Annotated in this window: 48 protein-coding genes, 5 tRNA genes, 1 other RNA gene and 1 pseudogene (2 of these 55 only partly in view); 12 read left to right on the top strand and 43 right to left on the bottom strand. The window is 21.7% G+C overall.

The window, feature by feature from the left end; translation table 11 throughout:
• The 10 genes from serC to GJU01_RS01490 all read right to left on the bottom strand — a co-directional run.
• A protein-coding gene (gene serC / locus GJU01_RS01445) for a 3-phosphoserine/phosphohydroxythreonine transaminase (RefSeq protein ID WP_168868076.1) crosses the window boundary here: on the bottom strand, nucleotides 1-685 show its 5' portion. 410 nt of this gene lie to the left of the window's left edge; only the first 685 of its 1,095 coding nucleotides appear in the window; it begins with the start codon at nucleotides 683-685; the stop codon falls past the left edge of the window.
• Nucleotides 686-726: 41 nt separating this feature from the next.
• Nucleotides 727-1,833 (bottom strand): rod shape-determining protein RodA, encoded by a 1,107-nt coding sequence (gene rodA, locus GJU01_RS01450; protein ID WP_168868077.1) that lies wholly within the window; start codon nucleotides 1,831-1,833, stop codon nucleotides 727-729.
• 24 nt (nucleotides 1,834-1,857) lie between these two features.
• On the bottom strand, nucleotides 1,858-3,732 hold the full coding sequence (gene mrdA, locus GJU01_RS01455) for a penicillin-binding protein 2 (protein WP_168868078.1): 1,875 nt from the start codon (nucleotides 3,730-3,732) through the stop codon (nucleotides 1,858-1,860).
• A gap of 32 nt (nucleotides 3,733-3,764) precedes the next feature.
• Entirely contained in the window at nucleotides 3,765-4,757 is a 993-nt protein-coding gene (gene holA, locus GJU01_RS01460) for a DNA polymerase III subunit delta (RefSeq protein WP_168868079.1), read from the bottom strand.
• Between the two features lie 57 nt (nucleotides 4,758-4,814).
• Complete coding sequence (gene leuS, locus GJU01_RS01465) at nucleotides 4,815-7,367, bottom strand: leucine--tRNA ligase (RefSeq protein WP_168868080.1); 2,553 nt, start codon at nucleotides 7,365-7,367, stop codon at nucleotides 4,815-4,817.
• Between the two features lie 104 nt (nucleotides 7,368-7,471).
• Entirely contained in the window at nucleotides 7,472-7,930 is a 459-nt protein-coding gene (gene ybeY, locus GJU01_RS01470; protein ID WP_168868081.1) for an rRNA maturation RNase YbeY, read from the bottom strand.
• An 18-nt stretch (nucleotides 7,931-7,948) separates the two neighbouring features.
• Nucleotides 7,949-9,289: a tRNA (N6-isopentenyl adenosine(37)-C2)-methylthiotransferase MiaB gene (gene miaB, locus GJU01_RS01475; protein ID WP_168868082.1), complete on the bottom strand. Its 1,341-nt coding sequence runs from the start codon at nucleotides 9,287-9,289 to the stop codon at nucleotides 7,949-7,951.
• Nucleotides 9,290-9,340: 51 nt separating this feature from the next.
• Nucleotides 9,341-9,412: transfer RNA gene (locus tag GJU01_RS01480), tRNA-Gln, on the bottom strand.
• 13 nt (nucleotides 9,413-9,425) lie between these two features.
• A tRNA-Leu gene (locus tag GJU01_RS01485) sits at nucleotides 9,426-9,511 on the bottom strand.
• A gap of 14 nt (nucleotides 9,512-9,525) precedes the next feature.
• A tRNA-Met gene (locus GJU01_RS01490) sits at nucleotides 9,526-9,601 on the bottom strand.
• Nucleotides 9,602-9,701: 100 nt separating this feature from the next.
• Here GJU01_RS01490 and glnS point away from each other — a divergent pair.
• The gene (glnS, locus tag GJU01_RS01495; protein ID WP_168868083.1) at nucleotides 9,702-11,363 is read left to right on the top strand and encodes a glutamine--tRNA ligase; all 1,662 of its coding nucleotides are present in this window, start codon (nucleotides 9,702-9,704) and stop codon (nucleotides 11,361-11,363) included.
• A 44-nt stretch (nucleotides 11,364-11,407) separates the two neighbouring features.
• Here the strand turns inward: glnS and fldA are convergent, their stop codons facing one another.
• Nucleotides 11,408-11,920 carry a flavodoxin FldA gene (gene fldA, locus GJU01_RS01500; RefSeq protein WP_168868084.1) on the bottom strand — a complete coding sequence of 171 codons (513 nt, stop codon included), beginning with the start codon at nucleotides 11,918-11,920 and terminating at the stop codon, nucleotides 11,408-11,410.
• A gap of 13 nt (nucleotides 11,921-11,933) precedes the next feature.
• The gene (locus tag GJU01_RS01505) at nucleotides 11,934-12,722 is read right to left on the bottom strand and encodes an alpha/beta fold hydrolase (RefSeq protein WP_168868085.1); all 789 of its coding nucleotides are present in this window, start codon (nucleotides 12,720-12,722) and stop codon (nucleotides 11,934-11,936) included.
• 159 nt (nucleotides 12,723-12,881) lie between these two features.
• Here GJU01_RS01505 and pgi point away from each other — a divergent pair, with 159 nt between their 5' ends.
• Complete coding sequence (gene pgi, locus GJU01_RS01510) at nucleotides 12,882-14,498, top strand: glucose-6-phosphate isomerase (RefSeq protein WP_168868086.1); 1,617 nt, start codon at nucleotides 12,882-12,884, stop codon at nucleotides 14,496-14,498.
• Between the two features lie 28 nt (nucleotides 14,499-14,526).
• Here pgi and GJU01_RS01515 read toward each other — a convergent pair whose 3' ends face one another.
• The 30 genes and pseudogenes from GJU01_RS01515 to ung form a co-directional block, all read right to left on the bottom strand.
• Nucleotides 14,527-16,218, bottom strand: coding sequence for a DEAD/DEAH box helicase (locus tag GJU01_RS01515; protein ID WP_168868087.1), 1,692 nt, complete (start codon nucleotides 16,216-16,218; stop codon nucleotides 14,527-14,529).
• A 286-nt stretch (nucleotides 16,219-16,504) separates the two neighbouring features.
• Nucleotides 16,505-18,601, bottom strand: coding sequence for a polyribonucleotide nucleotidyltransferase (gene pnp, locus GJU01_RS01520; protein ID WP_168868088.1), 2,097 nt, complete (start codon nucleotides 18,599-18,601; stop codon nucleotides 16,505-16,507).
• A 91-nt stretch (nucleotides 18,602-18,692) separates the two neighbouring features.
• The gene (gene rpsO / locus GJU01_RS01525; protein ID WP_168868089.1) at nucleotides 18,693-18,962 is read right to left on the bottom strand and encodes a 30S ribosomal protein S15; all 270 of its coding nucleotides are present in this window, start codon (nucleotides 18,960-18,962) and stop codon (nucleotides 18,693-18,695) included.
• Nucleotides 18,963-18,983: 21 nt separating this feature from the next.
• Entirely contained in the window at nucleotides 18,984-19,931 is a 948-nt protein-coding gene (truB, locus tag GJU01_RS01530; protein WP_168868090.1) for a tRNA pseudouridine(55) synthase TruB, read from the bottom strand.
• 28 nt (nucleotides 19,932-19,959) lie between these two features.
• Nucleotides 19,960-20,316, bottom strand: coding sequence for a 30S ribosome-binding factor RbfA (gene rbfA, locus GJU01_RS01535; RefSeq protein WP_168868091.1), 357 nt, complete (start codon nucleotides 20,314-20,316; stop codon nucleotides 19,960-19,962).
• Nucleotides 20,317-20,380: 64 nt separating this feature from the next.
• A complete protein-coding gene (gene infB / locus GJU01_RS01540) occupies nucleotides 20,381-22,765 on the bottom strand; it encodes a translation initiation factor IF-2 (RefSeq protein WP_246208929.1) in 2,385 nt (794 codons plus the stop codon).
• On the bottom strand, nucleotides 22,765-24,267 hold the full coding sequence (gene nusA, locus GJU01_RS01545; protein ID WP_168868092.1) for a transcription termination factor NusA: 1,503 nt from the start codon (nucleotides 24,265-24,267) through the stop codon (nucleotides 22,765-22,767). The genes infB and nusA overlap by 1 nt, the downstream gene beginning before the upstream one ends.
• A 247-nt stretch (nucleotides 24,268-24,514) precedes the next feature.
• A tRNA-Met gene (locus GJU01_RS01550) sits at nucleotides 24,515-24,591 on the bottom strand.
• Between the two features lie 52 nt (nucleotides 24,592-24,643).
• Nucleotides 24,644-24,734: transfer RNA gene (locus GJU01_RS01555), tRNA-Leu, on the bottom strand.
• Nucleotides 24,735-24,751: 17 nt separating this feature from the next.
• Nucleotides 24,752-25,015, bottom strand: coding sequence for a preprotein translocase subunit SecG (gene secG, locus GJU01_RS01560; protein ID WP_168868093.1), 264 nt, complete (start codon nucleotides 25,013-25,015; stop codon nucleotides 24,752-24,754).
• A 747-nt stretch (nucleotides 25,016-25,762) separates the two neighbouring features.
• Nucleotides 25,763-27,565 (bottom strand): annotated as a pseudogene (gene ftsH, locus GJU01_RS01565) (ATP-dependent zinc metalloprotease FtsH); the annotation flags it as partial.
• A gap of 45 nt (nucleotides 27,566-27,610) precedes the next feature.
• Entirely contained in the window at nucleotides 27,611-28,243 is a 633-nt protein-coding gene (locus GJU01_RS01570; protein ID WP_168868095.1) for an RlmE family RNA methyltransferase, read from the bottom strand.
• Between the two features lie 267 nt (nucleotides 28,244-28,510).
• Nucleotides 28,511-32,716 (bottom strand): DNA-directed RNA polymerase subunit beta', encoded by a 4,206-nt coding sequence (gene rpoC, locus GJU01_RS01575; RefSeq protein WP_168868096.1) that lies wholly within the window; start codon nucleotides 32,714-32,716, stop codon nucleotides 28,511-28,513.
• A gap of 50 nt (nucleotides 32,717-32,766) precedes the next feature.
• The gene (gene rpoB / locus GJU01_RS01580) at nucleotides 32,767-36,783 is read right to left on the bottom strand and encodes a DNA-directed RNA polymerase subunit beta (RefSeq protein ID WP_168868097.1); all 4,017 of its coding nucleotides are present in this window, start codon (nucleotides 36,781-36,783) and stop codon (nucleotides 32,767-32,769) included.
• Between the two features lie 105 nt (nucleotides 36,784-36,888).
• Nucleotides 36,889-37,254: a 50S ribosomal protein L7/L12 gene (gene rplL, locus GJU01_RS01585; protein WP_168868098.1), complete on the bottom strand. Its 366-nt coding sequence runs from the start codon at nucleotides 37,252-37,254 to the stop codon at nucleotides 36,889-36,891.
• Nucleotides 37,255-37,301: 47 nt separating this feature from the next.
• A complete protein-coding gene (gene rplJ, locus GJU01_RS01590) occupies nucleotides 37,302-37,790 on the bottom strand; it encodes a 50S ribosomal protein L10 (protein WP_168868099.1) in 489 nt (162 codons plus the stop codon).
• Between the two features lie 77 nt (nucleotides 37,791-37,867).
• The gene (gene rplA, locus GJU01_RS01595) at nucleotides 37,868-38,569 is read right to left on the bottom strand and encodes a 50S ribosomal protein L1 (protein WP_168868100.1); all 702 of its coding nucleotides are present in this window, start codon (nucleotides 38,567-38,569) and stop codon (nucleotides 37,868-37,870) included.
• Between the two features lie 3 nt (nucleotides 38,570-38,572).
• The gene (gene rplK, locus GJU01_RS01600; RefSeq protein WP_168868101.1) at nucleotides 38,573-39,001 is read right to left on the bottom strand and encodes a 50S ribosomal protein L11; all 429 of its coding nucleotides are present in this window, start codon (nucleotides 38,999-39,001) and stop codon (nucleotides 38,573-38,575) included.
• A 24-nt stretch (nucleotides 39,002-39,025) separates the two neighbouring features.
• Nucleotides 39,026-39,571 carry a transcription termination/antitermination protein NusG gene (nusG, locus tag GJU01_RS01605; protein ID WP_168868102.1) on the bottom strand — a complete coding sequence of 182 codons (546 nt, stop codon included), beginning with the start codon at nucleotides 39,569-39,571 and terminating at the stop codon, nucleotides 39,026-39,028.
• A 2-nt stretch (nucleotides 39,572-39,573) separates the two neighbouring features.
• Nucleotides 39,574-39,960 carry a preprotein translocase subunit SecE gene (secE, locus tag GJU01_RS01610; RefSeq protein WP_168868103.1) on the bottom strand — a complete coding sequence of 129 codons (387 nt, stop codon included), beginning with the start codon at nucleotides 39,958-39,960 and terminating at the stop codon, nucleotides 39,574-39,576.
• 141 nt (nucleotides 39,961-40,101) lie between these two features.
• The gene (tuf, locus tag GJU01_RS01615) at nucleotides 40,102-41,286 is read right to left on the bottom strand and encodes an elongation factor Tu (protein ID WP_168868104.1); all 1,185 of its coding nucleotides are present in this window, start codon (nucleotides 41,284-41,286) and stop codon (nucleotides 40,102-40,104) included.
• A 51-nt stretch (nucleotides 41,287-41,337) separates the two neighbouring features.
• A complete protein-coding gene (fusA, locus tag GJU01_RS01620; RefSeq protein WP_168868105.1) occupies nucleotides 41,338-43,455 on the bottom strand; it encodes an elongation factor G in 2,118 nt (705 codons plus the stop codon).
• 176 nt (nucleotides 43,456-43,631) lie between these two features.
• Nucleotides 43,632-44,102, bottom strand: coding sequence for a 30S ribosomal protein S7 (gene rpsG, locus GJU01_RS01625; RefSeq protein WP_168868106.1), 471 nt, complete (start codon nucleotides 44,100-44,102; stop codon nucleotides 43,632-43,634).
• 65 nt (nucleotides 44,103-44,167) lie between these two features.
• Complete coding sequence (gene rpsL, locus GJU01_RS01630) at nucleotides 44,168-44,539, bottom strand: 30S ribosomal protein S12 (protein WP_168868107.1); 372 nt, start codon at nucleotides 44,537-44,539, stop codon at nucleotides 44,168-44,170.
• A gap of 54 nt (nucleotides 44,540-44,593) precedes the next feature.
• Nucleotides 44,594-44,893: a sulfurtransferase complex subunit TusB gene (tusB, locus tag GJU01_RS01635; protein WP_168868108.1), complete on the bottom strand. Its 300-nt coding sequence runs from the start codon at nucleotides 44,891-44,893 to the stop codon at nucleotides 44,594-44,596.
• Between the two features lie 19 nt (nucleotides 44,894-44,912).
• Nucleotides 44,913-45,269 (bottom strand): sulfurtransferase complex subunit TusC, encoded by a 357-nt coding sequence (gene tusC / locus GJU01_RS01640; protein WP_168868109.1) that lies wholly within the window; start codon nucleotides 45,267-45,269, stop codon nucleotides 44,913-44,915.
• Nucleotides 45,269-45,679 (bottom strand): sulfurtransferase complex subunit TusD, encoded by a 411-nt coding sequence (gene tusD / locus GJU01_RS01645; protein ID WP_168868110.1) that lies wholly within the window; start codon nucleotides 45,677-45,679, stop codon nucleotides 45,269-45,271. Before tusD ends, tusC begins: the two co-directional genes overlap by 1 nt.
• A 79-nt stretch (nucleotides 45,680-45,758) precedes the next feature.
• On the bottom strand, nucleotides 45,759-46,607 hold the full coding sequence (fkpA, locus tag GJU01_RS01650) for an FKBP-type peptidyl-prolyl cis-trans isomerase (protein ID WP_168868111.1): 849 nt from the start codon (nucleotides 46,605-46,607) through the stop codon (nucleotides 45,759-45,761).
• 148 nt (nucleotides 46,608-46,755) lie between these two features.
• A complete protein-coding gene (asd, locus tag GJU01_RS01655; protein WP_168868112.1) occupies nucleotides 46,756-47,874 on the bottom strand; it encodes an aspartate-semialdehyde dehydrogenase in 1,119 nt (372 codons plus the stop codon).
• 188 nt (nucleotides 47,875-48,062) lie between these two features.
• Entirely contained in the window at nucleotides 48,063-48,749 is a 687-nt protein-coding gene (ung, locus tag GJU01_RS01660) for a uracil-DNA glycosylase (RefSeq protein ID WP_168868113.1), read from the bottom strand.
• A 140-nt stretch (nucleotides 48,750-48,889) separates the two neighbouring features.
• Here ung and rpsF point away from each other — a divergent pair, with 140 nt between their 5' ends.
• The 10 genes from rpsF (at nucleotide 48,890) to trpS (ending at nucleotide 57,016) form a co-directional block, all read left to right on the top strand.
• On the top strand, nucleotides 48,890-49,255 hold the full coding sequence (gene rpsF, locus GJU01_RS01665) for a 30S ribosomal protein S6 (RefSeq protein WP_168868114.1): 366 nt from the start codon (nucleotides 48,890-48,892) through the stop codon (nucleotides 49,253-49,255).
• A 49-nt stretch (nucleotides 49,256-49,304) separates the two neighbouring features.
• A complete protein-coding gene (gene rpsR, locus GJU01_RS01670; RefSeq protein WP_168868115.1) occupies nucleotides 49,305-49,532 on the top strand; it encodes a 30S ribosomal protein S18 in 228 nt (75 codons plus the stop codon).
• Nucleotides 49,533-49,590: 58 nt separating this feature from the next.
• The gene (gene rplI, locus GJU01_RS01675; RefSeq protein WP_168868116.1) at nucleotides 49,591-50,043 is read left to right on the top strand and encodes a 50S ribosomal protein L9; all 453 of its coding nucleotides are present in this window, start codon (nucleotides 49,591-49,593) and stop codon (nucleotides 50,041-50,043) included.
• Between the two features lie 74 nt (nucleotides 50,044-50,117).
• Nucleotides 50,118-50,211: signal recognition particle sRNA small type (ffs, locus tag GJU01_RS01680), an RNA gene on the top strand.
• 38 nt (nucleotides 50,212-50,249) lie between these two features.
• Nucleotides 50,250-51,353, top strand: a complete 1,104-nt coding sequence (dnaX, locus tag GJU01_RS01685) for a DNA polymerase III subunit gamma/tau (RefSeq protein WP_168868117.1) — start codon at nucleotides 50,250-50,252, stop codon at nucleotides 51,351-51,353.
• 75 nt (nucleotides 51,354-51,428) lie between these two features.
• A complete protein-coding gene (gene htpG / locus GJU01_RS01690; RefSeq protein WP_168868118.1) occupies nucleotides 51,429-53,312 on the top strand; it encodes a molecular chaperone HtpG in 1,884 nt (627 codons plus the stop codon).
• Between the two features lie 307 nt (nucleotides 53,313-53,619).
• Entirely contained in the window at nucleotides 53,620-54,144 is a 525-nt protein-coding gene (gene aroK / locus GJU01_RS01695; protein ID WP_168868119.1) for a shikimate kinase AroK, read from the top strand.
• An 18-nt stretch (nucleotides 54,145-54,162) separates the two neighbouring features.
• On the top strand, nucleotides 54,163-55,260 hold the full coding sequence (gene aroB, locus GJU01_RS01700) for a 3-dehydroquinate synthase (protein ID WP_168868120.1): 1,098 nt from the start codon (nucleotides 54,163-54,165) through the stop codon (nucleotides 55,258-55,260).
• Between the two features lie 43 nt (nucleotides 55,261-55,303).
• Nucleotides 55,304-55,972 carry a ribulose-phosphate 3-epimerase gene (rpe, locus tag GJU01_RS01705; protein WP_168868121.1) on the top strand — a complete coding sequence of 223 codons (669 nt, stop codon included), beginning with the start codon at nucleotides 55,304-55,306 and terminating at the stop codon, nucleotides 55,970-55,972.
• Nucleotides 55,973-56,020: 48 nt separating this feature from the next.
• Complete coding sequence (gene trpS, locus GJU01_RS01710) at nucleotides 56,021-57,016, top strand: tryptophan--tRNA ligase (protein WP_168868122.1); 996 nt, start codon at nucleotides 56,021-56,023, stop codon at nucleotides 57,014-57,016.
• A 33-nt stretch (nucleotides 57,017-57,049) separates the two neighbouring features.
• Here trpS and crp read toward each other — a convergent pair whose 3' ends face one another.
• Nucleotides 57,050-57,671 carry the 3' portion of a cAMP-activated global transcriptional regulator CRP gene (crp, locus tag GJU01_RS01715; protein ID WP_168868123.1) on the bottom strand. 8 nt of this gene lie beyond the right edge of the window, so only the last 622 of its 630 coding nucleotides appear in the window; the start codon falls outside the window, past its right edge; it ends in the stop codon at nucleotides 57,050-57,052.

The raw sequence follows: 57,671 nt of genomic DNA on the forward strand, positions 1-57,671 counted from the left end.
CTAATACTGAAGGTAATTCTTTTCTTTTTTTATTTTTATTTAAAATTAAATCTTTTTTTATAATTAAAATAGTTAATCCTGCTGGACCAATATTTTTTTGTGCACTTGCATATATCATCCCATAATTTTTAATATTAATTTCTTTTGCAAGAATAGAAGATGATAAATCTGCAATAACAGTTTTATTTTGGAATATAGGTTCTTCATTTATTGCAATACCTTCTATTGTTTCATTAGGGCAATAATGTATATATTTTGAATTATTTTTTATTTTCCAATATTTCATTTTTTGAATATAATAAAGTCCATTCTTTTTTTTTACCGGATTAATTATATTAGGTTTACAATATTTTGTAGCTTCTTGTATAGCTTTATAAGACCAATGACCTAGATTTGCATAGTCAGCTGTTTCATTATAAGATAATAAATTCATCGGTATAGCTGAAAATTGTGTTCTTGCACCTCCTTGACAAAATAATATTTCATATTGTAATGGTATATGCATTAATTCACGTAAATCTTTTTTTATATCTTGTATTAAATTCATAAAATCATTACTACGATGACTAATTTCCATAACAGAAACATTTAAATTATTCCAATTTATTAATTCATTTTGTGCTTTTTTTAATACTTCACGAGGTAAGGAGGCAGGGCCAGGACTAAAATTAAATATGTTTTGCATGATTATATAATCCTAAAACATTAAGTTAAAAAATAATAATTTTATTTCAGTTTTGTATTATTAGTATACATAGACATTATAATACCAAAATTAGCCATAATAACGACTAGAGATGTACCTCCATAACTTATTAAGGGTAATGGAATTCCAACAATAGGTAATAAACCACTTACCATACTCATATTAATAAATGTACATAAAAAAAATAATGTTATTATACCTCCAATTATTATTTTATTAAAAAGGTCATGACATTTTACTGATAAGAAAAAACTTCTCCCTATTAATAATATATATAAAATAATTAATAATAATACTCCAATAAAACCAAATTCTTCTGCAAATATAGAAAAAATAAAATCAGTATGTTTTTCTGGTAAAAAATTTAGTTTAGATTGTGTACCATGTTGCCATCCTTTACCAAATAAACCTCCAGAACCTATTGCTATTTTAGATTGTAAAATATGATATCCTTTTCCTAATAAATCATAATGTGTTTTTAATAACATTAACATTCTCTCTCTTTGATAATCATGTAATAAAAAAATCCATGCAAAGGGAAGAAATATAATAAATAATATAATGCTATTCAAAATTTTTTTCCAAGATAATCCGGCTAAAAATAATATAATAGAACCAGATAAACCAATTAAAATAGCAGTACCTAAATCTGGTTGTTTTGCAACTAAAATAGTAGGGATTAAAATCAAAATCATTGTTTTTAAAAAAATTTTTGTAGTAATATAATATTCTGCTCTATCTACAATACTAGCAACAACTAAAGGAACTGATATTTTAGCTATTTCAGATGGCTGAAATGTAAAAGAATTAATATTCAACCATCTTTTAGCTCCTTTTGTAGTATAACCAGCAAATTCTACAGCAATTAATAAAAACACAGAGAATAAATAAAATAAAAAAGAATATTTTTTATAAATTTCTGGAGGAATTTGTACTGCTATTAACATAATTATACAACCTATACAAATTTGTATTAATTTATGTTTAAAAAAAAAATGATTGTTTAATCCAGTTACACTCCATGTTATAAATAAACTAACTATTAAAATTAATATAATTAATAATAGTAAAATTAAATCTATATGTAATACAGAATGAATAAAATAACTTAAATTTTTTTTTTTCATAATAAAATCACATAATTAAATATTTTATATTAAAAAATTTTTTTGGTTTTCAAAAATATAATCTAAAATTTTTCTTAAAATTTTCCCGATTGATATATTTTTATCACTATTTTCTATAATAATAGTAATAGCTATTTTAGGATTATTAAAGGGAGCAAAAGCTATTACCAGTTTATGATCTCTTAATTTTTCTTCTATTGTATTTATATTATATTGTTTTGTATTTTTAAGATTAAAAACTTGTGCAGTTCCAGTTTTCGCTGCTACATTATAATTTTTTACATTAGAAAAATACTTATATAAAGTACCATTTTTTTTATTTACTACATTAAACATTCCCTTTTTTACTATATTCCAATACTGTAAAGGTAAATCTACTATTTTTTTATATTTTGGTGAAACATAATATTTAAAAATATTATTTAATTTTTCCATCTTATAAAGATGAAGATGTTTTATAAAACCGTTATTAATTAATATAGTTAAAGCATTATGTATTTGTATAGGAGTAGCATTCCAATAACTTTGCCCTATACCAACAGAAATAGTATCTCCTATATACCAAGGATTTTCTATATTTTGTAATTTCCATTTTTTTGTAGGTAAATTACCTAATTGTTCATTAAAAAGATCAATATTTGTTAATTTTCCATAACCAAATTTATGCATCCATTTATGGATTTTATTAATACCTATATTATAGGCTAACTGATAAAAAAAAGAATCTGAAGATTCTTGTAATGCTTTATTAATATTAAGATAACCATGACCATTTTTTTTCCAATCTTTATAAATTTGATTAAATTTAGGAATTTTCCACCATCCAGGATCAAATAATATTGTATTTTCACTTATTAAATTTAAATTTAAAGCTAATAAAGCTATATATGGTTTAATAGTAGAAGCAGGTGGATAAATTCCTTGAATAGCTCGATTTATTAAAGGCTTATTACTATTTTTGAGTAAAAAATTTAATTTTTTTTTTTCATTATTATTAATAAATAAATTAGGATTAAAACTAGGGGTAGAAACCATAGCTAAAATTTCTCCATTTTTAGGATTACTAATAATAACAGTTCCTTTTTTATTTTTCATTAATAAATAAATGTATTTTTGTAAATTATAATCAATTGTTAAATAAATATCACTCCCTGTATATGCTTCTTTTTTGCAAATATTATATTTATAAAAACCTTTATTATTTATAGCTATTTTTTGATAACCAGGAATACCATATATTTTTTTTTGATAATATTTTTCAATACCATTCATTCCAATTGAAGAGTTATCAGTATAATTTTTTACAGAATTTTTATTTCTAAAAATAATTTTTTTTTTTATATTATGAGAATTGATATATCCAATAACATGAGCAAAAATTTTTCTCTGTGGATAAAAACGTTTTTGATATATTTTTAAGTATATTCCAGAAAATTTATATTTATTTACTAAAAATTTCGATACTTGTACATTATTTAAATCTATTTTTAATAAAATAGTTCTTAATGGATTATCTTTTATTTTTTGATTTATTATATTTATTAGATTATATATATCAATTTTTAATTTTAATATTTTTTTTAAGTTTACAATTTTTTTTAAAACATTACTATTATTATTTAATTTAATTTTAACTTGATAAAAATTTTTATTTTTAGCTAAAATTATACCATTCCTATCGTAAATTAATCCTCTATTAGGTTTTAAAAAAAAAAAACTGGAATAATTTTTTTCAGATTGTAATTTATATTTTTTATAAGATTTTATTTGCAAATAATATAAATTATATATTAGAATAAATAATAGTATTGAAAATACTTTAATTAAAAGTTTTATTCTCTGTAAAAAAATTTTTGATTTTATTGTATAATTTTGTAAAAAATTATATTTTATACTCATTATTATTTTATACCTATATGATTAAAAATTTTTTATGAAATTAAAAAAATTAATTTTTCTAAATCAATCCAAAAATATTTTTCTGTATAGTTATTTATTATAAAACTTTTAATATTTATTTCAATTTCTAATAATAATTTAAATATTAAATGGAATTTTTGATTATTCATTCTCTTTAATATTTTTTTATAAAAATATGATTTTGATAAAGATATTAAAAAATTTTTAAAAATTATATTTAAAGGATATTTTTTTAAATTTCTATATATTTTAAAAATTAAAAAAAAAGTTTTCTGTAATTTATTAAAAATTAAAAAAATATTTTGTTTATTTTTTTTCATTTGTCTAATAATTTCAAAACTATTTTTTATATCACCTTCTAAAATAGAAGTAATTAAATTACTATTTTTTAGATAAAAAACATTATCTAGATAATTTTGATTGTTTTTATTTATATAAATATTTTTTATAATTTGATTTAATAACATTAAATTTTTTGAATATAAATTTTTTAATAAATTACAATTTTTTTTATTTATATATAAATTAAATTTACTAAAACGATAATAAATCCAATTAATTAATTTTTTACCATTTAATTTATTATATATATAAAACACTAAATATTTATTATTTATAAAATTTTTTATAATTTTTTCTATATATAAATTTATATAATCATGAATTTCTAAAATTAAAATATTATTAATATCGATATATTTAATTATATTAATAATATTATTTTTAAATTTAAAAAAAATTTTTTTATTTAAAAAAATTAAATGTATTATTTGTTTTTTACAAAAAAAATCAATTATAATAAATTTAGAAAAAATATCATTCCAAATAGTATTATCATCAATAATTATTATTTGATTTTTAAGATAGTCTAATGTTAATAATTTTTTAAATAATAAATTTATTTTTCTTTTAATAAAAAAAATTTCATCTCCAGCTATAATATAACAAAAATATTTTTTATTATAAATATTTTTATCAAAATTATATAACAATATTTTATTCATTTTTTATTTAAAATTACTTATTTAATTAGATATTTAAATTTATAAATACGATTATTATCACGTTTTAATTGTGGTTACTATATTAAATATTTTTTGTGGTATATATATTATTTTTATTATTTCAACATTTATTAAAAGTTTAGATATTTTATTATGTGATAATACATATTTTTTAATATAATTCTGTTGATCTTTATATTTATCAAGTATAGATAAAATATATTTTTTTTTTCCATTTATTTGAATTACAATATTAAATTTATTATTTATTTTTTTAGTATCAATTTTTATAATTAAAGGCCATGACTCATAATCTATATCATTTTTATTTCCCATATATTTCCATAATACAAAACAAATATGTGGAGTAAACGGATAAAGCATTTTTAATATAGATAATATACCATTAAAAATAATGGTATGATCAATATCATTAAATATTTTATATTTTCTAATTTTATTAAATAAAATCATTATTGATGATATGGCCGTATTAAATGATTGATTATGTTCAAAAATATTTGTTACTTTAGTAATAGTTTTATTTATATAATCTTGTATTACTAATTGTTTTGTATTATGAAAAAAAAGTTTATTATTTTTAAGTTTTTGATAATTATCAAATAATTTTTTATACTCATAAATAAATATCCATAATTTGTTTAAAAACCTATACATTCCTTTAATTCCTGTTTCTTGCCATTCTAAGTCTATTGTTGGGGGAGCTGCAAACATAATAAAAAGACGTAAAGAATCTGCTCCATATTTTTCAATAATTTTTTGCGGATTAATACCATTATTTTTCGACTTAGACATTTTAATCATACCATTATTAATTAATTTTCTTCCTTTTTTATCAATAAAAATATTATTTTTTTTATCAAAAAAAACGTTTTTTTCTTTTACCCAATGATATTTTTTTTTTTTATCTATATAATAATAAGAATTAGCTAATACCATTCCTTGACATAATAAGTTTTTAACTGGTTCATTAGTATTTAATAATCCTATATCTCTCATTAATTTATGAAAAAAACGGAAATATATTAAATGCATTGTAGCATGTTCTATCCCCCCAATATATTGGTCTATAGGTAACCAATATTGAGCTTGTTTTTTATTTATCATTCTATTTTTTTCATTAGTACAAGTATATCTAGCATAATACCATGAAGATTCAATAAAAGTATCAAATGTATCCGTTTCAAGTTGACCTATTACTCCATTATTATTATATTTAAACCAATCTAAATTATTTTTAATTTTTTCACTATAATTATCTTTTATATTTGTATTAAAAAATTTTTCTGGAAATACAAAAGGTAAATTTTTTTGTTTTAATGGTATATACTGTTTATCTTTTGTAATAATTATAGGAATTGGTGTTCCCCATATACGTTGTCTTGAAATACTCCAATCTTTTAAATTAAAAAATTTTTTATAAAATGCTTTTTTTTTTAAAATTAAAGATTTAATAATTAATTCATGATTATTTTTAATATTATTAGATAAATTTAATATTTTATTTTTTGATATAATGGACATATTATATTCATGGATAAAATCACAGTCTTTTTTATTATATTGGGGATTACTAATAGTAGCTTTAATATTACTGTAATTAGATAAATAGTTTACAATTATGATTGGAATTTTTTTTTTAAGGAAAGTATTATATGCAAATAATTCACTATTAATATATTTTATCTTGTTAAATTGAAAATTATTATTTTCTAAATACAAAGCAGATGAATATTTATTAATAAATTTTTTAATTTTTTGATTATTTATAAATTTTTTACATATTGAATGACTATATAAAATTTTAATAAAAGAAATATTATTAATAATATAATAATCTTTTTTTTCTATAAATACACTAAATTTATAATTAATATTATAAATTTTAAAAATTACTTCTATTCCTTTTATTTGACCAATCCAATTTTTTTGCATATTTTTTACTTTTTTTGGCCAACCATGTAAAAATTTTAAATTATTTAGTAATTCTTCTGCATAATTAGTAATTTTTAAAAACCATTGTTGAACTTGTTTTTTAGTAACAATACTATTACATCTCCAACAACATTTATTAATTACTTGCTCATTAGCTAATATAGTTTTGTCAGTATTACACCAATTAACTATATCATTTTTTTTATATGCTAATCCTAATTTATATAATTTTAAAAAAAACCATTGTTCCCAACGATAATAATTAGGATCACATGTTGTAATTTCTCTATCCCAATTAAAACTAAATCCTAATAGTTGGAGTTGTTTTTTCATATATAAAATATTATTTTTAGTCCATATATTGGGAGATATATTATGATTATGAGCTGCAATTTCAGCTGGTAACCCAAAAGCATCCCACCCAATTGGATGTAAAACATTTTTTCCTAACATTCGTTGATATCTTGCAATAACATCTCCTATAGTATAATTACGTACATGTCCCATATGTAATTTACCAGAAGGATATGGTAACATTGAAAGACAGTAAAATTTTTTTTTATTGTAATTTTCAATAACATCAAAAGTTTTTTCATGTTCCCATTTTTTTTGTACATAAAATTCTATTTCTTTAGGAAAGTATTCTTTTTTCATACAAAAATAATTCCTGAATATATTATTAAATATTTCGTATATTAAAATAAAATAATTATTTTATAAAAAATCTTTTATTAATTTTAATTAAATATAAATTTAACTTAAAAATATGGATTTTTATACCCAAGTAATTTAAGTATTTTTATTTCTTTTAATTGCATTATACATGTTTCTTTAACGTTTTTATGATTATATGCTAATAAATGTAAACATGCATGTATAATAATATGTGCCCAATGAGATTTTAATGATTTTTTTTGTAAACAAGATTCATACTCTATAATTTCTTTACATAGGATAATATCTCCTAATAATGTTTTTTTTAAAATATTTTTTTCTAATAAAAAAGATAAAACATTAGTTGGTTTAGAAATATTTAAATATTTTTTATTTAGTTTTAAAATAAATTTTTTCTCTACAATAGAAATATTTAATTCAATTTTTTGAATATTTTTTTTAAAAAAAATTTTATATAACCAATAAAAAATATCATTTTTTAAAGGTAAATTATTGTTATTTTTACAAAAATTATAATAATTTAAAACTATATTTAATTTCATAAAATCCTAAAATAAAAATTAATTTTTATAAAGAGAGATAAATTTTCCATATAAAGAATATATATAAGAATCAATAATTTTTACATTAATAAATTCACCAATATAATTTTTATCGCTTATAAAAAAAACTATTCTATTATTTTCTGTTTTTCCAAAATATTTATTCTTTTGAATTGAGATGCCTTCTACTAAAATAACTTGAATTGTATTTAACATTTTTTCACTAAATTTTTTAGTTTGTTGTTTTATATAATATTGTAATAGATATAATCTTCGTTTTTTTTCTAAAATATTTATATTATCTAACATTTTACTAGCAGGTGTTTTTGGTCTAGGAGAATAAATAAAACTAAAACCCATATCTAAATCTAGATCTAAAATTAAAGAAAGAGTATCTTCAAAATCTTTTTTTGTTTCTCCTGGAAAACCAACTATAAAATCAGAACTAATTTGAATATTAGGTCTAACGATCCTAAGTTTATTTATAATTTTAATATATTCAGAAATATTATATCTTCTTTTCATTAAAGATAAAATTTTATTAGAACCACTTTGTACTGGTAAATGTAAAAAATTTACTAATTTAGGGATTTTCTTGTATATATTAATTAAATCATCAGAAAAATCTTTTGGATGACTTGTAGTAAATCTAATTCTTTTTATATTCTCTATTTTAGAAATTAATAGTAATAGTTTTGAAAAGTTATAATATTGTTTATTTTTATTATCAAAATAATTATAAGAATTAACATTTTGTCCTAATAAATGTATTTCTTTAACTCCTTGAATAGATAAATTTTTAATTTCTAAAAGTATATCTTGATAAGGTCTACTAAATTCTTTTCCTCTAGTATGAGGTACTATACAATAAGTACAATATTTATTACAACCTTCTATAATTGAAATAAAAGAACTTACACTCTTTGTTTTTGTTACAGGAAAAAACTGAAACTTTTCAATTTGAGGAAAACTAATATCAATTAAATATTTTTTAAATTTACGTATTTTATATACCATTTGAGGTAATCTATGAAGAGTTTGGGGACCAAAAATAATATCTACATAATTTGCTCTATTTAATATTTTTTTACCTTCTTGTGTAGCAACACATCCTCCTACTCCAATAATAATAGATGGATTATTTTTTTTTAAAATTTTCCATCTTCCTAACTGATGAAATAATTTTTCTTGCGCTTTTTCTCTAATAGAACATGTATTTAATATTAAAATATTGGCGTTTTTTATAGATTTAGTAATTTTACAATTTAACCTGTTTTCCATAAGATCAGCTATCTTAGAAGAATCATATTCATTCATTTGACAGCCCCAAGTTTTGATATATAATTTATCACTTAACATAATTAAATAATTAACAGTTTGTATTTCATAAAATTGTATAAAAAAATAGAACTGGGGTACCTGGATTTGAACCAGGGATGCCGGTATCAAAAACCGGTGCCTTAACCACTTGGCTATACCCCATATTATTATACTTTGCGGAAGACGAGATTTGAACTCGTATTATAAATAAAATAACCAGAACCTAAATCTGGTGCGTCTACCAAATTCCGCCACTCCCGCAAATTATTTTGTTTTAGCTACGATGGGAATTGAACCCATGACCTCAGCGTTATGAGTGCTGTGCTCTAACCAAGACTGAGCTACGTAGCCAATAACTAATTTATATTATGTAAATAATAAAGTATCACGTCAACTAATTTATTTATTTAATTTTAAATTAAAATGAAATTTGTGAAAAGAGTAAAAAAATATGTATAAATATAATAATTTTTATAAAAAAAATTTTGTTTTTAAAATTATTGAAAATGATATAAAAAATAAAAAATATAATTTAATATGTACTAGATTTCCTCCAGAACCTAATGGTTATTTACATATAGGTCATATCAAATCTATTTGTTTAAATTTTTCAATTGCTAAATTTTATAATGGAAAATGTTTTTTAAGAATTGATGATACTAATCCTTCGACAGAAAATATAAAATATATTAAATCTATAAAAAAAGATTTAGTATGGTTAGGTTTTAAATGGGATCAAAATATAAAATATACATCTAATTACTTTAATATAATGTATAAATATGCTCTTGAATTAATTAATAAAGGTTTAGCTTATATTGATGAATTAAATACAGCAGATATACGAAATTATAGAGGTACATTATTAACACCAGGGATAAATAGTCCATATAGAAATCGATCAATAAAAGAAAATTTGAAATTATTTGAAAAAATGCGTTTAGGAAAATTTTCCGAAGGTAGTTTATCCTTACGTGCTAAAATAGATATGAAGTCAAAAATAATTATCATGAGAGATCCCGTTTTATATAGGATCAAATTTCAAAAACATCATCAAACTAATCAAAAATGGTGTATATATCCAACTTATGATTTTAGCCATTGTATATCTGATGCAATTGAAGGAATTACGCATTCTTTATGTACATTAGAATTTCAAGATAATAAAATATTATATAATTGGATTCTTGATAATATTAGTATAAAACATCATCCTAAGCAATATGAATTTTCCAAACTAAATATAGAATATGGAATAACTTCTAAAAGAAATATTAATATTTTAATAAAAAAAAAGATCGTAAGTGGATGGGATGATCCACGCTTATTAACTATTTCTGGATTACGAAGAAAAGGATATACAGCTTTATCTTTAAAAAATTTTTGTTATCAAATAGGAGTAACTAAACAAAATAATATAATAGAAATGTCTTTTTTAGAATCTTGTATAAAATCAGAATTAAATAAATTAGCTCCTAGAGCAATGGCGATATTAAGACCTTTAAAAATTATTATTGACAATTTTCCTTTAGAAAAAAAAATCAAATTAACAGTTCCTAATCATCCTAAAAATAAAGAAATGGGATATAAAAATATTTATTTTACTAAAGAAATATATATAGATATTTTAGATTTTTCTGAATTTAAAAAAAAAGATTTTAAAAGACTTATTTTAGGAGGTAAAGTAAAATTAAGATATGCTTTTATAATTGAAGCAAAAAAAATTATAAAAGACAAAAATAATAATATTCTTTGTGTACATTGTATTTATTATAATAATACATTAGGAAATAAAATAAATATAAAAGAAAATAAAATAAAAGGTATAATTCATTGGATATCTTGTTTATATACTAAATCTGTTAAATTTTATTTATATAATAATTTATTTTTAAAAAAAAATATTAATAATAATGAAAATATTTTAAATTTTTTAAATCCAAAATCATTATTAATATATAATGGGTTTATAGAAAAGAATTTATTAAAAAATAATAAAAATAAATATTTTCAATTTGAAAGAGAAGGATATTTTTATTTTGATAAAAAATATTCAAGTAAAAATAAAACAATTTTTAATAGGATTGTATCATTAAAAACAAAAAAAAAATAAACATATAAAATCAATTATATTAAATATAATTGATTTTATAAATATTAAATTTTTAATTTTTTAGATATTTGTTGAGTCCATGCATTAATACGTAAATCAGTCAATTCTGGTTGTCTATCTTCATCAATAGTTAATCCTAAAAAATATTTTTTATTTTTTAAACTTTTAGTGTCATGAAAATGATATCCTTTAGTCGGCCAATATCCTATTACTTGAGCTTTATTAGTTTTAACAATATCATAAATTACTTTTATAGCATCACAAAAATATTCTCCATAATCTTCTTGATCACCACAACCAAATAAACCTAAATATTTATTTTGAAAATTTATTTTTTGTAAAATAGGTAGAAAATTTTCCCAATCACATTGTACTTCTCCATAATACCATGTAGGTACTCCTAATAAGAGGATATTATATTTTATAATATCTTCTTTTTCTACTTCAGAAATATTAAACACTGAAGAATTTTTTTTACTTAAATTTTTTTGTATTTTAAAAGCAACATTTTCAGTATTACCTGTATCACTACCAAAAAAAATACCAATTTTTGACATTATTATTGTTTCTCTAAAAATATTGTTTATAACATATTTTTAATATTAAATTAAATACTAATTTTGTATTTTCAAGATGTAATAAATGACCAGCATTTTTAATATTATATATTTTAGCATTAGGAAATTGAGAAAAAATACTTTTATAATAATTTATATTTATATAATTAGATTTTTCTCCTTTTAAGAAAAAAATGTTTCCATACCATTTAGGGATTACACTCCAATCTAAGATTTTTTGGTATTCATTTTTTAATATTGAAAAATTAAATTCCCATTTACCATTTATTAATGTTTTTAATAATGTATTTATTATATATTCGTTTTTAATATATAATTTCATTATATAAAAAGCAGTTTTTCTTGTTAAATTTTTTTTTTTATAAATTTTTTCTAATGCAAAAAATATATTTTTATTAAAAAATTGATATTTTACTGGAGCAATATCTAAAACAATAATAGTTTTAATATTATTTAATAATTTAAATTGCGTGATATTCATCACTATTTTACCGCCCATAGAATGTCCTATAAAAATAATATTTTCTTTTATATTTAAAAAATTTAATGTATCTAATACATCTTTTGATAAAGACATATAATCCATTCTATTGTTCTGTGGGGATAAACCATGATTTCTAATATCTAATAATATAATTTTATACTTTAAATTTTTATTTAGAAATATACCCATTGAATATAAACTTTTTTTATTTCCAAATAATCCATGTAATATAATAATTGTATATTTCTTTTTAATAAGAAAATCATTATTTGGGATAATTAAATAATTAAGAATCATATAAAAATAAATTTATTTAAAAAAAATATTTTAGCATATAAAATAAAAAATTGAGTTTCTTAATATAATTTAAAATTATGATATAATCTATCCTAGATAATATATTTTATTTAAAATATTTTAAAATTTTAATTATTAAATCTTAATTAGTGACATTATATGAAAAATATAGATCCTACAAAAACAACTTCATGGAAATATTTAGAAAATCATTTACAAGAAATGAAAAAAACAACTATTAATAATTTATTTAAAATAGATAAAAATAGATTTAAAAATTTTTCAATTAATTTTGAGAATAAAATTCTATTTGATTATTCAAAAAATTTTATTAATAAAACAACTCTATATTATTTAATAAATTTAGTTAAAGAAACTAAATGTATAGATGCTATTAATTCAATGTTTTATGGTAAAAAAATTAACGTTACAGAACAAAAAGCCGTGTTACATACAGCATTAAGATATAATTATAATAATTGTTTTTTACAAAATCAAAAAATTTATAATAATATAGATAAAATTTTAAAAAAAATTGAAAATATTTCTAATAATATTATTTTAGGAATATGGAAAGGTTATACAAATAAAAAAATTAAAAATATAATAAATATAGGAATAGGAGGATCTCATTTAGGTCCCTTAATGGTTACAGAATCATTAAAAACATATAAAAATAAATTAAATTTATTTTTTTTATCAAATATTGATCCAAATAAATTAGTTGATATTCTTAATAAAATAAAATTAGAAGAAAGTTTATTTATTATTGCATCAAAAACTTTTAGTACTCAAGAAACAATGACTAATGCTTTAAGTATAAAAAAATGGTTTATAAAAAATATAAATATAAGTTTTAATAAAGATATTTTTTCAAAACATTTTATTGCAGTTACAAATAATATTAATTCTGCAATTAATTTTGGTATAAATAAAAGTAATATTTTGCCATTATTATCCGAAATAGGAGGACGTTTTTCTTTATGGTCTTCTATTGGATTAGTTATATCTTTATCTATTGGATTTAATAATTTTAAAAAATTATTACAAGGAGCAAATAAAATGGATTATCATTTTTTTACTACTCCTATAAATAAAAATATTCCTATTATTATGGCTTTAATTAGTATCTGGTATAATAATTTTTGGAAGGCGGAAACAGAAGCCATAATTCCTTATTATGATAATATGCGTTTTTTACCATCATATTTACAACAATTAAATATGGAATCTAATGGTAAATCTATAGATAGAAATGGTAAAAAAATAAAGTATCAAACTAGTCCTATTATATGGGGAGATGTAGGTACTAATGGACAACATTCTTTTTTTCAAATGTTACATCAAGGAACTAAATTAATACCATGTGATTTTATAGCTGCTGCAATATCTAATGACAAAAACTACATCGATCATCATACACAACTTATTTCAAATTATATTGCACAAACAAAAGCATTAGCTTTTGGTAATATGAATAGTTTTTCTTGTAAAAAAAATTTATATCAGTGTTGTTTTGGAAATAATCCCAGTAATTCTATTTTTTTAAAAAAAATCACTCCTTATAATTTAGGATTATTAATTTCATCTTATGAACATAAAATTTTTATACAAGGAGTAATTTTAAATATATTTTCTTTTGACCAATGGGGAGTCGAATTAGGAAAAAAAATAGCTAATAATTTATATAAAGATATAAATAAAAATATTCAAAATATGAATCAATATGATTACTCATCTCAAGGATTAATTAATTTTTATAAATATTTTAATTAAAATCAATTTTTGATATTAAAAAATTTAATTATTTATAATTTTTTTTTTGTAATTTTAAATAAGAGTTTTTGTAAGATTTTTGGTATTTTAAAATTAATTCAAAACTAATATTTTTATTTAAAATTCTGATATTTTTAGAATATTTTGTAATAATTTTTTTTATGATTGGAGATAATTCAATAGTAGAATACTTAGTAAATAATTTTACATTTCCTATATTATTACTATTTATTTTAAATTCATTAATAATAGCTCCTACAATATGACGTACCTCTACTTTATCATTTTTACCTATATTAATACGATATGTATCCATATATTTTTGTATTTTTTTATTTTTTTTAAAATACTTATTTTTATAAAAATTTAATTTTTTATTAAATAATTTTTTTTTAACTGGCTCAGGAGATAAAATTAAAGGTCTTTTGTTTTGAGATAATTTTAATAAAATTATTATTAATTTTTCTTCATTAATATTATTTTGAATAATAAGTGTTGATATAATTTTTTTATATTTAATTAACTCTGTATCCCTTATTAAGGATAATTCTTTTTTTATTTTTTTTATTAAATTTTCTAATCTTTTTTGACATAAAATTTTATGATTAGGTAATAATATTTCTTGAATATTACATTTTATCCTACGTTCAATATTTTTTAATAATCTTTTTTCTCTATATTCAATAAATGATAAAGATTTACCTTGTCTTCCTGCTCTTCCGGTCCTTCCAATACGATGAATATATGACTCTATATCCATAGGTAAATCATAATTTATAACTAAATTTATTCTATTAACATCTAGTCCTCTTGCAGCAATATCAGTAGCAATTAAAATATCTAATTTCCCATTTCTAAATTTTTCTAATGTTTTTTCTCTATTATTTTGATTCATATCTCCATTTAATGCTGCACTATTATAATTAAATTTTTTTAAAATGTCAGATATTTCTACAGTTGTAGTTTTAGTTTTTACAAAAATTAAAACTGCATCAAAATTTTCAGTTTCTAAAAATTTCATTAAAGCATTTATTTTTTTACCATGTATTAACCAATAATTTTGATTAATATCAGGAATAGTTTTAATATCTGTTTTAATAAAAATTTCATATGGATGAATCATAAATTTTTTAGTTATATTTTTAATTCTTTTTGGCATAGTTGCAGAAAATAATGAAGTTTGATGTTTTTTAGGTATTGTAGATAATATTTTTTCTACATCTTCAATAAATCCCATTCTTAACATTTCATCTGCTTCATCTATTACTAAACTATTTAATTTAGATAAATTCACAGTTTTTCTTTGAATATGATCTAATAAACGTCCTGGAGTTGCTATAATAATTTGAACTCCTAAATGTAAACGTTTAAATTGTATGTTGTAAGACTGTCCTCCATATAATGCTAAAATACTAATTTCATTTATATATTTTGCAAATATTGAAGTAGCTTTAGTAACCTGAATTGCTAATTCTCTAGTAGGTGTTAAAACTAGGATTTGAGTTTTTTTAATAGATAAATTGAGATTATTTAACAATGGTAACATAAATGCAGCAGTTTTCCCGCTACCTGTTTGGGCTATACCTAATACATCTTTTCCAGATAATAAATATGGAATACACTTTTTTTGTATAGGAGAGGGTTTTATATATCCTATATCATTTAATGCTTTTAAAAGTAATTTATTTAAACCAAATTTAGCGAAAGTAATATTTATCATATAATATATATGCCTATTTAAAATTTAAAATATAATTATTAAAAAAATTAATATACTTAATTAATGATCTAATAATTATTAGATGGGATTATAAAATTAAATTGTAATTATGTTTGAATATAAACATAATTACAAATCATAAAAATTATTTAATACAAATAACAATTTTACAAGTAATTATTATAACTACTATATTAGTAAATATATATTTTCTTAAAAATATTATTTATTAAAATAATTTATATAATTATTTTTAAATAATGTTTTATAAAAAAATTTTGATAAATTAATTTTTTTCAATAGCAGCTTTTATACTTAATCTTATTCTTCCTTGTTTATCAATTTCCATTACTTTAACAAGTACATTTTGTAATAATTGTAAATAATCACTTACTTTACTTACATGTTTATGTGTAATTTGAGAAATATGTACTAATCCTTCTTTACCATTTCCTATAGAAATAAAAGCTCCAAAATCAACAATACGTATAACTTTACCATTATATATTTGTCCTACGATAATATCTGCAGTAATTTCTTTTATACGTCTAATTGCAAATCTAATTTTTTCATTATTTTTAGCTGCAATTTTTACAATTCCATTATCTTCTATTTCAATAATTGTATCAGTTTCTTCAGTTAAAGCTCTGATAACAGATCCTCCTTTACCTATCATATCTTTAATTTTTTCTGGATTAATTTTTATTGTATGAATTCTTGGAGCAAATTCTGAAATATTTCTTCTAGGGAAAGAAATTGCTTGTTTCATTACTTTTAAAACATGTAATCTAGCTAATTTTGCTTGAAATAAAGCTAATTTTATTATTTTAAATGTAATTCCTTCTATTTTCATATCCATTTGTAATGCAGTAATACCATTTTTAGTTCCTGCTACTTTAAAATCCATATCACCCAAATGATCTTCATCACTTAAAATATCAGATAAGACTATAAAATTATTATTTTCTTTAATTAATCCCATTGCTATACCTGCTACAGCATTTTTAATAGGAATACCTGCATCCATCATTGCTAAAGATGCACCACAAACTGAAGCCATAGACGATGAACCATTAGATTCTGTAATTTCAGATACGATACGAATCGTATATGGGAAAGTATCTAAATTAGGCATTACTGGTATTAAAGATTTTTTAGCTAAATTACCATGCCCAATTTCACGTCTTTTAGGAGAACCAATTATTCCGGTTTCACCAACAGAATAAGGAGGAAAATTATAATGAAATAAAAAATTATCTGTTTTATTATTAATTAAATCATCTAATAATTGAGCATCTCTTGTTGTTCCTAATGTAGCAGTTACTAAAGATTGTGTTTCTCCTCTTGTAAATAAAGCAGAACCATGAGTTCTTGGTAAAATACCTATACGTACATCTAAATTACGTATCATATCATGTTCACGTCCATCAATTCTAAGATTTTTTTCTATAATCTTTTTACGTACTATTTTTTTTCCTAACTCATAAAAAATTTCATTTAAATAATAAATTGAAAGATTTTCATATTCTTTTTCTTCTTTAATTACTTCAAGAGTTTTTAATTTTATAGAATCAATTATTTGAACTCTCTCTTGTTTTTCTTTTATATTATATGCATTTATTAATTTTTTATATGATAAACAAATTACTTTTTCTTTAAGCTTCTCATTTAAAGGATATAAAATCCATTGACGAGATTTTTGTTTTACTTTATCTGATAATTGAATAATATTATTAATTAAAATTTGTTGTTGATTATGTCCATATTTTATTGCATCTAAAATTTGTTCTTCAGTTAATAAATTAGATTTGGCTTCTACCATTAGTATAGCTTTTTTAGTACTAGTAACAATTAAATCTAATTTACTATTTTCCATTTCTTTTATACTAGGATTTAGTATATATTGATTATTAATATATCCAACACGTGCAGTTCCAAAGGGTCCATTACAAGGAATACCGGATAAATTTAAAACAGTAGAAGCTCCAATAATAGCTACAATATCTGGATTTATTTCAGGGTTAAGAGACATTACAGTTGCAATAATTTGAGTTTCATTTAAAAAACCTTTTTGAAATAAAGGTCTTATAGGACGATCGATTAAACGAGAAGTTAATATTTCACTTTCACTAGGACGTCCTTCTCTCCGAAAAAAATTTCCAGGAATACGACCAGTAGCATATAATTTTTCTTGATAATGTACTGATAAAGGAAAAAAATTTTGTTCTAATTTTACTTCATTATTTACTACGAGAGTTACAAAAACAGCTGTATCATCAATACTAACCATTACAGAAGATGTTGCTTGTCTAGCTATCATCCCTGTTTCAATAGTTACAGTATTATTACCATAACAAAATCTATGAATAATCGGGTTTAACAAAATAAATATCCTTTAAATAAAAATTTTTTTATATTAAAAAAATAAATTTATTTTAAAATCTCTAACGAATAGAAATTATATTAAAATATTTTTATTTTCTTAACCCTAAATTTTCAATTAATATATTATAATCATGTAATTTTTTTCTTTTTAAATAATTTAATAATTTTCTACGCTGTGATATCATATAGAGTAATCCTCGACGACTATGATAATCTTTTTTATGAATAGTAAAATGTTTATGTAAATAATTAATTTTAAATGTTAGTAGAGCTATTTGTACTCTTGTTGATCCTTTATCTTTAGGACTAATTTCATACTGTTTTATAATTTTTGCTTTTTTTTCTGTATTTAAATACATAACTTAACTCCATTAAATTATTTATAAATCAATAAAATTTACTAATTTACATTTAATTATATAACCTTTGTTGTTAATATGACAAACTCCTATAAAATTATGAAATATTTTTTCAAATATACGGAATATTTTTGTATCTATTATAGATGTTATTTTTATTTTTTCACCATTTATTATTTTTTTTATTAAAAAATTAGATAAATATAATTTAGGAAAATTATTTATAATGTAACCAATGGGTAATAATAACTTTTTAATTAAAAAAATATTTAGTTGATTATTTCGATAATTTGTAATTAATGTTTGTAATTGTTCAATAGTTATTACATTTTTATGTAAAATAGAAATATGTGATATTTGTGTTCTACGTAATTTAATTACATGAGCGCCACAATTTAATTTATCTCCTAATTCATCAATAATACTACGAATATATGTACCTTTAGAACAATTAATTTTTAATTTAATTTTATTTTCATAAAATTTTAATAATTTAATTTGATAAACTATAATTTTTCTCTTTTTTAAATGAGGCAATATTATACCTGATCTAGCATATTTATAAAGAGGTATTCCTTTATATTTAATTGCAGAATACATAGGAGGACTTTGTTTAATTTTCCCTTTAAATAAATTTATTACTTTAAGAAGATCTTTGATGGATATATTAACATTTTTTTTTTTAATAAGAAAACCATATTTATCTGCAGTATTCGTTTTTTCACCTAAAATAGCAGTAACTAAATAAACTTTATTTGAATTTATTAAATATTGACTAAATTTAGTACATTTTCCTAAACATATAGGTAATAGACCACTAGCTAAAGGGTCTAAAGTACCTGTATGTCCCGCTTTTTTTACATTAAAAATATTTTTAATATTTTGAAGAATTTGATTAGATGTAAATCCTACAGATTTATCAAGTAATAACAAACCGTGTGTTTCTTGTTTTATTTTTATTTTTAACATTTTTTAAAAATTATAATTTAAATTATAATTATTTTTTTTTAATTTTTAAATTATTTAAAATATCACTAATATATTTACCTTCTTTAAAAGAAGAATCTAAAAAAAATTTTATTTTTGGTATTTTACGTAAATTTATTTTTTTTCTTAGAACATATCTAATATATTCTGTGGTTTTATTTAAATAAAAAAGTGAATTATTTTTATTTTTTGATTTTTCTTCTTTATATGATAGGATAATAAAAATTTTTGCATATGAAAAATCTTTTGATATTACTATGTCCGTAATATTACTAAATTTATTTATTCTTGTATCATGAATATCATTTTGTAATATTTTTGCTATTTGTTTTTTTAATTCATATGAAATACGTAGATCTCGATACAATAAAATACTCCTTTTTCTTATATTTTAAAATACTATGATTAATATAAAAATTATTTTTAAACAATTATTTTTTTTTAAGTTCATTTGTTTCAAAAATTTCTATTTTATCTCCTATATGAATATCATTAAAATTTTTAATACTAATACCACATTCTATACCATTCCGTACTTCATTAACACTTTCTTTAAATCTTCTTAAAGAATCTATAATACCTTTATAAAAAATTTTATTATTTCGAAATAATTTAATTAAATTATTACGTTTAATTATTCCATATGTTACTATACATCCTGCTATTACACCAATTTTAGGAATAGTAAAGATACTTCTAACTTCTGCAAGTCCTAAAATTAATTCTTTGTATTTAGGAACTAAAATTTTTTGTATGTGTTTTTTAACATAATTAATTAAATCATAAATAATTATAAAAAATTTAATTTTTATATTTTCTATTTTTATTATATTTTTTACATTTTTACTTGCTTTAACGTTAAAACCAATAATAATCACATATTTTGCAGAATTAGCCATAGCCATTGAAATATCTGTTTCAGTAATATCTCCAACACCGGCATAAATAATTTTAATATTTATTTTATCATTAGATAAATTAATTAATGTTGTTGTAATTGCTTCTAAAGAACCTTGTACATCAGCTTTTAATAAAATATTTATTTCATAAATATTTGTATTATTTAAATTTAAAAACACTTTTTTAAATTGTTTTTGTTTATTAAATAATTGCATTTCTCGATATTTATTTTTTCTATATGCTGCTATTTCTTTAGCTTGTTTTTCATTATTTACTACTATTAAATTATCACCAGCATGTGGAATTTCAGATAAACCTATTATTTTAATAGGAGTAGATGGTCCAGCTTGTAAAATATTTAAATCTCTATAATTTATTAACCCTTTAATTTTTCCATAAGTATATCCACAGAGTGCTATATTACCTTTTTTTAACATTCCTTCTTTAATTAAAACACTAGCTATAGGTCCTTTACCTTTATCTAAATAAGATTCAATAACAATTCCTTTTGCATTACCTTTATTAATAGCTTTTAATTCTAATATTTCAGCTTGTAATAAAATTGCATTTAATAAATTATTTATTCCTTCTCCTGTTTTAGCAGAAATTTTTACAAAAATACTATCTCCTCCCCATTCTTCAGAAATAATATCATATCTACTTAATTCATTTTTTATTTGTTCAAAATTTGAAATTTTTTTATCAATTTTATTTATTGCAACTATTATTGGTAATTTATTTTTTTTAGCATGTTTAATTACTTCTATAGTTTGTGGCATAACTCCATCATCAATTGCAATAACTAATATTATTATATCTGTAACTTGGACTCCTCTTAATCTCATTGAAGTAAAAGACTCATGTCCTGGAGTATCAAGAAATGTAATATTTTTATTATTAAATTCTATTTGATATGCATTAATATATTGAGTAATACCTCCAGATTCTTTTGAAGTTATATTACTTGAAAAAATATAATCTAATAATGAAGTCTTACCATGATCTACATGACCCATAACAGTTACTATTGGAGGTCTTATTATAATAGATTTTTTATTAACTTGATTTTCATTATTAATTAATGATTTTTCTATATCATTTTCGCAACGTAATGTAACTTTATGACCCATTTCTTCTGCAATTAATTGTGCTGTTTCCTGATGTAAAAGTTGATTAATATTAGTAAATTTTTCTCCCATATTAATAATTATTTTGATAAGTTCTGAACTTTTAACAGCCATTTTATTAGATAGTTCAGTGATACTAATAGTATCATTAATAATGATATTACGATTAATATTTTTAACTGGTTTATTAAAATTTTGATATAATTTAGAAAAATTTTTTTTGTATTTATTATTAATAATTTTTTTCTTATTTTCTTTATTATGTTTATATTTTTTTTTGTTATATATTTTATTGTTAAAAATATCACTATTTTGATTTTTATTATTTATTTTTTTCTTATAATATTTTTTATTTTTATTAATTTTTTTTTTATTTAATTCTATATTTTTTTTATAATCTATATTATATATTTTTTGATCACTATTTTTAACAAATGTTTTAAATTTCTTCAATTTTTTTTTTTTAGATAAAGAATAATTATTAATTTTTAATGATGTTTTTTTTAATAAATTTTTTTTATCATTAGATAAAAATTTTTTCTTATTGTTTAATAATATATTAAATTTATTATGTAATAATTTAAAATTTTTTATTTTTTTATTTTTTAAATATATTAAAAATTTTTTCTTTTCTTCTTTATTCACTATATCATTTTCTAATTTAGTGATACCTATATCAGAAAAATATTGAATTGTTTTTTTTACTGAAATTTGAATTTTACTAGCTAATAATTTTATAGTTATAACAGCATCTATCATGCTGTCTACTCCTCTATTGTCAAAACTCATTAATTATCATTTTTTTTATTAAACCAACAAATATTACGTGCAGACATAATTATTTTTCCGGCTCTTATTTTATTTAGATTATCTATATCGGATAAATCTTCAATACTTTGTTCTGCTAATTTTTCAATAGTTAAAATTCCTTTATTTATTAAAGATTCAGATAATTCATTATTCATTCCTTTTAATTTTAACAGTTTTTTTTTAAATTTATTATTAATATTATTTATCTTTTTCATAGATAAATTTTTATAGATATTTGCTGCTAATTTTTTTATTTTTTTTAAATCATTAATTTTTATATTTAAAGTATTAGTTATTTTATTTAACTTTTCAACTGGTACTGATATTAATTCTTTAAAAGAAAATATTTTTCCATCTTCAACAATTTTTTTAGATAATTCATATTTTATATTTAAATGTTTTACAAACATATTTATCATATTATTTGTTTCTTTTTTATGTTTAAAATGTAGATCATGTTTAGTCATAACATTTAATTCCCAGCCACTTAATTGTGAAGCTAAACGAATATTTTGACCATTTCTCCCAATAGCTTGAGCTAAATTATTTTCTTCAACAGCAATATCTATAATATGTTTTTTTTTATTTAAAATAATTGCTGATATATCAGCAGGTGACATAGCATTAATAACAAATTTTTCAGGATTTTCATGCCACAAGACAATATCAATCCTTTCTCCATTTAATTCATTAGAAATAGCTTGTACTCTAGCTCCTCTCATACCTACACAAGCACCTACTGGATCAATTCGTTTATCATTTGTTTTAACAGCAATTTTTGATCTAGATCCTGGATCTCGTGCAACTCCTTTAATTTCAATTAATCCTTCTCCTATTTCAGGTACTTCAATATGAAATAATTCAATTAACATTTGTATTTTTGATCTACTTATAAATAATTGTGTTTCTTTAATATCTTCTTTTATATAAAATAATAAACCCCTTATTCTATCTCCTAATCTAAAATTCTCTCTTGGTAACATATCAGAACGTAAAATTACAGCATTAGCGCCATGTCCTAAATCTAAATTTAAATGTCCTCTATTTACTTTTTTAACAATACCACTTAAAATTTTTCCTTCTTGTTTCTTAAATTGAGCAATGGTAATAGCTTTTTCTGCTTCTCGTACTTTATGTACAATAACTTGTTTAGCAGTTTGTGTTGTTATTCGATTAAAGTTAATAGATTTTATTTTATCATAAATATAATCCCCTAAATTAAGAGTATTATCTTCAATACGTGCAGCATCTAATGTAATTTCTTTTGTAGGATAATGAACTTTTTTTACAATTAACCATCTTCTAAAGGTATTAAAATCACCATTTTTACGATCAATATTTACTAAAACTTCTATATCTTGTTCATATTTTTTTTTTGTAGCACTAGCTAAAGCACTTTCCATAGCTTCAAATATTTTTTCACGAGGTAAAGATTTTTCATTAGAAACAGCTTCAATAACAGCCAACATTTCTTTATTCATCCTAGTTATCCTTAAATATTTAATTCTTAAAATTAGAAAACTAGATTATATTAAAACATTAATATTAGTATGTTTATTTTTTAAATAAATATTTTATTATTTAAATATCAATATAATTATTTTAATAAAATTAATTTATTAATACTCTTTTATATAATTTATAAATATATATAAAAAAAAGTATTTTGGATATTACAGATTTAATTATCTATAAAATATAATTTAGGATTAAATATAATGTGGTATTTGGTTGCGGGAGTTGGATTTGAACCAACGACCTTCGGGTTATGAGCCCGACGAGCTACCAAACTGCTCCACCCCGCGTCTACTTTAATGATATGATATGCTAAAAATCGAAATAATGCAATAATAATTTTGGTACCGAAGACGGGATTTGAACCCGTAAACCCAAATCATAGGGCACTACCACCTCAAGGTAGCGTGTTTACCAATTTCACCACCTCGGTAAAATTATATTTATATTTTATTTTTTTATATTATGTAATTTAACATTTCTTATATATTTTTTTACATTAATATTACTTAATAATAAGCTAATTATAAAAAATAAAGATGCAAGAAAAATAATGCTTCTAGTTAATATTTTATTGGAAGTATTCGTATTAAAAGGTGATTTTGTATTACTTGATGATGTACTGATATCTATATCATCATTTTTTTGAAACATAATAATACTAATTAAAATAATTGAAATAAAAATAAATAAAACTAATAGTAATTTATACATAAAAAAGTTTACAAAATAGCTTTTAATTTAGATATTAATTGTCTTAATTATATATAAATTAATAATAATTGCAATATAATTTTTTATTTTGTAAAAGATTTATTTTGTTTTAATAATTTTTTCTGTAAATTGATATTACCTATTAATTTTATTTTTATTTTTTCTGTAATTATAATTACAATGAAAAGTTAATTATTACCAAAATTTGGTAATTTATTCTCCAGTAATTAAATTAATAGAAATTATTTTATTTATTAGAAATAATTTTAAAAATATTTAAGCATTATTTTATTTTAAAAAATTTTAGAAAAGATACTAAAATTAATTTTGTTCTGCATATTCTATTCTAGAATAACTTTTAATTTATTTTAAAATTATAAAAAATATTTTTTTATAATATTTATCAATGTTATTGATTTAAACTATTAAAAATATAAAAATTATTTTAATTTTTAATAATTATTTTTTTAAATATTTTTTATTTTAATTATAATTTAAAGTTTATTAATAAATAATTGAAATTAATTTTAATAAATTAATAATTAAATTATGATAATTAAATTAATTTTTGATATTTTTTATAAAAATATTTAATTCAATAATAAAATTATCATTTATGAAGAATTTATTTATAATATTTAAAACATCTTGAATAAATTTATGATATTTCATATTATAAATCTTCTTGTTTTTATAAAATATCATAAATTATTTATTTTTTAAATTTTATTTTTTTTTATCATATTCTGGAGGTCTAACTTCTTTTCTATTCATTAAATCATCAATCTGTATTGAACCTATTGTTTCATATTTTATAAGTGTATTTTTCATTGCATGTAAAATATCAATATTATCTTTTAATATTTTAAATGCTCTATTATAATTTTCTTCTATTAAATATTTTACTTCTTGATCAATAATTTTTGCTGTATCATCAGACATATGTTTAGCTTTAGCAACTGATCTTCCTAAAAAAATTTCTTCTTCTTCTTCTGTATAAAGTAAAGGTCCTAATTTTTTAGAAAATCCCCATTGAGTTACCATATTTCGGGCAATATTAGTTGCAACTTTAATATCATTTGATGATCCTGTTGATACATACTTTTCTCCATAAATTATTTCTTCAGCAATTCTTCCTCCGTATAATGTAGATATTTTACTTTCTAATCTTTGACGGCTGATACTAATAATATCAATTTCAGGTAAAAAAAATGTAACTCCTAATGCTCTTCCTCTAGGAATAATTGTAACTTTATGCACTGGATCATGATCTGGTACTAATCTACCTATAATTGCATGTCCTGCTTCATGATAAGCAGTTGCTTCTTTTTGTTTTTCTGTCATTACTAAAGAACGTCTTTCTGTCCCCATCATAATTTTATCTTTTGCTTGTTCTAATTCTAACATAGAAACAAAATTATAATTTTGACGAGCTGCTAATAAAGCTGATTCATTTATTAAATTAGCTAAATCAGCCCCTGAAAATCCTGGAGTACCTCTAGCTAAAATTTGTAAATCTACTTCTTTAGAAATAGGTACATTTTTAATATGTATTTTTAAAATTTGTTCTCTTCCTCTTATATCCGGTAAACCTACTATAACTTGGCGATCAAAACGTCCAGGTCTTAAAAGTGCTGGATCTAATACATCAGGGCGATTAGTTGCAGCAATTACTATGATACTTTCATTATTATTAAAACCATCCATTTCTACTAACATTTGATTTAATGTTTGCTCTCTTTCATCATGTCCCCCTCCTAAACCAGCACCTCTTTGTCTACCTACTGCATCTATTTCATCAATAAAAATAATACATGGAGCTAGTTTTTTAGCTTGATTAAACATATCTCTTACTCTTGAAGCACCTACCCCTACAAACATTTCTACAAAATCAGAACCTGAAATAATAAAAAATGGTACTTTTGATTCCCCTGCAATAGCTTTCGCCAATAAAGTTTTACCTGTTCCTGGAGGACCAACCATTAAAATACCTTTAGGAATTTTACCTCCTAATTTTTGAAATTTTTTAGGTTCTTTTAAATAATCTACTAATTCTTTAACTTCTTCTTTTGCTTCATCACATCCGGCAACATCATTAAATGTTATTTTTATTTGATCTGCTGTTAAAATTTGTGCTTTACTTTTACCAAATGACAAAGCTCCTTTACTACTATTTTGTAATTGACGAATAAAAAAAATCCAAATTCCAATTAATAAAAACATTGGGAACCATGCAATAAAAATAGATAATAATATGCTAGGTTTTTGAAGAGGTTCTCCTAATATCTTAATTTTTTTTAAAAATAGTACTTTTAGTAAATTAGGATCATTCATGGGTAAATAAGTAATATAATCACTCTTATTTTTTCTAAAAACATGAATTTTCCTACCATTTATACTCGTTTTAATTATTTTATTTTGTTTAACTTCAGACAAAAATGTTGAATATGAAATTTGATTTTTTTTCTTAAATTTGTTTAGATTTAAACTCTGGAAAACAGATATAAATATGACTGTAATTGCTAACCAGAAAATTAGATTTTTTGCCATATCTTTCAAAAAGTAACCCCTTGTAACTTTATAGTATATTGTATATTAATTTTTATATTCTTTTGCAAGAATATAAATTTCACTTGATTTAGATCTTGACGCATTAGGTTTTCTAATTTTAACTATTTTAAATATAGAGTTAATCTTATTATAATATCGGACTAGTTCATGACCTTGAAATGTTTTGACTAAAAAAATTCCATTATGTTTTAGATGAGAATAACATAATTTTAAAGTTAGTTCATTTAAATAACTAATTCTAGGTATATCTATTTCCTTTATACCAGAAATATTAGGAGACATATCTGACATTATCATATGTACTTTTATTTTATTAAGTTTTTTTATAATTTTATTAAAAAAAATAGAATTACATATATTACCTTGATAAAAAGTAACATTTTTAATATTACTCATTGGTAATATATCACATGCAATAATTTTTCCTTTATTACCAATTTTTAATGAAGCAAAACTAGACCATCCCCCTGGAGAAGATCCCAAATCAATTATAGTCATACCTTTTTTAAAAATTTTATCTATTTTTTCTATTTCTGCTAATTTAAACCATGATCTTGATCTATACTTACTAATATTTTTTTGAACTTTTTTTATATAAAAATCTTTAAAATTATTTTTTAACCATATTTTAGATTTTCTATTTTTTTTATAATTCATAAAATTATTTATTTTAGAATATTAAATATTTATTTCATGAAATAATTGTTAATAATAATATCAAAAAATTTTAAATATTACAATTTGTAATGAATAAACTTATGATATTATTAATTTTAGAAAATTATGTTATATTTTAGATAAAAATACATTTCTTAAAAATATCAATTAAGTTTTCTAATAATATTTAAAAAAATATATTCAAACTTTTTGTAATATTTTTGTTAATTTAAACGTCGAAATAAATTTCTTTAAAATATATCATTTTTAATTAGCATTTAATAATTCAGTTAAATTAGCAGCAGCAGAATCTGCTGAAGAAATATTGTTTGTTTTTTTATCAATATTCTTTTTATTGATACGATTTGTATGATAAGAATATCCAGTTCCTGCAGGAATTAATCTACCTACAATTACATTTTCTTTTAATCCTTTTAATTTATCATTTTTCCCTGCTACAGATGATTCTGTTAAAACTCTTGTAGTTTCTTGAAAAGAAGCAGCTGAAATAAAAGAAGAAGTTGCTAAAGATGCTTTAGTAATACCTAATAAATCACGATTATATAATGCTATATTTTTCCCTTGATTTTTTAATTTTTTATTTTCCATAATAATTTTTGAAACTTCTACTTGTTCCCCTTCTAAAAAACTAGAATCTCCCATTTTGATTATAGTAGCTTTCCGTAACATTTGCCGTATAATTACTTCTATATGTTTATCATTAATTTTTACTCCTTGTAATCGATAAACATCTTGTACTTCATTGATTATATAATTAGTAACAGCATTTACACCTCTTAATCTTAAAATATCATGTGGAGATTCTGGACCATCTGAAATAATATCTCCTTTGTTAATTATTTCACCTTCAAAAATATTTAATTGTCTCCATTTAGGAATCATTTCTTCATATGGTTCTATATCTGAATTCATCGGCGTAATTATTATTCTTCTTTTTCCTTTTGTTTCTTTACCAAATGAAATAACACCACTAATTTCTGCTAAAATAGCAGAATCTTTAGGTTTTCTTGCTTCAAATAAATCTGCTACTCTTGGAAGTCCTCCGGTAATATCTTTAGTTCCTCCAGATTCTTGAGGAACTTTTGCTAACACATCACCAATGTTAATTATACTTCCATCTTGTAAATGAATTATAGATTTATTAGGTAAAAAATAATGTGCCGGCATATCTGTACCAGGTATAATTATATCTTCATTATTTTTATTTAAAATTTTAATCATAGGTCTAAGATCTCTTCCTAATGAAGGTCTTTCTGAAGTATCCAAGACAACTATAGATACTAATCCTGTTAAATCATCAGTTTGTTTTATAATAGTTTGGCCTTCTAACATATTAATAAATTTTATTTTACCACTAACTTCAGTAATAATTGGCATACTATGAGGATCCCAATATGAAACTATTTCACCAGCAATAATATGAGATCCATTCTTTTTAGTTATGATTGCTCCATATGGTATTTTATAACTTTCTATAATTTTATTTAAGTGATCAATTACTTTTAATTCAGCATTTCTAGAAATTACTACTAATTTATTAGTTGTATTTATAACTGATTTTGTATTTATTAATTTAATAATACCATTATCTTTTACTTGTATACTAGATTCTGCAGCAGATCTTGATGCAGCTCCTCCAATATGGAATGTTCTCATAGTTAATTGCGTTCCAGGCTCACCTATAGATTGAGCCGCAATAACACCTATTGCTTCTCCTTTATTTATAATATGTCCTCTAGCTAAATCACGACCATAACAATACGCGCATACTCCAAAAGAAGTTTCACAACTAACAACAGATCTTACTTTAATATTATCAATTGAATTTTTTTCTAAAATATCACAATGTTTTTCATTTAATAATGTATTATTACTAATTAAAATTGTTTTACCATCTGTTTTAACCACATCTTCTGCTGTTACTCTACCTAAAACCCTTACTCTTAATGATTCTTTTATATCTCCTCCTGTAATAATAGAAGAAATTCTTATTCCACCTAAAGTATGACAATCTTTTTCTGTTATAACTAAATCTTGTGCTACATCTACTAACCTTCTTGTTAAATATCCAGAGTTAGCTGTTTTTAAAGCAGTATCTGCTAATCCTTTTCTAGCTCCATGAGTAGATATAAAATATTGTAAAACATTTAAACCCTCTCTAAAATTAGCAATAATTGGCGTTTCAATAATAGATCCATCAGGTTTTGCCATCAAACCTCTCATACCTGCTAATTGTCTAATTTGTGCAGCAGAACCTCTAGCACCAGAATCTGCCATCATAAAAATATTATTAAAAGAACTTTGTTTAATTAAATTACCTTTTTTATCAATGATTTGTTCTACTGATAAGTTTTTCATCATAGCCTTAGCAATTTTTTCATTTGCAGCAGCCCAAATATCAATAACTTTATTATATCTTTCACCAGAAGTAACAAGACCAGATTGAAATTGTTCTTGAATTTCATTAACTTCTAGTTTTGCTTCATTAATAATTTCAGTTTTATTTTTCGGAATTACTATATCATCGATACCAACAGAAGAACCTGATTTAGTAGCATATTTAAATCCAGTATACATAATTTGATCGGCAAAAATTACTGTATCTTTTAATCCTAAAATTCTATAACATATATTAAGAATATTAGAAATATCTTTTTTCCCTAGGGTTTTATTTATCATATGGTATGGTATACCTTTAGGAACTTGATTCCAAAAAATAGCTCTACCAATTGTAGTATCAACAAGAATATGATTTTTAATCCATTTATTGGTTAATAAATTTTTTGTATATTCTTTAATTTTAACTTTAACACGAGAATGTAAATCTACTTGTCCTGAATTATATGCACGTTCTACTTCTTTTGGTCCTGTTAATATCATTCCTTCACCATATGCATTAATTTTGTCTTTAGTCATATAATATATTCCTAATACTACATCTTGTGATGGAACAATAATAGGTTCTCCATTTGCTGGCGATAAAATATTATTAGTAGACATCATTAAAATTCTTGCTTCTAATTGAGCTTCTAATGTTAAGGGAATATGAACAGCCATTTGATCACCATCAAAATCAGCATTATAAGCTGCACATACTAAAGGATGTAATTGTATTGCTTTACCTTCAATTAAAATAGGTTCAAAAGCTTGTATTCCTAATCTATGTAGAGTAGGTGCTCTATTTAACAAAACAGGATGTTCTTTAATTACGTCATCGAGTATATCCCATACTATCGGATCTTCTTTTTCTACCATTTTTTTTGCAGCTTTAATCGTATTAGCAAAACCTTTAATTTCTAATTTACCATATATAAATGGTTTAAATAATTCTAATGCCATTTTTTTAGGTAAACCACATTGGTGTAAACGTAAATAAGGACCTACTGTTATAACAGATCTTCCTGAATAATCAACTCTTTTACCTAATAAATTTTGTCTAAATCTTCCTTGTTTACCTTTAATCATATCTGCTAATGATTTTAAAGGACGTTTATTAGAACCTGTAATAGCTTTACCTCTTCTACCATTATCTAATAATGCATCAACAGCTTCTTGTAACATTCTTTTTTCATTTTTTACAATAATATCAGGAGCAGATAATTCTAGTAAACGTTTTAATCTGTTATTACGATTAATAACACGACGATACAGATCATTTAAATCTGATGTTGCAAATCTACCTCCATCTAAAGGAACTAAAGGTCTTAAATCAGGAGGTAATACAGGTAATACATTCATGATCATCCATTCTGGTTTATTACCTGAAATTATAAAAGATTCTAATAATTTAATTCTTTTAGCTATTTTTTTTCTTTTAGTTTCTGAATTTGTATTATATAATTCATGACGTAATAATTTACATTCTTGTTTCAAATTAATATTTTTTAATAAATATTGTATAGCTTCAGCTCCGATTTTAGCTTCAAATTCATTTCCAAATTCTTCTAATAAATCTAAATATTGTTCTTCAGATAAAATTTGTTTTTTTTTTAATGAGGACATACCTTCTTTAATAACAACATAAGATTCAAAATATAATACTTTTTCTATATCTCTTAAAGGCATATTAAGTAATAAACCTATTCTAGAAGGTAAAGATTTTAAAAACCATATATGAGCAATCGGAGATGCTAATTCAATATGTCCCATTCTATCTCGTCTAACTTTAGTTTGTGTAACTTCAACTCCACATTTTTCACAAACAACACCCCTATGTTTTAACCGTTTATATTTACCACATAAACATTCATAATCTTTAATAGGGCCAAAAATACGAGCACAAAATAAACCATCTCTTTCTGGTTTAAAAGTACGGTAATTAATTGTTTCAGGTTTTTTAACTTCCCCAAAAGACCAAGATTTTATCATATCAGAAGAAGCTAGAGAAAGTTTTATTGAATCAAATTCTTCTATTTTTTTTTGTGATTTTAAAAAATTAAATAAATCTTTCACAAATTTATTACCTCAATTATATTAACTAACAAAATTTTAATATAAAATTATTATTCTGTATTTTCTAAACTGATATTTATACCTAATGAACGTATTTCTTTAAGTAAGACATTAAAAGATTCTGGAATACCAGCTTCCATTTGATGATTCCCATCAACAATATTTTTATACATTTTAGTTCTACCATTTACATCATCAGATTTAATTGTTAACATTTCTTGTAAAGTATATGCTGCTCCGTATGCTTCTAACGCCCAAACTTCCATTTCTCCAAATCTTTGCCCACCAAATTGAGCTTTTCCACCTAATGGTTGTTGTGTTACAAGACTATATGAACCTGTAGATCTAGCATGCATTTTATCATCTACTAAATGATTTAATTTTAACATATACATATATCCGACAGTAACTGGTCTTTCAAAAGCTTCTCCTGTACGTCCATCATATAATTTAATTTGTCCAGAAATTGGTAAACCGGATAGTTTTAATAATTCTTTTATTTCTTGTTCCTGAGCACCATCAAAAACAGGAGTAGCAATAGGCATTCCTTTTTTTAAATTTTTTGCTAATGTAATTATTTCGTTATCAGTAAAATTATCTAAATCTATTTTTTGTCGTATATTATTACCAATGTTATATGCTTTTTGAAGAAAATTACGTATTTTATCTATTCTTATTTTTTCTTTTAATAAAATATTAATTTTATTTCCAATGCCTTTGGCAGCCATACCTAAATGAGTTTCTAATATTTGTCCTATATTCATTCTAGATGGCACCCCTAATGGATTTAAAATAATATCAATTGGAACACCATTTTTATCATAAGGCATATCTTCGACAGGACAAATTTTTGAAATTACTCCCTTATTACCATGTCTTCCTGCCATTTTATCACCTGATTGTATTTGTCTTTTTACAGCTAAATTTACTTTAATAATTTTTAAAATTCCAGGTGCTAAATCATTTCCTTGCATAATTTTATTTTTTTGTAATTTAATTTTTTTTTCAAAAATATTTTTTATTTCTTTATATTGTTTAATTAAATTATCTAATTGAGAATTTTTTAATTTTTTTTGTAATAATATAATAAAGTTTATATCACAAATTTTTATATTTTCTTTTTTAAGAAAATTATTTTTTAATAAAAAGTTTTGTATAGTTAATAATATATTTTGTTCAAAAATTTTTTGTTCAGCAAATAAATCTTCTTTTACCTGTTTTAATTGCATTTCTTCTATTTCTATAGTTCTTTTATCTTTTTTTACACCTTCTCTTGTAAAAATTTGTACATCAATAACAGTTCCATATACACCATTTGGTACACGTAAAGAAGTATCTTTTACATCAGAAGCTTTTTCTCCAAAAATAGCACGTAATAGTTTTTCTTCTGGTGATAATTGTGTTTCTCCTTTAGGAGTTACCTTTCCTACAAGGATATCTCCATTTTTTACTTCAGCACCAACATATACAATACCAGATTCATCTAATTTAGATAAAGAAGATTCACTTACATTTGGTATGTCAGACGTAATTTCTTCTTGACCTAACTTAGTATCACGAGATATACAAGATAATTCTTGTATATGTATAGTTGTAAATTTATCTTCTTGAACAATTTTTTCTGATAATAAAATAGAATCTTCAAAATTATAACCATTCCATGGCATGAAAGCAACTCTCATGTTTTGACCTAATGCTAATTCTCCTAAATCTGTAGCAGGACCATCTGCTAATACATCTCCTTTTTTTACTAATTCTCCTAAATTTACAGATGGAATTTGATTAATGCATGTATTTTGATTTGATCTTATATATTTTTCTAAATAATATATGTCTATATCATTTTTAATATTATTATTCTTTCTTTTTATTATAATACGAGAAGCATCAACGTATTGTACAATTCCTGAATTTTTTGCAATTACAGTAACCCCTGAATCTACTGCTACAATTCTTTCCATTCCAGTCCCTACTAAAGGTTTTTCTGTTTTTAATGTAGGGACAGCTTGTCTCTGCATATTTGCTCCCATTAAAGCACGATTAGCATCATCATGCTCTAAAAAAGGAATTAAAGAAGCACCTATAGAAACAATTTGTTGTGTAGAAACATCCATATAATGTACTTGTTCTTTTTTAAATAAACCTGATTCACCTTTATAACGACATGTAATAAATTTATCAACAATATATTTTTTTTTATCTATATTAGTATTAGCTTGCGCAATAATAAAATTACCCTCTTCTATTGAAGATAAATATTTAATGTTGTCAGTAACAAATCCATTTTTTACTAATCTATATGGTGATTCTAAAAATCCATATTGATTTGTCCTAGCATATACTGATAAAGAATTTATTAAACCTATATTTGGACCTTCTGGTGTTTCAATAGGACATATTCTACCATAATGCGTAGGATGTACATCTCTAACTTCAAAACCAGCTCTTTCTCTAGTCAATCCCCCAGGCCCTAAAGCAGAAATACGACGTTTATGTGTAATTTCTGATAATGGATTATTTTGATCCATAAATTGCGATAATTGACTAGAACAAAAAAATTCTTTTAAAGCTGCAGAAATTGGTTTCGCATTAATCATATCTTGAGGTAATATAGTTTCTATATCTCCTAAAGATAATCTTTCTCTAACTGCTCTTTCAACACGGATTAAACCTATACGAAATTGATTTTCAGCCATTTCTCCAATTGAACGAATTCTTCTATTTCCTAAATGATCAATATCATCAATATCTCCAGTACCATTACGGATATTAATTAATTTTTTAATAACATCGACAATATCTTCTTTACTTAAAATTCCAGAACCAGAAATAGATTTTCTAGACAATGAACGATTAAATTTCATTCTGCCTACAGGAGATAAATCATAACGATCTTCCATAAAAAATAATTTTTTAAATAAAATTTCTGCAGCTTCTTTTGTAGGTGGTTCTCCAGGACGCATCATTCTATAAATTTCAACTAAAGCATCTAAACGTGTAGTTGTATTATCTATTTTTAATGTTTCAGAAATATAATTACCATGATCTAAATCATTAGTAAAAATAGTTTTAATAATATTATTATGCTTAAAAATTTGATTAATTATCTCTAGAGATAAAGGAGAATTTGCAGAAATAATTATTTCTCCTGTTATTGGATTAACATAATCTTTGATAACTCTTTTTCCTATCATATATTCTATAGGAATATTTATACATTTTAGATTATTTTTTTTAAGTTGATTAATATGACGTATTGTAATTCTTTTACCTTTTTCGACATAAATAATATTATTAGCTTTAATATCAAAAAATGCTGTTTCCCCTCTTAGTCTATCTGGGATTAATAACATTTCTATTTGATTATTTTTTATTTCATAAATATCTTTTTCAAAAAAGAGATCTAATATTTCTTCTATATCATAATTTAAAGCACGTAAAATAACTGTAACTGGTAATTTTCTTCTTCTATCTATACGTACAAAAATATTATCTTTAGGATCAAATTCAAAATCTAACCAAGAACCTCTATAAGGAATAATACGAGCATTATATAATATTTTCCCTGAAGAATGTGTTTTACCTTTATCACTATCAAAAAAAACACCTGGACTTCTATGTAACTGTGAAACAACAACACGTTCAATACCATTCACTATAAAAGTACCATTTTTAGTCATTAATGGTATTTCTCCCATATATACTTCTTGTTCCCGTATATTTTTAATGGATAATTCAGGTTTTTCTTTATCATAAATAACTAATCGTAATATTACTTTTATAGGAGCAGAATAAGTCATACCTCGTGTATGACATTCTTTAACACTAAAAAGTGATTTTTCTAAACGATAATCGACATATTCTAATTTGGCATGACCACTATAACTAGTTATAGGAAATATACTCTTAAATGCAGCTTCTAAGCCATATTGTCCTGTAAGATCTTTTTTTATAAATTTTTTAAATGAATCAATTTGAATAGATAATAAATATGGAATATTTAAAACTTGAGGTCTTTTTCCAAAATCTTTACGAATACGTTTTTTTTCAGTTTGAGAATAAACCATATGGTTCCTCAGTTATCTGATCAATTAAACAATTTAATTCAATTAATATTTATATTATTAAATATTATTTTATATAAATAAATTTTTATTTAAATTTTTAAAAAATTATTTAATTTCTATTTCTGCTCCAGAAATTTTTAATTTAGATTCTAAATCTAATGCTTCTGTTTTATTAATAGATTCTTTTAATATTACAGGAGCAGATTCAACTAAATCTTTAGCTTCTTTTAATCCTAACCCCATTATACTTCTAACGGCTTTAATAACAGAAATTTTATTTTTTCCTATACTTTTTAAATATATATTAAATTCTGTTTGTTCTTCTTTCTCTTCTTTTTCTTGATTACTATTTCTTTCATTTATTATACTAGAAACACCAAATTTTTTTTCTATAGAACTGATTAATTCCATTAAATCCATAATTGACATAGATTCTATAGCTTTTATAATTTGTTCTTTAGTTATTGACATAATAATACTTTCCTAAAAATAATAATATTTTTTAAAATAAAATAAATTTATTTGATATTCTTAATTGCAAGTAAAATTCTAATAAATTTTCCTATAGAAATATCTTTTATAATTACTATAAAACGTGTTATAGCTTCTTTATATGTAGGTAAGTCGGCTAAAAGATTAATTTTTTCACTATTTATGATTTTATTATCAAATGCTGCTGCTTTAATTTTAAAATTTTCATTTAATTTACTGAATTCATTAAATAAACGAGCAGCTGCTCCAGGATGTTTAAGTGAATATGCAATTAATATAGGACCCTTTATTAACGGTTCTAGACATTGAAAATTACTATTTTTAATAATTAATTTTAATAATTTATTTCTTACAATACTTATAATAATATCATTTTTCCTACTTTTTTTCCTTAATTCATTTAAATTATTACTATTAACACCACAGAAATCAGCAATAACAGCTGATAAAGCATGTTTATTTATTTTACTTATTTTTGCAATAATCATTTTTTTTTTTGTGATATTTAATGACATTCTAAAAGGATTGCACTCCTATTTTTTTAGTAAAAATTATGATTGTAATATAAAAGAAATTTTTGTAAAGTGAAATATTAATTTATTAAATTCATACAATCTTTTGTAATTTCTATAGAGATCCCCATAGTTGAGGATATGTATATTTTTTTTATATAATTACCCTTTAATTTTGTTGGTTTATATTTTTTTAAACTTTTTAATAAAGTTTGTAAATTTTCTTTAATTTTATTATTTTCAAAATTAATTTTTCCTATACTAGCATGAATAATACCGTTTTTATCATTACGAAAATTAATTTGTCCATTACGTATTTTTTTTACTGTTTCAGCTATGTTATTTGTTATTGTTCCTAATTTAGGATTAGGCATTAGTCCTTTAGGGCCTAAAATAGGTCCTAATTTACTAACAATATCCATTGCTTCTGGCGTAGAGATCACTACATCAATTTTTTTTTCACCATTAGTAATTTTTGTTGATAAATCATTCATTCCAATTAATTCTATTCCTAATTCTTTTGCTGTAATTGCTTCTCTACCACTAGCAAAAACTGCAAATTTTACTTGTTTACCAATACCATGAGGTAAACAAACACTCCCTCTAACATTTTGTTCGGTTTTTTTTGTGTTTATACCCAAATTAATAGCAATATCAATACTTTCAATAAATTTTATTTTACTTAAATTTTTTAAATTATTGATAGCATTTTCAATAGAGAATTGTTTTTTTAAATTTATATTTTTTGATATATAATCCATACGTTTTGTTAATTTTCCCATTATTTAATCCTCAATAATTAATCCCATAGAACGCGCGGTTCCTTTTATAGAAGACATCATAGATTTAATATTTATTCCATTCATATCAGTATATTTAATTTCCGCAATTTTACGAATTTGATCTTGTGTAATTACACCAATTTTTTCTATTTTTGGTTTATTTGATCCTTTTTTAATTCCAAGTATTTTTTTAATTATTGCAGATACTGGAGGAGTTTTAGTAATAAATGTAAAAGTTTTATCAATATAAATTGTAATTACTACTGGTATAGGCATTCCTTTTTCTAAATTACTAGTTTTTGAATTAAAAATTTTACAAAAATTCATAATATTAACACCATGTTGTCCTAATGCAGGACCAATAGGTGGGCTAGGATTAGCACTACCAGCAGGTACTTGTAATTTTACATATGTTTTAATTTTTTTTGCCATAAATATATCTCAGTTAATTAATATTTATCCTTTTTCTACTTGTCGAAAATCTAAATCTACAGGGGTAGATCTTCCAAAAATAGATACAGAAACTTTTAATCTACTTTTTTCATAATCTACTTCTTCTACTGTTCCATTAAAATCAGAAAATGGACCATCTTTTACTCTAATTATTTCTCCTGGATCAAATATTGTTTTGGGTCTAGGTTTATCTCCAATTTTTTGTAAGCGATTAATAATTATATTTACTTCTTTATCACTAATAGGTAAAGGATTATCAGATTTACCACCAATAAAACCTAAAACTTTAGGTACACTACGTACTAAATGCCAACTTAATTCTTTCATAATCATATGGATTAATATATATCCTGGAAAAAATTTTCGATCACTTTTATATTTTTGACCTCCACGTATTTCAACTACAGCTTCAGTAGGAATTAAAATTTTACCAAAATAATTATCCATATTATGAATTTTTATATATTCTTTTAATGATTGAGCAACACGATGTTCAAAACCAGAACGAGCTTGAATAACATACCATTTTTTTTTTAAAGATTTATTCATTATTATAACCTCGTTCCAGTTAAAAATGATATTAAATAAATTAAAAAATTATCTAATACACAAAAAATAATAGAAATGATTGTAATAATTAATATTATTATTAATGTTGTATTCCAAGTATCTTTATAAGAAGGCCATATAACTTTACGAGCTTCTATACGCGCATAATATATAAAAGAAAATAATTTTTTACCTTTTTTTGTACAGGAAATAATAAATATTATTAATGTTAATATTAAAAAAAATAAAATTAAACGAATAAACAAATCTATATTTCGATAATTATAATTTAATATTAAAATAATAACTAATAAAATTGTACTAATAAACCATTTTACAAGATCTGTAATATATTTATTTATGTTTTTTTTAAATTCTACAATATTCATTGTATATAACCACAAGCAACCAATATAAAATATATATATAAATTATAAAGAAATTTTACTAATAATTTATTAAATATTTTAATATTTTAAACAAAAGAATCAAAGGGAGTATTTTCCCTTATCTTCTTTTATATGTATTATTTATTGTAAAACTTTAGTAACTACTCCAGCACCGACTGTACGGCCACCTTCACGAATAGCAAAACGTAAACCATTAGTCATTGCTATAGGATAAATTAATGTAACAATCATATTAATATTATCTCCAGGCATAACCATTTCAATATTTGAGGATAATTCTATAGTTCCTGTTACATCTGTAGTTCTAAAATAGAATTGAGGACGATATCCTTTAAAAAAAGCTGTATGTCTACCACCTTCATCTTTAGATAAAATATAAACTTCTGCTTCAAATTTAATATGTGGTGTGATGGACCCTGGTTTAGCTAAAACTTGTCCTCTTTCGATATCTTCTCTTTTAATTCCTCTAAGAAGTATACCTACATTTTCACCTGCACGTCCTTCATCTAATAATTTACGAAACATTTCTACTCCAGTACAAATAGATTTTATAGTATTTCTAATACCTATAATTTCTACTTCTTCACCTACTTTTATAATACCTCTTTCTACTCTTCCTGTTACAACTGTTCCTCTACCTGAAATTGAAAAAACATCTTCTATTGGTAATAAAAAAGGTTTGTCAATGGCTCTTATAGGATTAGGTATATAAGTATCTAAAGAATTTGCTAATTCAATAATTTTTTCTTCCCATTTTTTATCACCTTCAAGTGCTTTTAAAGCTGATCCTTGAATAATAGGAGTCGTATCTCCAGGAAAGTTATATTGTGTTAATAAATCCCGTACTTCCATCTCTACTAATTCTAATAATTCTTCATCATCAACCATATCACATTTGTTTAGAAAAACTATAATATAGGGTACACCTACCTGTCTTGCTAATAAAATATGTTCTCTAGTTTGTGGCATAGGACCATCTGTTGCGGCAACAACTAATATAGCACCGTCCATTTGTGCGGCTCCAGTAATCATATTTTTTACATAATCAGCATGTCCTGGACAATCCACATGAGCGTAATGTCGTTTTTTAGTATCATATTCAACATGAGAAGTATTTATTGTTATACCTCTTGCTTTTTCTTCCGGAGCATTATCAATTTGATCAAATGCTTTTGCTGAACCACCATATTTTTTAGATAAAACAGTAGTTATTGCTGCTGTTAAAGTAGTTTTTCCATGATCAACATGTCCTATAGTACCCACATTAATATGTGGTTTAGAACGTTCAAATTTTTTTTTAGACACAGATTAATATCCTTCTAAATAAATTAATATATATATAATTTTATTCAAATTTTATGATTTAGATCTAGATTCAATAATTATTTTTGCAATACTATTAGGTGCTTTAACATATTTTAAAAATTCCATAGTATATGATGCTCTTCCTTGGCTATAAGAACGTAAGTCAGTAGCATAACCAAACATTTCTGATAAAGGGACACAAGCACGTATAGTTTTCCCAGTAGGAATATTATTCATACCTTCTATAATTCCTCTTCTACGATTTAAATCTCCAATAACATCTCCCATATATTCTTCAGGAGTTTCAACTTCTACTTGCATTATAGGTTCAAGTAAAATTGGATTAGCTTTTTTAAATGCATTTTTAAATGCAATAGCTGCAGCTAATTTAAAAGCTAATTCAGAAGAATCAACATCATGATAAGAACCATAATGAAGTCTGACTGAAATATTTACCACAGGATAACTTGCCATAGGGCCAGATTTTAATTGTTCTTGAATACTTTTATCTATTGCTGAAATATATTCACTAGGTATTACACCACCTTTTATATCATTAGTAAATAAATAACCTATATTATTTTTTGGTGATTTTAATGGAGCAATATCTATTACTACATGACCATATTGTCCTCTTCCTCCAGTTTGTTTAATATATTTTCCTTCTATGTTAGTGATACTATTTTGTATAGTTTCCCTATAAGAAACTTGTGGTTTCCCAATATTTGCTGATACATTAAATTCTCTTTTCATTCTATCAACAATTATTTCTAAATGTAATTCACCCATACCAGCAATAATAGTTTGGTTAGTTTCTTCATTTGTCCAACTCTTTAATGAAGGGTCTTCTTTAATAAGACGATTTAAAGCTAAACCCATTTTTTCTTGATCTATTTTAGTTTTAGGTTCTATTGCAATAGAAATAACAGGTTCTGGAAATTCCATAGTTTCCAAAATAATACATTTATTAATATCACATAATGTATCTCCTGTTGTTACATTTTTTAATCCAATAGCTGCAGCAATATCTCCTGCATATACTTTTTTTATTTCTTCTCTTTTATTAGCATGCATTTGAACAATTCTACCAATACGTTCTTTTTGTTTTTTTATAGGATTATATATAATTTCTCCATTACTAATAGTTCCTGAATATACTCTAAAAAAAGTTAAATTTCCCACAAAAGGATCATTAGCAATTTTAAAAGCTAGAGCGGAAAATGGTTCTTTATCATTAGTATTACGGATTACTAAAGTTTTTTTTTTATTATTAGATATTCCTTGAATTGGAGGAATATCTGTAGGTGATGGTAAATAATCAATTATAGCATCTAGTAATGCTTGTACTCCTTTATTTTTAAAAGCTGAACCGCATGTTATTAAAGTAATTTCATTATTTAAAACTCTTTTTCTTAAAGAAAATTTAATTTCCTCTATAGAAATTTTATTTCCGTTTAAATATTTTTCTAATAATATTTCATTAGATTCAACGGCAGTTTCTATTAATTTTTGATTCCAAAATTTTGCTTCTTTTTCCATATTTAAAGGTATATTTGTAAAATTACAATTTATACCTTGATCTTGTTCATTCCAATTTAAAGCTTTCATTTTTATTAAATCAATTATACCAGTAAATTTTTGTTCAGAACCAATAGGTAATTGTAATGGTACAGCTTCTGTTAATAAATTATTTTCTATTTGCTGAATTACTTTTTTAAAATTTGCGCCCATTCTATCCATTTTATTGATAAAAGCAATTCTGGGTACTTTATATTTATTAGCCTGTCTCCAGACTGTTTCTGATTGAGGTTGTACACCTCCTACAGCACAATAAATCATAACTACACCATCTAATACTCTCATAGAACGTTCAACTTCAATTGTAAAATCTACATGTCCTGGGGTATCAATAATATTAATTCTATGTGATTTATATTGATTGAACATCCCAGACCAAAAAGTTGTAGTAGCAGCTGAAGTAATTGTAATACCTCTTTCTTGTTCTTGTGCCATCCAATCCATTGTAGCTGCACCATCATGGACTTCTCCTATTTTATGATTTACTCCTGTATAAAATAAAATTCTTTCTGTTGTAGTTGTTTTTCCTGCATCAATATGTGCGCTAATACCAATATTACGATATCTTGTTATAGGAGTTTTACGACTCATATATTTATTCCTCTATTCTATTATATAAAAAATTTAAAATTATATTAATATTATTTTTAATAAAATATTAAATTTTAAATATTAAATATTGATTTAGCTACGCATATTTTATTGATTAATTGATTCATTATATTTTTAAATTTAAATTATTTAAATTTTTTTTTTAAACTAATATATTACCAACGATAATGAGCAAATGCTTTATTAGCTTCTGCCATTTTATGTATTTCTTCTCGTTTTTTAACTGCATTTCCTTTATTTTCTAAAGCATCTAATAACTCATTAGTTAATTTTACAACCATAGATTTTTCATGTCTTTTCCTTGCAGCATTAACTAACCAACGCATAGCTAAAGTATTTCTTCTTATTGGTCTAATTTCAACAGGAACTTGATACGTTGAACCACCCACTCTTCTTGATTTTACTTCTACTATAGGTTTCACATTTTCTAATACATTTAAAAAAATATCTATTTCTTTTTTACCTATTTTTTTTTTTATTATATTTAATGCAGAATAAACAATAGATTCTGCAATAGATTTTTTACCATTCATCATAAGTATATTAATAAATTTAGCTAATAAATCTGATTCAAATTGAGAATCTGGTAATATTTTTCTTTGACTAATTATGCGTCGACGAGGCATGGATATTGACTCCATTTTGTAATAAAACTTAAATAAACATAAATAAAAAATAATATTTAATAATATTATTTAGGTTTTTTTGTTCCATATTTTGATCTACCTTGTTTACGATCTTTTACTCCAGTACAATCTAAAGCACCTCTAACAGTATGATATCTAACACCAGGTAAATCTTTTACTCTACCTCCTCTTATTAAAATTACAGAATGTTCCTGTAAATTATGTCCTTCTCCTGAAATATAAGAAGTCACTTCAAAACCATTTGTTAATCTTACTCTACATACTTTTCGTAAGGCAGAATTTGGTTTTTTAGGAGTTGTTGTATATACTTTAGTACATACACCTCTTTTTTGCGGAGAAGCATTTAAAGCAGGTACATTTGTTTTAATTGTTTTTCGTTTTCTATATTTTCTAACTAATTGATTAATTGTTGCCATATTATTTCCTAAATTTAAAATATTAAATTTATTTTTAAATATTTTTTAAAAAAATTACCAAATTATTTGTTTTTTGTTTTTTATTATTAAATTAACAAATTTTATATAATTTATGCGTATAATTTTTTTTGAAATATTTAAATTTAAGCCTCTAGCCAATATATCATCATTTATTGCAAAGATTAATATTTTAATTTTTTGTTGTTTTTTAATAATTTTTTTCATAAATACACTATTTTTTAATCCAGCTAATATTCCATCTTGAATTAATAATAAATTATCATTTTTATTTAAAATATTTAATAGTGAAGAAAAATTACAAGATGTTGGCGAACTAAATAAGGTATATAACATATAAAAATATTTTATTTAATTAAAAGTTAAGAATGATATTATAATTATCAATTTTTTTTTTCCATATTAATGGATTTATAATTTTCACTGGTATAATCCAGTTATTTTTTTTTATTCCTAATGTTTTTAACGATTTTGAACAAACAAAATAGTTTTTAATATTACATAATTGTAAAATACTAAAACTGATATTATAATTTTTTAATAAAAATGTTTCTGGTTCTTGTTGTTTTAGTATTTGTAAAATACCATCTCCTATAAAAAATAAAGCTATATCCTCAGTTAATGAGGATATAGATATTACGGCATCAAGTCCTTCTTTACCAATACTATTTCCATAAGGAGATTTTGAAAATATAAATGCTATTTTATTCATTAAAATTGAACTAAACGATCACAAGTTAATATAGATTTTGTAAATGTACTTAATGTAGTTATTTTAAAATTCGTATCAATAACATTATTAATTCTTTTGTTAAAATTAATAAAATTATTTTTATAAAAACTATTTTTTCCTTCTAAAATTAAACCTCTTTTCTTAGCTGAGGTAATACATAAATATAAATTGATATGATGTTCTATACTTAATTTTTTCCAAGAATCAATTAAATTAAATTCATCATTATCAAATTTAATATTTTTATTAGCATTACAGACTCCATTTCGATAAAAAAAAATATCTTTTATTATATTTTTTGTTTGTATTACTGCCTTAGAAAATAAATATGCAGAATAAGAATTCTGATTCGTATATGGAGCTTCTGTAACTAATATTACAAAAATCATATTATTTAAAATCCAAAAAAATATTTCTCATATTAATTTAATATAATTTTACTTATAGTGTATATTATTTTAAATATATTTATTTAGATATTGTATCTCTAATGTCTACAAGTTCAATTTCAAATATTAAGGTAGAATTAGTTGGTATACCAGAAATAATTTCTGAGCCATAAGCTAATTTTGGAGGTATAACTAATGTAATTTTACCACCTTTTTTAATATATTTTAAACCTTCTTTCCATCCATCAATTGCTTGTTGTAAAATCATGAATAAAGGTTTATTTGGTTCTGTACTATCAAATTCAGTTCCATCAATTAAGTTTCCTGTGTATTTAACAACAATAATTTGATTATTACTTGTAATTTTTTTACCAGAACCTATTTTATTAATTTTATATACTAATCCACTTTTACTTTTTTTAACATTTTTTCTTTTTAAAAATTTTTTAATATATTTTTGACCTATTTTAAGATTTATTTTTGATTCATCTTGAGTATCATCTGGTGTACTAATGCTTTTTAAATTTGTATCAAATAATTGTAAAACTCTATCAATTTCATCATCAGAAAGTTTATATTGTCCATCTAAAGAATCAGATACACCTTGAAGAATTAATTTTCTACTTAATACTATTTTTAGTATTTTTTGTATTTGATATGAATGTGTTAAATGTCTGCCTATTAAAGCACCTAAAGCATATGAAATTTTATCATTATCATCTTTAAAAAAGATTTCTTCTTTTTTCTTTTTTATATTTTGTTTTTTTTTTTGATTTTTTATTTTTTTTTTAATAATGTTTTTAGATTTATTATTATTATTCCACCAAGATACATTATTTAATGTAAATGCATTTGTAGTAGATATATTTAATCCAATACTTAAAAGCAATATAAGAAATATTGATACTTTTTTAGTAAAAAATTTCATTTTTTCTCCAAAATTTTTTAGTAAGATTAAAATTGTAATATATTATAATATATATATATAAAATAAGATGATTTATTATCTTATTTTATATAAATATTACTTTTAATAAAACAAAAAAACAAGCTAAAATGTTAATTTTTATAAAAAATTAAATTAATAATTTTAACATTCTTCTTAGTGGTTCTGATGCACCCCAAAGTAACTGATCACCTACTGAAAAAATTGAAAAACAGTTTTTATCTATGTTTAATTTTTTTATTCTACCTACAAATACATCTAGTTTACCATTAATATAAGATGGAGTAAGATAATTAATAGTGTCATTAAAATTATTTGATATAATTTTGACCCATTTATTATGAGAATTAATAATATAATGAATATTATCTATAGATAAATTTTTATTTAATTTTATCGTAAAAGATTGACTATGCGAACGTAGAGTAGCAACTCTAACACATAATCCATCAATTGGAATTATTTTTTTTGTATTTAAAATCTTATTAGTTTCAAATTGTCCTTTCCATTCTTCTTTTGTTTGTCCACTATTGTTAATTTTTTTATCTATCCATGGAATTACATTATTAATTAGAGGAATATGAAAATAATTTTTAGGAAAATTAGAAGAATACATTTGTTTTGAAATTTCTTTTTCTATATTGAGAATATTATTATTGAAAGAATTATTTTTCATTAAATCAGTTGTATTTTTAGATATATATTGCATTTGTAAAATAAGTTCTTTCATAAACTTTGCACCAGCTCCTGATGCAGCTTGATATGTCGAAACAGAAATCCAATTAATTAAATTATTTTTAAATAAACCACCTAAAGCCATTAACATTAAACTAACAGTACAATTTCCTCCTACAAAAGTTTTTATCCCCATATTTAATTTTTGTTTTATATATTCTAAATTAATAGGATCTAAAACAATAACAGCATCTTCTAATGTTCTTAAATTAGATGCCGCATCTATCCAGTAACCATTCCAACCCATTTGACGTAATTTAAAATACGTTTTATTTGTATATTCACTTCCTTGACAAGTTACGATTATATCTAATTCAAATAATTTTTCAAAATCATAAGCATTTTCTAATTTAACATTTTTATATTTTTTATTAAAATTAGTGATGTATTTCCCATATTGAGAAGTAGTAAAAAAAGTAGCATTGATACAATCAAAATCTTTTTTTTTTAACATTCTATTTATAAGAACTGATCCTACCATTCCTCTCCATCCAATAAAACCAACATTTTTCATTATTACCTCTTATAAAATTATATTTTTTATTTAATTTATTACATAAATGTTATATATATATTTTTTTATATTAAAAAATTAAAAATAATAAAATATTTAAGTAAATATTTTTGATAATTTATTAAAATTATTAAAAAAAATAAACATTTAAAATATCTATAATAATTTTTTCTAAAATTATATGTTTTTTAAAATGGCATTATTTTATTTATATTCCAATTAATTGGTTTTTTTTTTTGTAAAATTAAATATTTATTAGTTTTAGAAAAATGTTTACAAAAATAAAATCCTTTATAAAAGGAAAAAGGAGATGGATGTGATGTAGTTAAAACTAAATTTTTTGATGTTATAAAATTTATTTTTCTTTTTGCATATGATCCCCATAATAAAAAAACAACATTATTATAATTAAAATTAATTATTTTTATTACATTATTTGTAAAAATTTCCCAACCAATATTTGTATGAGATTTAGGTTTTCCTTGTTCTACAGTTAAAATAGAATTTAATAACATTACTCCTTCATTAACCCAATTAATTAAATATCCGTGATTAGGAATAATGAAGTCAGGTATATCTAATTTAAGAGCTTTATAAATATTTTTTAATGTAGGAGGAATAGTTACATTTGGCATCACTGAAAAAGCAAAACCATTAGCTTGATTAATACCATAATAAGGATCTTGCCCAATAATTACTACTTTTAAATTATTAAAATTTATTTTTTTAAAAATATTAAAAATATATTTTTTTTTAGGATAAATGATTTTATTATTATTAATATCTGTATTAATTTTATTAATTAATTTTAAAAAATAACTTTTTTTCGTTTCTTGTTGAAAAAAATTTTTCCAGATAAAATTTTTATTTTGCATAGTAATATTTAATTTGTAAAAATATAAATTTATGTAATTCAAAAAAAATATTATATAATATTTTTATAAAAAATAAATTTTTTATATTTTAATTTTTGTTTTTAATATTTTATTAAAAATAAAATCTTAAGGAGCATCAAATGTACTACTATGAAATAGTTTTAATGATTAATCCAAATCAAAGTGATCAAATAAATAACATTATTAAATATTATAAAAAATTTATTTTAAAAAATGATGGTTGTATTTCCAGATTTGAAGACTGGGGGAGAAGACAATTATCTTATCCTATACTTAGATTACATAAAGCACATTATATATTAATGAATATTACTTTAAATAATATTAATATAATAAAAGATCTTGAAAAAAGTTTAAGAATTAATGAATATATTATTAGATATCTAATAATTAAAACAAAAACAGAAAGAAAGAATATATCTTGTATTTTAAAATCAAGAGATGAATTTCAAGAAAAACGTCATGATGTTATAAAAACAATATAATATAAATTTCTATAAATAAATTTACTTAATAAACATTTAGAGGTCATTAATGGTACGTTATTTTCGTCGTCGTAAATTTTGTCGTTTTACAGCAGAAGGAATTAAAGAAATTGATTATAAAGATATCTATATTTTAAAAAATTTTATCACTGAAAGTGGTAAAATTGTACCAAGTAGAATTACTGGAACTAAAGCAAAATATCAACGTCAATTGGCTAAAGCTATAAAATTAGCAAGATATTTATCTTTAATATCTTATACTGATCATCATAAATAAATTTATAAAATTATTATTTTGTTTTAATTAAAGTATAAATGATAAAGAGTACTAAATAATGAAAATAATTTTATTAGATTCTATTTTAGGTTTAGGTAAAAAATCTCAAATTATAAATGTTAAACCAGGATATGCACGTAACTTTTTAATACCTAAAAATAAAGGTATTATTGCTACAAAAAATAATATTAATTTTTTAAAAAAACAAATTTTAGAAAAAAAATCTAAATTATTAAATATTTTAAATATAGCAAAAATAAAATTAAAAAAATTTAATTATATAGATAAAATAATAATTAAAGCTAAATCAGGAAAAAATGGAAAATTATTTGGATCAATTGGTAAAACTGATATTATAAAAAAATTAAAAGAAATAGGATTTAATATTATAAAAAAAGAAATAAAATTACCTAAAGGAAGTTTAAAAACAATAGGAGAACATAATATTCTTTTTCAATTTCACGAAAAAGTTTCAGTTAAAAAAATAATTTATATAATAAATGATAAATAATAAATTTTATTTAATTTAAAATTAAATTATTGACTAATTAATAATTTTTTATGTATAATCACTACATATGGAACATGATTATTTCAAACAATATTATTTTACAAAATCAGTCAGGTCTGGAAAGAAGCAGCTGTAGTAAATGTAATATGTGTGAAAAATAGTCATGTTTCGTTAAATTAATCTTTTTTAAGATATGTGTCAAAATAATGAATTCTCACGTTTTAGCCATTAAATGGCGTCCCCGATCTTTTGATGATGTTATTGGACAAAATCATATAATACAAGCTATTAAATATAGTTTATCTAAAAAAAAAATCCATCCTGCTTGGATTTTATCTGGTAGTAGAGGAGTTGGGAAAACAACAATAGCACGTATTTTTGCAATGGGTTTAAGTTGTTTACAAGGTATAACACAAAATCCCTGTGGATTATGTGAGAATTGTATTTCTATTCAAAATAGTTCTTTTTTAGACTTAATTGAATTAGATTCTGCGTCTAAAACAAAAGTAGAAGATATTAGGGAAATTCTAGAAATTATTTATTATCCTCCTGTAAAAGGGAGATACAAAATATATATTTTTGATGAATTTCACATGTTATCAAAACATAGTTTTAATGCTTTACTAAAGATATTAGAAGAACCTCCAGAATATGTTAAATTTATATTTGCAACAACAGAATTACAAAAAATACCATTAACTATTATATCTAGATGTATGCAATTTAATTTAAAATTAATAGAAAAAAATATTATTTTTAATCAATTAAAAAAAATTTTAAATAAAGAAAAAATTATATATAATGAAAAAGCATTAGATATTTTATCTAATCTATCATATGGTAGCATGCGTGATGCATTAAGTTTAACAGATCAATTAATTTCTATGGGTTCATTAACTGTAGATAATGTGTATTTAATGTTAGGATTAGTAAAAAAAAAATATTTGTTTTTACTAATATCTAATTTTAAAACAAAACAAAATAGCTTTATATTTAATTTAATTAATAAAATTTCTATGTTGAATGTTAATTGGGATAATATTATTACAGAAATAATGATATTATTACATAATTTTTTAAAAATTAAAATTTTAAATTATAATTCTAATGATTTTTTTAAAAATTCAAATTTTGAAAAAAATATAATAATATTTTATAAAAAAATATTTAATGATTTTACAGAAAATGAATTAAAATTTCTATATAAATTTTTTAATACAGGCAAAAAAAATTTATATTTAGCACCCAATCCTAAAATAGGTTTTGAAATGATTATATTAGAAATATTAATATATTTTAATAAATATTAATTATATTTAAAATGTAAAAATAAATATTAATTTAAAATTATTTAAATATTTTATATAAAAAAGGAAAAATTATTTATGCAAAAAAAAGAAATTAAAAGTTTTCAATCTGAAGTTAAACAATTATTACATTTAATGATTCATTCACTTTATTCAAATAAAGAAATTTTTTTAAGAGAATTAATTTCTAATGCTTCTGATGCTGTTGATAAATTAAAATTTAAAACTTTATCTAATCCTGATTTATATGAAAATAATTCAGTATTAAAAGTACAAATTTCTATCGATAAAGAAAAAAGATTAATTATTATTAATGATAATGGAATTGGGATGTCTCGTAAAGAAGTAATTGAAAATTTAGGGACAATTGCTAAATCTGGTACTAAAGATTTTATAAAATCTTTAAATTTATCTACAGATAAAAAATCAGAAATTAATTCACAATTAATAGGTCAATTTGGAGTAGGATTTTATTCTGCATTTATAGTTGCTGATAAAGTATCTGTAAAAACTAGATTAGCAGGTTCTCCTTTAAATGAGGGAGTATTTTGGGAATCTACAGGAGAAGGAAATTATTCTATAGTTAATATTAACAAAAAATTAAGAGGAACTACAATAATATTACATATACGTCCTAAATATGATGAGTTTTTAGATACTTGGCGTATAAAAACAATAATTAATAAATATTCAGAACATATAGATTTACCAATAGAAATAGAGATGTATAATGATAAAGAAAAAAAATATTATTGGGAACAAGTTAATAAAGCACAAGCACTTTGGTTACGTAATAAATCAGAAATTAGTGTAAAAGAGTATAAAGAATTTTATAAGCAATTAACATATGATAATATTGATCCAATAATTTGGAGTCATAATCATGTAGAAGGAAAACAAGAATATATTAGCTTATTATATATTCCTTCAAATATTCCATGGGATATACGTAATAGAGATTATAAAAATGGATTAAAATTATATGTACAAAGAGTTTTTATTATGGAAGATGCAGAACAATTATTACCTAAATATTTAAGATTTATAAGAGGTTTAGTTGATTCTAATGATTTACCTTTAAATATTTCAAGAGAAATTTTACAAAAAAATAATATTATTCGTAATATGAAAATCACATTAACAAAAAAAGTTCTTAATATGTTAATGAATCTTAGTAAGAATCAAAATGATTATAATAATTTCTGGAAAAAATTTGGTCTAGTGTTTAAAGAAGGTCCTGCAGAAGACATAAATAATAAAAATATTATTATAAAATTATTACGTTTTTCTTCAACACATAATAATAACGCAGAACAAAATGTATCTTTAGAAGAATATTCAAAAAGAATGATAAAGGGACAAAATAAAATATATTTTTTAACATCAGATAATTATATTTCTGCAAAAAATAGTCCTCATTTAGAATTTTTTTCTAAAAAAGGTATTGAAGTTTTATTATTAATAGATCATATTGATGAATGGATGATGAGTTATATTACAGAGTTTGAAGGTAAAAATTTTCAATCTATTAGTAAACAAGATGATTCATTGGATGAATTTATTAAAAATAAAGATAATATTATAAACAATGAAACAAAAGAAGAATTTAAACCTTTTTTACAAAGAATACAAAAAATATTAGCAAATAAAATAAAAAAAGTAAAATTAACCAATAGATTAATTAATACACCTGCTATTGTTACCACAGATTTAAATGAAATGAGTACTCAAATGGCAAAATTATTTGCTGCAGCAGGACAAGAAACTCCAGAAATAAAATATAATTTTGAATTAAATCCAAATCATATTTTGATAAAAAAAATCTTAAAAATAAAAGATGAAAAATATTTTTCTGAATTTATTTTTTTATTATTAGAAGAAGCAATTTTGGCAGAAAAAGGTACTTTAGATAATCCACATAAATTTATTAATCGTATAAATACTTTTTTATCTAAAATATAAATATTTAGATAAGATAATTATTAAGATAATTATCTTATCTTTTATATAAGAAAAATTATTCTTTATATATTTAAGTATAAATTTTTTTTTATTTAAAATAATATTTTACTAAAATTTTACTTTATTTATATAAAAATTATATTTTATTTATAATAAACTATTTACTATTTTAAAAAATCATTTTATGATTTAATGAAAATATATGAAATTTTATTAAAAATTTTATATAATATATATATCTTATCTTTTTATTTTAAAAAGAATAAGAATTCTATTTACAATTTTAATCAATTAATAATATAAAAAAATGGCAGAAAAAAGAAATATATTTTTAATAGGACCTATGGGAGCAGGAAAAAGTACAATTGGACGTCATCTTGCAAATTTATTAAAAATGGATTTTTTTGATTCAGATCAAGAAATTGAACGTCGTACAGGAGCTGATATAAATTGGGTATTTGATGTGGAAGGAGAAGAAGGATTCAGAAAACGTGAAAAGAAAATTATTGATGAAATAACTAAAAAACAAGGAATTATATTAGCAACAGGAGGAGGTTCTATTCAATCAAAAGAAACAAGAAAATTTCTCTCTTCTAGAGGTATTGTAGTATATTTAAAAACTACTATAGAAAAACAGTTAAATCGTACTAAAAGAGATAAAAAACGTCCTTTATTAAAAAATAAAAATAAATTAGCTAAAAAAATATTAGAAGAATTAGCTAAAAAAAGGAATCATTTATATAATGAAATTGCTGATATTATAATTAAAACGGATGAACAAAGTGCCAAAATTGTTGCTAATCAATTAATTAACTTATTAGAAAAAAATTAAAAGGATACAATATTATATATGGGAAAAACTATTTTAGTTTCAACAAAAAAACATAAATATTCTATTATTATAGATTTTAATTTATTTAATAAACCATTATCTTTATCTTTTTTAAAAAAAGGAGATAGTGTTATGATTGTAACTAATAAAATAATTTTTTCTTTATATTTTAAAAAAATATATAATCAATTTAATAATATAGGTGTAAGAATAAATCATGTACTTATTCCTGATGGTGAAAAATATAAAACATTAATGACTGCAAATATTATTTTTACAGCATTACTTCAAAATCTACATAATAGAGATACTACTCTTATTGCTTTAGGGGGAGGTGTTATAGGTGATATAACAGGATTTGTTGCGTCTAGTTATCAAAGAGGCGTAAAATTTATACAAATACCTACAACATTATTAGCACAAGTAGATTCTTCTGTAGGTGGTAAAACAGCTGTTAATCATATTTTAGGAAAAAATATGATAGGTAGTTTTTATCAACCTCGTATTGTATTAATTAATTTAAGTTGTTTAGATACTTTATCTAAAAGAGAGTTTACTGCAGGTTTAGCTGAAGTAATTAAATATGGTATTATTTTTGATAAAAATTTTTTTTCTTGGTTAGAACATAATATTATTAAATTATTTAATTTAGATAAAAAAACTATACTTTATTGTATAAAAAAATGTTGTGAATTAAAATCTAAAATTATTTACGAAGATGAATATGAAAAAAATAAAAGAGCATTATTAAATTTAGGACATACTTATGGACATGCAATTGAATCTGAATTAGGATATGGTAAATGGTTACATGGAGAAGCTGTATCAGTTGGTATTGTTATTGCTTCTTTAACATCAAAAAAACTTAATTTAATGAATAATAAAGATGTAATACGAATTATTAATTTATTAAAAAAATGTAATTTACCAATTCAAAGTCCACAAAATATGAATATAAAACAATATTTTAAACATATTTATAGAGATAAAAAAATAAATAAAAATCAAATTAATATTGTAATACCAGTTAAAATTGGTAAAGTAATTATATATAAAAATATTCCAGAAAAAATTATTTCTGATGCTATTAATGAAAACAAAAATTTAATTTTTTAATATAATTTTAGAATAATTATTTATAATAATGAATTTAATAAAAATGAAAAATAATTTAATTGCTGCATCTATTTTATCAGCTAATTTTGCATATTTAGGTAAAGAAATTAAAGATGTTCTAAAAGCAGGAGTTGATATAATACATTTCGATGTGATGGATAATCATTATGTACCTAATTTAACTATTGGTCCATTAGTTTTAAGATCTTTAAGATCATATGGAATAAAATGTATAATTGATATACATTTAATGACAAAAAATATAGATAATTTAATAATTGATTTTATTAAATCAGGAGCAAACAGTATTATTATACATCCAGAAAGTTCATATCATTTAGATAAAAGTATCTCATTAATAAAAAATTATGGATGTAAAGCAGGATTAGCATTAAATCCTTCTACTCCTTTAGATTGTTTAGAATATATAATTCATAAATTAGATTTAATATTAGTTATGTCTGTTAATCCAGGATTTGAAGGACAAAAATTTTTAAATCATATTTATAAAAAAATTATTCAAATTAAAAAAATTATTAATAAAAAAAATATTTTATTAGAAGTAGATGGAGGTATAAATCTTAATAATATAAAAAAAATAGCTTTTTCCGGGGCAAATGTATTCGTAATAGGTTCAGCTATATTTAAAAATAAAACACCATACTATAAGACTATAAAAAATATAAGATTAAAATTAAATAATATATTTTAAAATAAATCTTTAATTTTTTAAAATTATTATATAATAATAAAAAACATTATGAAAAAAAAAATAATATTTAGTGGTATACAACCAACAGGATTTTTAACTTTAGGTAACTATATTGGAGCTTTAAAACAATGGGAAAAACTACAAAAGAAATATTCTTGTTTTTATTGTATAGCAGATTTACATTCTTTAACAATACATCAAAAGAAGTCTATTTTAAGTAAAAATATATTAGATGTTTTAGCTATGTGTCTAGCATGTGGAATTAATCCTGAAAAAAGTATTATTTTTATACAATCTCATGTTCCTCAACATTCTCAATTAAATTGGATTTTAAATTGTTTCACTAATTTTGGAGAAATTCAAAGAATGACTCAATTTAAAGAAAAAATATTTTTAAATAAAAATATTAATGTGGGGATATTTAATTATCCCATATTAATGGCTGCTGATATATTGTTGTATCAAACAAATAAAATCCCGGTAGGGAAAGATCAAATTCAACATATTGAATTAACTAGAAACATTGCTTATCGATTTAATAAAATTTATGGAAAAATCTTTACTATTCCTGAAAAGATACTTAACTATAATGGTTCCTGTATAAAATCGTTATTAAATCCTAATAAAAAGATGTCTAAATCTGATTTTAATAAAAATAATATTATTAGTTTATTTGATAGTGATTTTATAATTGAACAAAAAATTAAAAATGCAGTTACTGATTCTAATAATCCTCCAATAATAAAATATGATTTTAAAAACAAACCAGGTATTTCTAATTTATTAGTTATATTATCTAATATAACTAATTTTTCTATAGAAAAATTAGAAAAAGATTTTCATAATAAAAATTATAATTATTTAAAAAAATCAATTATTAATAACTTATGTTTATTTTTAAATAAATTAAGAAAAAAATATTTTTTTTATAGAGAAAATGAAAAATATTTAAAAAATGTTATTATTAATGGTGCAGAAAAAGCAAAGAAACATGCTTCTATTACTTTACAAAAAGTAACCAATGCTATTGGTTTAGATATATGATATCATTAAATTTATAAAAAATAATATAATAATTTATCGAGTACCATAAATAACAATTGTTTTACCATGAGCATAAATTAAATTACGTTTTTTTAACATTTTAAGAGTACGGCCTACGGTTTCTCTAGAACAACCCACAATTTTCCCTATTTCTTGTCTTGTTATTTTTATTTGCATACCATCTGGATGAGTGATTGCCTCAGGAGACTTAGCTAAATTTAACAAGGTTGTAAAAATTCTCTGTGTAACATCTAAAAAAACTAAATTATTTATTTTTTTAAATGTAGTTTTTAATTTCTCAGCAATTTGAAAAGAAATTTTCATAATAATATGATTATTAATGTTAACTAAATTAAAAAATTTTTTATATGAAATTTTTGCTAATTCACATTCTGTTTTTAATTTTATTAATGTAATTTCTTTATAAGTTGGATGAAAAAAACCAATTTCACCAATAAAATTACCTGAATTTAAATAATTAATTATAATTTCTTTTCCATTTTTATTTTTAATAGAAACAATAACAATACCCTTTAATATATAATATAAATTTTTAGAAATATCTCCTTGTTTAATTAAAATCATTTTTGCTGGATATTTATTAATATGACAATATGAAAGGAACCATTCTAATGTAGAATCTTTTTGCAACTTA

The organism is Enterobacteriaceae endosymbiont of Donacia vulgaris, assembly GCF_012568445.1.
In the GTDB taxonomy this organism is placed as follows: domain Bacteria; phylum Pseudomonadota; class Gammaproteobacteria; order Enterobacterales; family Enterobacteriaceae.

What these genes read in the sequence shown, in the direction of transcription:
- rodA (WP_168868077.1), bottom strand. Translation starts at nt 1,833, where the DNA reads ATGAAAAAAAAAAATTTAAGTTATTTTATTCATTCTGTATTACATATA.
- mrdA (WP_168868078.1), bottom strand. Translation starts at nt 3,732, where the DNA reads ATGAGTATAAAATATAATTTTTTACAAAATTATACAATAAAATCAAAA.
- holA (WP_168868079.1), bottom strand. Translation starts at nt 4,757, where the DNA reads ATGAATAAAATATTGTTATATAATTTTGATAAAAATATTTATAATAAA.
- leuS (WP_168868080.1), bottom strand. Translation starts at nt 7,367, where the DNA reads ATGAAAAAAGAATACTTTCCTAAAGAAATAGAATTTTATGTACAAAAA.
- ybeY (WP_168868081.1), bottom strand. Translation starts at nt 7,930, where the DNA reads ATGAAATTAAATATAGTTTTAAATTATTATAATTTTTGTAAAAATAAC.
- miaB (WP_168868082.1), bottom strand. Translation starts at nt 9,289, where the DNA reads ATGTTAAGTGATAAATTATATATCAAAACTTGGGGCTGTCAAATGAAT.
- glnS (WP_168868083.1), top strand. Translation starts at nt 9,702, where the DNA reads ATGTATAAATATAATAATTTTTATAAAAAAAATTTTGTTTTTAAAATT.
- fldA (WP_168868084.1), bottom strand. Translation starts at nt 11,920, where the DNA reads ATGTCAAAAATTGGTATTTTTTTTGGTAGTGATACAGGTAATACTGAA.
- GJU01_RS01505 (WP_168868085.1), bottom strand. Translation starts at nt 12,722, where the DNA reads ATGATTCTTAATTATTTAATTATCCCAAATAATGATTTTCTTATTAAA.
- pgi (WP_168868086.1), top strand. Translation starts at nt 12,882, where the DNA reads ATGAAAAATATAGATCCTACAAAAACAACTTCATGGAAATATTTAGAA.
- GJU01_RS01515 (WP_168868087.1), bottom strand. Translation starts at nt 16,218, where the DNA reads ATGATAAATATTACTTTCGCTAAATTTGGTTTAAATAAATTACTTTTA.
- rpsO (WP_168868089.1), bottom strand. Translation starts at nt 18,962, where the DNA reads ATGTATTTAAATACAGAAAAAAAAGCAAAAATTATAAAACAGTATGAA.
- truB (WP_168868090.1), bottom strand. Translation starts at nt 19,931, where the DNA reads ATGTTAAAAATAAAAATAAAACAAGAAACACACGGTTTGTTATTACTT.
- infB (WP_246208929.1), bottom strand. Translation starts at nt 22,765, where the DNA reads ATGAGTTTTGACAATAGAGGAGTAGACAGCATGATAGATGCTGTTATA.
- nusA (WP_168868092.1), bottom strand. Translation starts at nt 24,267, where the DNA reads ATGAATAAAGAAATGTTGGCTGTTATTGAAGCTGTTTCTAATGAAAAA.
- secG (WP_168868093.1), bottom strand. Translation starts at nt 25,015, where the DNA reads ATGTATAAATTACTATTAGTTTTATTTATTTTTATTTCAATTATTTTA.
- GJU01_RS01570 (WP_168868095.1), bottom strand. Translation starts at nt 28,243, where the DNA reads ATGAATTATAAAAAAAATAGAAAATCTAAAATATGGTTAAAAAATAAT.
- rpoB (WP_168868097.1), bottom strand. Translation starts at nt 36,783, where the DNA reads ATGGTTTATTCTCAAACTGAAAAAAAACGTATTCGTAAAGATTTTGGA.
- rplL (WP_168868098.1), bottom strand. Translation starts at nt 37,254, where the DNA reads ATGTCAATAACTAAAGAACAAATTATAAAAGCTATAGAATCTATGTCA.
- rplJ (WP_168868099.1), bottom strand. Translation starts at nt 37,790, where the DNA reads ATGTCATTAAATATCACAAAAAAAAAAATGATTATTGCAAAAATAAGT.
- rplA (WP_168868100.1), bottom strand. Translation starts at nt 38,569, where the DNA reads ATGGGAAAATTAACAAAACGTATGGATTATATATCAAAAAATATAAAT.
- rplK (WP_168868101.1), bottom strand. Translation starts at nt 39,001, where the DNA reads ATGGCAAAAAAAATTAAAACATATGTAAAATTACAAGTACCTGCTGGT.
- nusG (WP_168868102.1), bottom strand. Translation starts at nt 39,571, where the DNA reads ATGAATAAATCTTTAAAAAAAAAATGGTATGTTATTCAAGCTCGTTCT.
- secE (WP_168868103.1), bottom strand. Translation starts at nt 39,960, where the DNA reads ATGAATATTGTAGAATTTAAAAAAAACATAAATAAATATATTACAGAT.
- fusA (WP_168868105.1), bottom strand. Translation starts at nt 43,455, where the DNA reads ATGAGTCGTAAAACTCCTATAACAAGATATCGTAATATTGGTATTAGC.
- rpsG (WP_168868106.1), bottom strand. Translation starts at nt 44,102, where the DNA reads ATGCCTCGTCGACGCATAATTAGTCAAAGAAAAATATTACCAGATTCT.
- rpsL (WP_168868107.1), bottom strand. Translation starts at nt 44,539, where the DNA reads ATGGCAACAATTAATCAATTAGTTAGAAAATATAGAAAACGAAAAACA.
- tusB (WP_168868108.1), bottom strand. Translation starts at nt 44,893, where the DNA reads ATGTTATATACCTTATTTAGTTCGCCAACATCTTGTAATTTTTCTTCA.
- tusC (WP_168868109.1), bottom strand. Translation starts at nt 45,269, where the DNA reads ATGAATAAAATAGCATTTATATTTTCAAAATCTCCTTATGGAAATAGT.
- tusD (WP_168868110.1), bottom strand. Translation starts at nt 45,679, where the DNA reads ATGATTTTTGTAATATTAGTTACAGAAGCTCCATATACGAATCAGAAT.
- fkpA (WP_168868111.1), bottom strand. Translation starts at nt 46,607, where the DNA reads ATGAAATTTTTTACTAAAAAAGTATCAATATTTCTTATATTGCTTTTA.
- asd (WP_168868112.1), bottom strand. Translation starts at nt 47,874, where the DNA reads ATGAAAAATGTTGGTTTTATTGGATGGAGAGGAATGGTAGGATCAGTT.
- ung (WP_168868113.1), bottom strand. Translation starts at nt 48,749, where the DNA reads ATGCAAAATAAAAATTTTATCTGGAAAAATTTTTTTCAACAAGAAACG.
- rpsF (WP_168868114.1), top strand. Translation starts at nt 48,890, where the DNA reads ATGTACTACTATGAAATAGTTTTAATGATTAATCCAAATCAAAGTGAT.
- rpsR (WP_168868115.1), top strand. Translation starts at nt 49,305, where the DNA reads ATGGTACGTTATTTTCGTCGTCGTAAATTTTGTCGTTTTACAGCAGAA.
- rplI (WP_168868116.1), top strand. Translation starts at nt 49,591, where the DNA reads ATGAAAATAATTTTATTAGATTCTATTTTAGGTTTAGGTAAAAAATCT.
- dnaX (WP_168868117.1), top strand. Translation starts at nt 50,250, where the DNA reads ATGAATTCTCACGTTTTAGCCATTAAATGGCGTCCCCGATCTTTTGAT.
- htpG (WP_168868118.1), top strand. Translation starts at nt 51,429, where the DNA reads ATGCAAAAAAAAGAAATTAAAAGTTTTCAATCTGAAGTTAAACAATTA.
- aroK (WP_168868119.1), top strand. Translation starts at nt 53,620, where the DNA reads ATGGCAGAAAAAAGAAATATATTTTTAATAGGACCTATGGGAGCAGGA.
- aroB (WP_168868120.1), top strand. Translation starts at nt 54,163, where the DNA reads ATGGGAAAAACTATTTTAGTTTCAACAAAAAAACATAAATATTCTATT.
- rpe (WP_168868121.1), top strand. Translation starts at nt 55,304, where the DNA reads ATGAAAAATAATTTAATTGCTGCATCTATTTTATCAGCTAATTTTGCA.
- trpS (WP_168868122.1), top strand. Translation starts at nt 56,021, where the DNA reads ATGAAAAAAAAAATAATATTTAGTGGTATACAACCAACAGGATTTTTA.